Consider the following 46,095-nt stretch of genomic DNA (forward strand, 5'->3'; position numbering starts at 1 on the left):
CGACTAAATTATCTTTAAAGTACTTAAGTAGGCACCGTGACAGGCATTTGAGTACATCATCACCTGAGTCATGACCGTACTTGTCGTTAATTGATTTAAAGTAATCGATATCAATCATGCCGAGTGAGACCGATTTTTTTGCCGCGTGTGCCGCTTTTAAATGCTGACTCGCCTCGCCAAAGAAATAGCGGCGGTTAGGCAATGATGTTAGGTAGTCGGTATTCGCTTGTAAGCGAATCGTTTTAATATTTTCTAACATGTCGACGTTTTGGCTTAAGCGACAATAAAACTCTTCGTTATTAAAGGGCTTACTTAAATAATCGTCAGCGCCAGACTTTAAAAAACGCGTTGATAAATGCAAGGTATCTTGTGCTGAAATACCAATTATGGCTTTTTCGTCATTGTTATACAGACGACGAATTTCGACACAGAGCTGATCGCCATTCATATTAGGCATTTCGTTATCAGTAATGATCACAGAGATTGAGGGGTTTTCTGCTAAGACTCGCAGTGCATCTACGCCATCTACCGCTTCAATAACTTGGTACTTATGTCGTGCGAGTAGATTACAAATGTGACGGCGAGTTGCGGGGGAGTCATCAACCACTAAAACCAATATTTGTTCATTACGCGGTAGGCGAGTCAGTTGTTTTTCTAAGTATTGATAGGCTTGTTTATTTTCTTTGGTGATGTAATCAATGATAGGATGCTTTTCGACCGTGTTTCGGGTTTTTTCGTCTAAATTGCCGGTCATAACGATGGTAGGAATGTCGGCATCGACGCTGCAGGGGATGGCTTCACCGTTGGGTGCATCTGGAAGGATAAAATCAACAACGGCGCAAAAATAGTTATTTTCAGCAATAAGTTGTTTAGCTTCAGCTAACGATGTTGCAATGTCTGCTTCAAACCCTACTTTATGCGCGATATGCTTTTGCACTCGCGCAATAGTAGGTGCATCTTCAATGATTAATATTTTTCTGGTCACGTTTTACCTTGTAATAACTTTATCGCGTAGCGTAAGTTATTACATGTTGTAACTCTAAAAAGTTAAAAAAGCAACTTGCTTACAAACTATCCGACTCAGAATAATAATCAACGCTTTGTGGTGTCGGGCTCGCGATACGAGAACGACCGAACAAAGTATGAAACTTAGTTTTGCAGGTAGTTTGTTTTAGGTATTTTATCCAAGCGCGCTCAATTGGGTTGGTTGCTTCTAGGTTACCTGTGACTACTTGCACAAATTGAGTTTGAAATTCATTTTGTGGTTCTAGGGTTTTGTTGTATAAACCCTTTAGTACAACACCATGCTGTTCGAGAATGTCGGCTTCTAGCAAAGTGAAGTGACCACTACGACCAAAACCGCGTGGGAAGTTTTGATCATCATAAAATTGACGTTGGCTTACGAATGCCTGACGAAGTGATGAAATGTCATTGCTCATGGCTGTATCCTCATACCCTATTTTCTTGCAGGAGTATGGATCAAGTTGTCGATTTTATTAAACAAGTTATTTTTATCGTAAGGGTAAAAAATGGATATCGATTTATTAAAGACCTTTGTTGAAGTGGTGCGCACACGTCACTTTGGTAAGGCAGCTGAAAACCTGTACATTACCCAGTCTGCTGTGAGTTTTCGGATCCGTCAATTAGAGCAAGGTTTAGGCGTTAATTTATTTATTCGTCAGCGTAATAATATACAGCTAACAGCGCCGGGTGAACGACTCTTACCTCACGCACAAATGATTATCACCGGCATGCAAAGGGCTAAAGTCGATGTGGCACTTGCTGATAATATGCATAAGCAAATTAGTTTAGCAGGCACTCCGAATATTTGGGATGCTTTTTTACAGTTTGGGATCACGAATATTGTCTCGGCAATGCCGGGAGTTTCATTGGTTGCTGAAGTGAAGGCGCAGCAAGAGAGCACGCGTTTATTACTTGAGCGCACACTCGATTTAGCCGTGCTGTTCGATCCCCCTAAAGTAGATGAGTTAATTGTTGAGCGTATTTGTGAATTGCCGATCATTCCGGTGAGTGCATACGAAACAGCAAACAGTGAGAACTTTTTTGATAACCAGTATGTGTATGTAGACTGGGGCACCTCGTTTTCGTTATGGCATGCTCGTGAGTTTAATGGTCACGCTCCTCCTTATTTTAGAACCAGCACAGGGCGTATTGCCTTAGACTTAATTTTGAAGTGTGGCGGTAGTGCCTTTATTCCTCAGTTATTAGTCGAGGAGCAGCTTAAAGCGGGTGAGCTATATCATGTTGAAGATGTGGCGCATACCTCGCGAGATGTGTTTGTTGCCTACCACAGAGATAATGAACAAACGCCACTATTAGAGAAATTGGTGACTTTATTGACTGAATTAAAAATTAAAGCTTAAAAAATTTTAAACGATGCTTTAAATAAAATTTTATTTTGCAGTAGTAAGTTACGTTTTTATTTCAGAAATAATTACATTTCATGAAGGTAAATTTACGATTTTATTTCAATTGTCATTTTTCTGTCATTTTTCGCTGGCAAACTGCCCGCATTGAAACACGAGCACGTGTTTTTGTTGCGATTATTGAGGAAACGACATGAAATTTGCAAAGTCTAGCTTATTCTTAGCTTTATTTGGTGGTTTATCTTTTTCAGCATTAGCGGATGTTGATGTGTATGGTAAAGCAAACGTGACTGTTCAATCATCTGACGATGGTGAAGGGTCTTTCACTGAAATCAAAAGCAATAACTCACGTTTTGGCCTGAAAGGCTCTGAAAAAATAACTGAAGGCTTAGAAGCTGTTTATAAACTAGAGTTTGGTGTTGACGTATCTGACGCTGATTCAAAAGGCGACAATGATGACAACATCACTGCACGTAACCAATACGTAGGTGTTAAAGGTGGCTTTGGTCAGGTTGTGATTGGTCGTAACGATACAGCAATGAAGCTATCTCAAGGCAAAATTGATTTATTCAATGACCTTGAAGGCGATATTAAAAATGTATTTAAAGGTGAAAACCGTTTAGGTAATACGATTTCTTACGCATCTAACGATTTCAGTGGCTTTAAAGTGCTTGCAACCTATATTGCAGAAGATGATGTTGATGCAGATAACGGTTATTCACTTGCAGTTACTTACGGTGACGCTCAATTAAAAGACAGCAAACTGTATGCCTCTGTTGCAGCAGATAGTGAAGTGAAAGGCTACGATATTGTACGTGCAACCGTACAAGGTAAAGTCGGCGACTTTAAACTAGGTGCTATGTACCAAACACAAGAGAAAGTGGATGGCAGCGCAGAAGCGGATGGTTACTTGGTGAATGCGGCGTATAAAATGAATAGCAACACGTTCAAAGTTCAATACCAAGTGATTGATTTTGATGAAGGCGATAAGAAAACGGCTATCTCTGCTGGTGTTGATCACACGCTTAGCAAAAACACCAAAGTATTTGGTTTCTACTCAACATTTGATATGGACAATCAAGTGGATCAAGATTACCTAGGCGTTGGTATTGAATACAAATTCTAACCGTTCACACGGATAACTCCCTTATTTTAAGCCCTGCATTGATGCGGGGCTTTTTTATGCGAGCGCGTAATCTGATTTGCCTGCTAACCAACGTGTAATTAGCTTGTTTGATTGCTCTGGGTAATCGGTTAACATTTTAAAGGCAATAGGTCTGACATGGGCCAGCGTTTGTTTGTCGCGATTAAGATCGGCGATTTTAAATTCGGCTAAACCGGTTTGCTTGGTGCCGAGCACTTCACCTGGACCACGGATTTCAAGATCTCTTTCGGCAATAACAAAGCCGTCATTACTTTCGCGTAATACACCTAAGCGTTTTTGTGCTGTTGCAGATAAAGGCGCGTGATAAAGAAGTACACAGTGCGATGCTATCGCTCCTCGACCAACACGGCCTCTTAATTGATGTAATTGCGCAAGTCCTAAGCGTTCGGGGTTTTCAATGATAATCAGGCTGGCATTCGGCACATCAACACCTACTTCAATCACCGTTGTCGCGACTAATACATGAATATTACCCGCTTTAAACTCACTCATAATCGCTTGCTTTTCAGCGGCTTTCATTCGGCCATGTACTAAGCCGACATTTAGCTCGGGCAGGGCTTCTTTTAATTGTGCTGCGCTGTCCTCTGCTGCTTGGCACTGCAATACCTCAGACTCGTCAATAAGCGTACAAACCCAATACACTTGACGGCCTTGTGCTGTGCAGGCTGTTCTGACTCGTTGAATGATTTCATCACGGCGAGTATCTGGAATGGCAACGGTTGTGATAGGTGTTCGACCTGGCGGTAATTCATCAATCACAGAGGTTTCTAAGTCTGCATACGCGGTCATAGCCAACGTGCGTGGGATAGGTGTGGCTGTCATAACCAGTTGGTGGGGATAACAGTCGCCAAAACGCCCTTTTTCACGCAGTGATAATCGTTGGTGCACACCAAAGCGATGTTGCTCATCAATAATGATTAAGACAAGGTTATTAAATTCGACCTGCTCTTGGAACAGCGCATGAGTGCCAACAATCATTTGCGCCTCACCCGAGGCTATTTTTTCAAGTGTGGCGGTGCGCTCTTTTCCTTTACTTTTGCCTCCAAGCCATGCGACTTCAATGCCCAAGTTGTTAAACCATTGGCTAAAGTTGATACCATGCTGCTCAGAAAGAATTTCGGTCGGAGCCATTAAGGCAACTTGGTAGCCTTCGCTAATTGCTGTTAGCGCACTGAGTGCGGCAACAAGGGTTTTTCCTGAGCCTACATCACCTTGAACAAGGCGCATCATTGGGAAAGGGTGTTGAAGATCGCCCTTGATCTCAGCCACAACTCGGCTTTGTGCCGTGGTAGGACTAAATGCCAGTGTCGACAAAAACTCTGTCTCTAGCGGGTTATGAGGCTTTAATGCAATAGCTTTTACACTTTGGCCTTTTTGGCGTAGCTTCAACAAGCTTAAATTTTGTGCGAGCAGCTCTTCAAATACTAATCGTTGCTGAGCAGGGTGAAAGCCTTGCTCAAGCGCCGTTAAATCGACATCGTTTTGCGGGCGATGCAAGGTCAATAGTGCATCACTTAAGCGCATGCCTGTGGGTTGAAATTGTTCTGGCAGTAATTCTTCAACGGGATATTTAGCAAGTAAAGCTAAGGCTTGGTCGCTTAAAGCGCGGATAGACAGCTGCTTAAGGCCTTCAGTAACAGGGTAAACGGGTGTTAGGGTGGTGTTCGTCGGTTGTTCTGATGGCGTGTCTGACAAACTGTATTCAGGGTGGGTCATTTCAAACCCAACCCGACCACGGCGTATTTCACCAAAACAGCGAATAATTTTACCAGCGCTGAGCGCATTTTTTTGTGCCGCACTAAAATTAAAAAAACGCAGCGTTAAACGACCGGTGCCATCGTTAACTTGGCAAACCAGCATGCGTCTTTTGCCAAATGTAATTTGGCTGGTTTCAATTGTGGCCTCGACACTCACATGGCTGTGTGGCTGTAATTCACAAATGGGGTGAATGCGAGTACGGTCTTCATAGCGGTGCGGTAAATGAAACAGCATATCTTGCACTGTATGAATCCCAAGCTTAGCAAGGCGCTCGGCCATTTTGGGGCCAACGCCTTTTAATTCAGTTATCGGGTATAACGCTAAGCTACAATGACTCAATGGAGACTCAAATTATTAATTAGTAAACTTTTTTCAGTTTACTGTGAGTCGTTAGCGGCTTCAAGCGATTGCGTATGTTTTAAAATCTGCCAAAAGTCATCATCAGCGACTATTTCTCCACTTTCATCAAGCGCGGGGTAAGGCAGTTCTTTTTCGCGGCATTGCTTTGCAATAATAGGGTGGCATCCCTCAAATAAAATACGGTGTTTTATGCTGTCATCTAACATATTACGTTCATACAGGCCGGCTTCTTCGCGTTGGCGCTGTGCTTCAAACAAAATTAATGCGGCTGCAACGGATACATTGAGCGATTGCACCATCCCTTGCATTGGAATAATGATGTGTTTATCAGCATGCTCAAGTGCGCGAGGCGAAATTCCATCACGCTCTTGGCCTACAATCACAGCCGTTGGTTTGGTGTAATCAATTTCGCGAAAGTCGACCGCATCGTCACTGAGGTTAGTTGCTAAAATTTGCACTTCTGGATTATGGGCTCGCATCATCGCTACGGCGTCGTCTATGGTGCGATGCAAGTGCGTTTCTAACCAATTTTTGCTGCCACCCGAGGTGTTATTGGTTAGCCATTTTTGATTGTCAGGCCACACTGCGTGCACATGATGACAGCCTGTTGCGTCAGCAGTACGGGCAATGGCTGATAAATTATGATGCTTGTGTACTTCTTCTAAACAAACCGTTAGGTCCGTTTGGCGGCGTTCTAACACCTGTTTTACACGCTCAAAGCGAGTTGTATCCATAGTTGTGTGCTCGTTGACGGATTCTAATTGGCGCTGATTATACCCAGTATAAGGCTAGGGCACTACCGCTCTACTTATTGGGTTTTGTAACGAAATAAGCGTTTCAGTTGATTGAATGGCCTCTATGGCTTGAATTTTATTGATCAACACATCCTGTAAGTGGTCAATAGAGCGCGCCATTACTTTGATAAATATACTGTAGTTACCCGTGGTGTAGTAGGCCTCAACCACTTCTTCGAGCTCTTTTAGGTGCAGTAAGGTGTCTGGGTAATCACGGGCATTATTGAGATTAATACCAATAAAACAGCAGACATCGTAACCGAGTTGCTTTGCATTAATACTCACTTGGGTGCCTGTGATTATACCGGCTTGTTTCATTTTTTCGACGCGAACATGAATAGTGCCGGCACTGACGGCAAAGCGTTTGGCTAATTCTGCGTATGGGGTGCGTGCATTTTCCATTAATGCGTTGAGGATGTTTTTATCGAGATTATCGATTTGATAATTTTCCATGAATTAACCGAGTTGTAATTATTGATTATCTAAAATTTATAGCATTATTTTTACGATAATTGCAATGTTAAGTTCTTTTTGTTGCGGGTTATTGAAAATAATCTTCATTTGGTTGAGGATTGTTTTAACGAAGAGATTTTAGTTCTCTATAAGCAAGTAACAATAACTGGGAATGAGGCCAATTATTATGAGTTCACACTACCTGCAGCAACAGCAGCAAATTAGTAAAGTAAAACAGTTTTTTTCGAGTCAATTAGAGCAACAACTTGGCTTAGTTGAGGTGCAAGCCCCTATCTTGGCAAAAGTAGGTGATGGCATTCAAGATAACTTGAGTGGAACTGAAAATGCTGTATCGGTGGCGGTGAAAACGATTCCTGGTAGCCAGTTTGAAGTGGTGCATTCACTCGCTAAATGGAAGCGTAAAACGCTTGCCGAGTATGATTTCTCTGTCGGTGAAGGGCTTTATACTCACATGAAAGCATTACGCCCAGACGAAGAGTCATTAAGCCCGATTCATTCAGTGTATGTTGACCAATGGGACTGGGAAAAAGTGATTTGCGAAAGCACTGAACGTACTTTAGATAAACTTAAAGAAACAGTAACGTTACTTTATCAAGCGATAAAAGCGACTGAACGTTATGTTGCAAGTGAGTTTGATATCCCCCCATTTTTACCTGAAAAAATTACTTTTGTTCACAGTGAACAATTACGCCAAATGTACCCTGATTTCACTGCGAAACAGCGTGAAAAAGCGATTGCGCAGGAATACGGCGCGGTATTTTTAATTGGTATTGGGGGAGCGCTTGCAGATGGTAAAATTCATGATGTGCGTGCGCCAGATTACGACGATTGGTCGACGCAAACCTGCAGCAAGTTTGCTGGTTTAAATGGCGATATTCTAGTGTGGAACCCAGTACTTGAAGATGCGTTTGAAATTTCGTCGATGGGAATTCGTGTAAGTCCTGATGCATTGGCTACACAACTGGCGATTACGGGCGACCAAGCGCGTCTTGAATTTGATTGGCATAAAGCGTTATTAGCGAAAAAGTTCCCACAAACGATTGGTGGCGGTATTGGTCAGTCTCGTTTAGCGATGCTGCTATTACAAAAGCACCATATCGGGCAAGTGCAGGTCGGCGTGTGGCCTGAGCAGTTAAAGCAGCAAGTTGAAGGAATTCTTTAGTTTAAAGATTAATGACCCTGGTAAAAAGAGGCTTTAAGCCTCTTTTTTTTAACTTGTTTTAAACTCTACTTCAATTTTGCTTTCTTCGAGTTTGACTTTACAAGGTGGGTATTGGCGGTTAGTGAGTAACACCTTATCGAAAATATGGATCTCAACTCCCGAGTGCAATGTTTTATTAACGACGAGTTGTGCGCCTTCAAGCAGTTCATGTAAATGAAGCTCTAAGTTTGAGAGCTTTTTCTCGAGTTGCTCTGCTTGTTCACAGTAATGCATTTGTGTAGCGCCTATCTTAGCCAATAACAGCTTTTTCTTTTCAGCGTCTTTGACTTGGTCGGCTTTTTCAATGGCTTCTTGCAAGTTATCTAGCTGTGAGTCGGTTTGTGCTAGGTCTTTTAAACACTGATCGGTTTGTGCGGTGACTTGTGCGCCAGAGGCCGCGAGGTTAATAACCATTTTGGCACCTGATTCATTACCAATTTCACCTGCTATCACCATTTGTGCATCTAAAATAGTGCCCCCAAATAACTTACCTTGAGGGTTGTCTTCTTTGCCTAACTGCAGCAACTTAGCGGCTTTCATCACACAATGGCTTGATTGGCGGTCAATGATAATGTTATTCCCTTCAAGGTAGCTGTATTGACCATGAGATAGATGAATGTCGCCTTGGCAAACAATATGACAAGATAAGCTTTTATCATCGAGCTGGTGGCCTATTACACCTTGTTTTATGGTGATATCGCCTGCCGCAGTTAAGTGACCTGACTCAACGGTTCCCATGACGGTAATGTCGCCTTTCGCATTTATGCGCATGCCGGGTTCAACGTTATGGGTTACGATGACACTGCCTTCAAAATCAACATGGCCACTTTTAACGTTAACATCAGCAATCGTAAAAATGTCATCTACACGCATGCCATTGGCAATATCAACAGGCACCCCTGCGATCACTGAAATCAGCTCCAGCGGATTGTTTTTTGAAATCTCAGTGCCTTCACCTGCAACTAAGGCATGGCTCTCACCAGCTTTAGCTGGTAGCACATCACCGGTGACAGTAAACCCTTCTTTACCGGGAGTGGCAGGCACTTGTTTTATAAGCAGTACACCCGGCTCTACGCTGGCTAACTTACCAAAGTCACGCATGTCGGCGGTGCCATCTTCACGTAGTTTGGGCTGTTTTAAACGGTCTTTTAACGTTTCTACTTGCGGCACTAGTTTTGAGGGCTGGCCATCAATGGGCAAGCGGCCTTTTGCTAATACGCCTTTGGTTTTAGTGCCTGCGGGAAGCTCAAACTGTTTTTGTAATAACTGTTCTAAAAATGCTTGTTTATAACCCCGTGCTACGCCGGCTTTAATGAGTTCTTTTTTCGCGTTTTCAAGGGTTAGGGCTTTGCCGCCTTCAGCGATAGTCAACTCACCAGTGGCCAGCATTTTGTCATCACTTAATGATACCTCAAGGCTTGCATCATGCTTTGAAGCTACAACGAGCATACGTTCAGTAGATTTATTTTTAAAAAAGTTATTGATCGCATCATGATCCACTCTGCATTCGCAGAAGGATGACTTTTCTAATGCTTCGATAATAAACGCAGCACTGGGTGGTGAGTGTTCGTGAACATCTAATAAGACGTTTCCATTATGAGCCAGCTTAAACACGTGGGGGATCCTTTTGTACTACAATAGTTAAAGGTTTCTAATTATTATTACTACACAGATTGCTAGAGAATGGTTTGTGAGTCAAGAACTTCGGCTGAGGAAAATAGTAACTTTGTCTAAAAAAGTGCCAGCAAGGGGGTTGCTGGCACTGTGTGTATTAGTTCGTTGAAGGTAATTCCATAATACCGTCAATTTCAACTTGCACGCCTTTAGGTAGTGCACGCACGCCAATTGCAGCGCGAGCTGGATAAGGTTGTTTAAAGTACTGGCTCATCACTTCATTAACAATTGCAAAGTTTGATAGGTCAGTCAGGAAAATATTGACTTTAACCATGTCTTGAATTTGACCACCCGCGGCTTGGCAAACAGCCGTTAGGTTTTTAAATACTTGATGTGTTTGCTCTGTAAAGTCTTCAGAAATAACGTCCATTGTTTCTGGTACAAGAGGAATTTGACCTGATAAGTAAACAGCGGTACCTACTTTAACAGCCTGGCTGTAAGTGCCGATTGCTGCGGGTGCATTGTCAGTAGAAATAAAAGATTTGTTCATGATTATCCTTGTTACTTTTTACGGTAGACTTTTTGTACATCTGGCATCACACGAATGCGACGCATAATATTGGCAACGTGAACACGGTTCTTCACGGTAATGCCTAAGTCTATCATGTATAGATTACTTTCTTTTTCGTCGGTGGCTATCTCGACAATGTTTGCTTGGGTTGAGGCGATGACATTGGTGAGCTTAGCAAGTGCCCCTTGATGATTGATAATTTCAATACGAAGGGCGGCAATGTATTCTTTCTCGGGATTATCGTCCCATTTTACAACCAAGTATTTCGAACGTTCATTCTCCCAGCCGCGAATATTCTTACATTCTTGGCGGTGAACCGTTAAGCCTTTACCTTGGCTGATATGCGCGGTGATGGCATCTCCAGGAACGGGACGGCAGCACTTAGAGTAATTAACGAGCATACCTTCGGTGCCGATAATGGTCGCTTTGGCTTTTCTGGCAAGCGCATTAAGGTCGTCGGCCTCTACTTGCATTAGGCGCTTGGCAATTAAGACGCTCATTAAGTTACCAGAGCCTATTTCGACCAACAGCTCTAATACGGTATTCAGTTCATGTTCTTGAAGCACGCGGCGAATATTTTCATCTGGAATGTCATCCAGTTTTTGCTCACCAAGGGCTGAGTCGAGTAAGCGACGCCCTAGTAACAAGGCTTCTTCGTGCTGTTGGCTTTTAAGGTAGTTACGAATCCCTAAGCGGGCTTTACCTGTTACCACAAAGTTGAGCCACGTGGCGTTAGGGTGTGCGCCTGAACTGGTAATAACTTCGACGGTTTGACCCGTATCAAGCGCTTTACTCAGTGGATGCGGTTTGCGGTTTACACGTGCCCCCACGCAGGTATTACCTACATCGGTATGCACTGCATAGGCAAAGTCAACCGCGGTTGCCCCCATGGGCAGTTCAACAATACGGCCATCTGGCGTGAAAACATAAATCTCTTCAGGGAATAGCTCGGTTTTAACGTTTTCTACGAACTCAAACGATGACCCAGCACTTTGTTGTAGCTCAAGTAAGCTTTGCATCCATTGGCGTGCACGTTGTTGTGCGGTGTGACCTGCGCTATCACCGGCTTTTTTATACATCCAATGAGCGGCAACCCCTTTGTCGGCCATATGATCCATATCGTGGGTACGAATTTGAATTTCGACCGGAATGCCATGTGGGCCCACTAATGATGTATGCAATGATTGATAACCATTGGTTTTTGGCACCGCAATGTAATCTTTAAAGCGCGTTTCAATTGGCTTATACAAGTTGTGCGCAACACCTAAAACGCGATAACAGGTATCCATGTTATCTACATTGATACGAAACGCGTAAATATCCATGACTTCGTTAAAAGAGAGCTCTTTGTTCAGCATTTTTTTATAGATGCTGTAGAGGTGTTTCTCTCGGCCAGAAATCGTGGCGTCGATACCAGCCTCTTCAAGGCGTGCTTCGATTTCACTTTTAATGTTACTGATGACTTCTTTTCGATTACCGCGGGCTTTGATCACTTCAGATTTCAAAGCGCGATGACGCATAGGATAGAGTGCCTGAAAGCCTAAATCTTCCAGCTCATTTTTAATGTCGTGAATACCTAAACGATTTGCAATTGGCGCATAAATTTCGAGTGTTTCGCGGGCAATACGACGACGCTTGTCGGGACGAAGTGCGCCGAGTGTACGCATATTGTGCGTTCTGTCTGCCAGCTTAATTAAGATCACGCGAATGTCTTGTGTCATTGCCATGATCATTTTACGGTAGTTTTCCGCTTGGAATTCTTTTTTGTCTTTAAAGCTCAGCTTATCGAGTTTACTAACGCCTTCAACTAATTCGGCAACTGTGTCGCCAAAAATCTCAGCTAAATCTTGTTGGCTAAAGTCGGTGTCTTCAATCACGTCATGCATTAATGCTGCCATTAAAGTTTCGTGATCGAGATGCATGCCAGCAAGAATTTGTGTCACTTCGACAGGGTGAGTAATGTAGGGCTCGCCACTTGAACGTGTTTGACCCTCGTGGGCTTCACGAGCAACCACGTAAGCTTTTTGCACCAGCTCGATATCGGCGGGAGACAAATATTCGGATATTTTCTTTTTTAGACCTTCAAAAAGATACAAAGTCACACTCCAATGCGCAAATGAAGTAAATCGGTAACGGTATGAATAGAATATACGATGAAAAGAAGGGCTTGCCAACGGCTAGTGCTGAAATACTAGCCGTTTAGCGAAATCAAAGCGGGGAGCTTGATTATTGGTTGCCACCTACGATAGCAGCCACTGCAGCCATTTCTGCTGCTTCTTGGTGTTGTTGTTCTTCACGATCAATTAAGTCCATTGATGAGCTATTTACTAACCCTTTCTCAATTTCACGTAAAGCAATGACTGTCGGCTTGTCATTTTCTGCGTCAACAAGTGGATCTTTTCCACCTACCGCGATTTGGCGGGCACGACGAGCCGCAACTAAAATTAAGTCAAAACGATTACCAATTGCATCTACTGCATCTTCAACAGTTACGCGAGCCATCTTAGCACTCCAAATAAATTCTTAAGCAAAGGCGTAGTTTACTGCACCAAGTCAGATTCGCCAATAGCTAGTGGTTAATTTTTATCTCTATTCGTTAATTAACGCGTGTCTTACTTTAATAAATTTTCTAAAAGCGTTTGATGGCGCTGTGCCTGGCTCTTGAGTGATAAACGTTTTGCCATAACAATTGTTTCGATTTCAGCAAGGGCTGTGTCGAAGTCGTCATTTACTACAACGTAATCATATTCATTGTAATGAGAGGTTTCAGACTGGGCTTTGGCCATTCTTCCTGCAATAACCTCACTCGAATCTTGGCCGCGGTTCGTTAAGCGTGACTCAAGCTCTTCTTTTGAGGGGGGCAAAATAAAAATGGTTTCAACATCTTCGACTAATTTACGAATTTGCTGTGCACCTTGCCAGTCAATATCTAAAAATACATCAATGCCTGCTGCAAGCTGAGTCTCAATTGCTTGCTTTGAAGTGCCGTAGTAATTATCGAACACTTGCGCCCATTCAAAGAAATCATTCTTTTCAATCAGTGCTTTAAATTCCTCAACCGACACAAAATGATAATGCACACCGTTTTCTTCGCCTGGGCGAGGTGAACGAGTTGTGTGTGAAACCGATACTTTCATATCGCTGTGTTTGTTTAGTAATGCACTAATTAAGCTTGATTTACCTGCGCCTGAAGGGGCCGATAAGATAAATAAATTTCCGCGAGTTTGCGCCATGATCTGTCTCTATTGAAAATAAATAGGCTTGTAGGAGCGAATACTCCAACAAGCCTTTACTGTATTCTACAGTGTACTTTATTTGACGCGTTGTGCTCAAGTTTCAGTGAGATTACTCGTCTTCATTGTCAGGGACTGCTTGCCCCTCATCTTTGTGCTTTGCGGTATCCGCCAAAGCTTGCTCACTCGGCGTATTGTCTTGATCGGTTGGTTTTGTATTCTCTTGCCCACCACAGGCTCCACAACAACTCATGTGTTTTCCTTTATTTTATTGTACAAGCGGACTGCTGCTGACATTAAAGTCGAAGCCTTCAATATCGGCGTCAGCAATTAATAGTTGGATATATTGCGCGATGGCTTTGCGCTCTACTTTTTTATTCAGGTAGTCCTCAATACGTGACTCCACGGCTTCAAAAGGCAGTTGCAGCCCAGGCTCTTTATGATCAACATAAACAAGGTGATAACCAAAACGGGTTTCAATAGGGTGAGCAATTAAGCCAACATCAGCACTGAATACTTGACGTTCAAACTCGCTGACGGTTTGCCCTTTTGTTATTTGACCAAGTTGGCCTCCTAACTGAGCCGAATCACATTTTGAATATTGCTGTGCAAGCTCACTAAAAGAAGCGCCTTGCGAGAGTGCGTTAAGCAGGTTTTCGGCTTGGTTCAGCGCATGACTACGCGCTTTTTCATCACTACTCGGTGCTGCAAGTAAAATATGTTTTGCTGCAATAAGCGGAGGTGTGGTGAACTTGGGTTTGTTTTGTTGATAATAATGTTCGCACTCAGTCGCGCTGGCACGGGGCAGTTGCACTTCTGCAGCGATAAGTTTTTCGAGCAATTTATTTTGGCGTTGCTCGTCGGTGTCTGAAGCGTGCGTATCTAGATTGATATTTAGCGCTTGTGCGCGTTGTTGTAACAATTCGCCAATGATCAAACTCTGTGCCGCCTCTACCATCGCAGCGCGATGATCGTCGGCTGGGTGATACTGCATTTCATTAAGAATTTGTGTTTCGCTAATAGTGTGTTGATTAACGTTAATCATATCGACCTCGAGGGGGAATGCCCTGTCGAAACAGGGCATGATAGGTTAAGATTTGCTACGAACCACTTGGTAGTTTCGGCCTAAATATTGTACCGGTACGCTGGCAATATGAACTAAGCGACTAAATGGGAATACCACAAATAACGTCATACCTAGTGCAACATGTAGCTTATAAATCCAATGTACTTGTGCAATTGCTGCGGTTGCTTCGGTTAAATCAAAGGTCACAATGTTTTGTGCCCAGCTCATTAGGAGTAGCATTTCTGCACCATCTAAATGACCTGCTGAGACAAAAATTGACAATAAACCTAAAATTAACTGCACGTATAACAGCAGTAAAATTGCAATATCCATATTACTACTGGTAGCTCTAATGCGCGGTTCATATAAGCGGCGTTTGATTAAAATGGTTAGACCGTAAAAACAAATCAAACCAAACACACCGCCTAACGTCATGGCAATCAGTTGCTTGTGACCCGCTTCAATACCAAACACATGCCATACTTCTGCTGGTGTGAGTAAGCCTACAAAGTGGCCGAGCAATACCATAATGATACCAATATGAAATGCGCGGCTGCCTTGCTTGAGTTTTTTGCTTTCAAGTAGTTGGCTTGAGCCTGTTTTCCATGTGTACTGCTCTCGGTCGTAACGTATTACCGAGCCAATAACAAACACGGCTAAGGCGATATAGGGGTAAATCCCAAAGAAAAAGGTGTTTAAATAACTCATGATGAACTCCTTAACTGGCTTCTTGATTAAAGTCAGTCCAGCTAACTGGAACATATTGATCTTTGCGCTGAGTTTCGTCAGGGCGATTGACTGAACTTGGGCAGTTAGTTGCATCTTGTGCACCAAAAGTAATGGCTTCTTCTTCCCATTCTTTGTCAATTGCTTGTTTCGTATCGTCGCGCTTTTCACCGTTGATTTGCTTGCGTAATACCTCGAGGTCTAGGTCACTCTGTGCAAGCTCTAGCAAGCTTAAAAACAGTAATGAGTAGTTACTCTCTCGTTTTTCGAGTCGGCACAATAGCAGACCAAAAATATGATCAACTTCAACTAACCAAGACTGAGCATTCTCCTCACCTTGGGTTGCTAAGAACTCTAAAAACAGGGGAATGTAGTCAGGTAGTTCATTTTGACTTAACTCTAAACCTGCCTGTTTATATTGCTCTACTAAGTCGACCATAGCTTGACCACGGTCACGGCTTTCACCGTGAACATGTTCAAAAAGCCACAGACCAAGCGCGCGTCCACGTTCAAACAATCCGTCATACTCGGCTTGCCAGTCGAGTATGTCTTTTTCGCATTGTGTGGTGATAAAATCACAGACAGCACGTTGATTTTGCTCTGTTAGTGAACTTTGCTTAAGCGTGCTAATTAGCTCATCTTTCGCTTCTACAAGCTCAGCAGTTGGGTAATCAAGCAAATGAGAAAATACACTTAAAACTTGCATAACTTACTCCTTGATCTCAACGGGGATAATTTGTTTCACGGTGGCTTTTTTGGCACCAAATAAATTTACGCCGTTGTTACCATCACTACAGCCATTACCAAAGCTGAAACCACAGCCATTTTTCATATCGTAGGCATCTTCAGCATACGATTTATGACTGGTGGGTATCACAAAGCGGTCTTCGTAATTGGCAATCGCCATATAACGATACATTTGCTCAACTTGGTCAGCGCTTAGTCCAACTTGCTGAAGTACTTCGAGATCTTCAACGCCATCGACTTGTTGCGAACGTTTGAAAGCGCGCATAGCAATCATGCGTTCAAGTGCTCGTACAACGGGCTTCTCATCACCTGCCGTAAGTAAGTTAGCAAGGTAGCGCATGGGGATACGTAATGACTTCAAGTCAGGAATAACGCCATTCATGCCAACATGACCAGCCTCTGTCGCTGATTGAATCGGCGACAATGGTGGAATATACCAAACCATTGGCAAGGTTCTGTATTCAGGGTGCAGAGGCAGTGCTACTTTCCAGTCCATTGCCATTTTATAGACAGGAGATTGGCGTGCTGACTCTAACCAATTTTCAGGGATCCCTTCTTTGCGTGCTGCTTCAATGACCTCAGGATCGTTCGGATCTAAGAACATGCTAAGCTGTGCTGGGTATAAGTCTTGCTCATTCGGTACACTTGCAACTTCTTCTATGCGGTCTGCATCATAAAGTAAGACGCCTAAGTAACGAATTCGACCTACACAGGTTTCAGCACACACGGTGGGTTGACCTGCTTCGATTCGAGGGAAACAGAAAATACATTTCTCTGATTTACCCGATTTCCAGTTGTAGTAAATTTTCTTATACGGACAACCTGATACACACATCCGCCAGCCACGGCATTTGTCTTGGTCAATTAAGACAATGCCATCTTCTTCACGTTTATAAATCGCACCAGAAGGGCAGCTAGCAACACAGGCTGGGTTGATGCAGTGCTCACACAATCGTGGCAAATACATCATGAAGGTTTTTTCAAATTGCCCGTAAATGTCTTTTTGTACTACGTCGTCAAAGTTTTTATCTTTTTTACGCTCTGAGAATTCAGTCCCGAGAATCTCTTCCCAGTTAGGTCCCCAGTTGATTTTCTCCATACGCTGACCCGTAATTAACGAGCGAGGGCGAGCAACCGGTTGGTGCTTGCTATCAGGTGCGTTATGCAGATGTTGATAATCAAAATCAAACGGCTCGTAGTAATCATCAATTTCGGGCAAATCTGGATTAGCAAAAATATTAGCTAATAAACGGCGTTTATTACCTTGTTTGGGCTCTAATACGCCTTTACTGTTGCGTTTCCAGCCACCATTCCATTTGCTCTGGTTTTCCCATTCTTTCGGATAACCAATACCCGGTTTGGTCTCTACGTTGTTAAACCAAGCGTATTCAACACCTTCTCGGCTAGTCCATACATTCTTACAAGTGATTGAACAGGTATGGCAACCGATGCATTTATCTAAATTTAGGACCATGCCAATTTGTGCACGTACTTTCATAATTTTATCCTCGGTTACTCGTTATCTAGCCAATCAACCTTGTCCATCTTACGGACAATTACAAACTCATCACGATTACAGCCCACAGTACCGTAGTAGTTAAAGCCGTATGATTGCTGTGCATAACCCCCAATCATATGGGTTGGTTTCATGATGGCGCGGGTAACTGAGTTATGAATACCGCCGCGAGTTCCTGATATCTCAGAGCCTGGTGTGTTTACAATGCGCTCTTGTGCGTGGTACATCATGCTCATACCTTGTGGTACACGCTGTGATACGACGGCACGTGCTGCAATGGCACCATTAACATTGAAGATTTCGATCCAATCGTTATCTTTAATACCCCCTTCTGTGGCATCCGTTTCACTGATCCAAACAATCGGACCACCACGGCTTAATGTCAGCATAAGTAGGTTGTCTGAGTAGGTTGAGTGAATCCCCCATTTTTGGTGTGGCGTAATCCAGTTTAAAACTAACTCTTTATTACCATTAGGTTTTTTATCTAATAATGGTTGAGTTGTTTTTAAGTTTACAGGTGGTTTGTACGACACCATGGTTTCACCGAAATCACGCATCCATTGGTGATCTTGGTAAAATTGTTGACGGCCGGTAACGGTACGCCAAGGGATCAGTTCATGCACATTGGTATAGCCTGCGTTGTAAGACACATGCTCATCTTCAAGCCCTGACCATGTTGGTGAGCTGATGATTTTACGTGGTTGTGCTTGAATATCTCTGAAGCGAATTTTTTCATCTTCTTTAGGGGTTGCTAAGTGTGTATGGTCGCGACCCGTGAACTCACCCAATGCTTGCCACGCTTTAACAGCAACATGACCATTGGTTTCAGGAGCAAGACTTAAAATGACTTCAGCTGCATCAATAGCGGTGTCTATTTTTGGACGACCTTTTTGTGGGCCTTCGCTGGTGTGCGTGTAATTCAACTCACCTAAAAACTTCACTTCTTGGTCTGTATTCCAATTAATACCTTTACCCCCATTACCGAGTTTCTCTAGCAGTGGCCCAAGAGAGGTAAAGCGGTTGTAGGTATTAGGGTAGTCACGCTCAACTTCAATCATATTGGGTGCTGTGACACCAGGGATCAGATCGCATTCGCCTTTCCACCACATACTAATGCCGTCTGGCTGGGCTAACTCGCTTGGCGTGTCGTGCATGAGTGGCGATGTTACTAAGTCTTTCTCAACACCTAAGTGACCTTCACATAAGTCAGAGAATTTTTTCGCAATGCCTTTGAAAATATCCCAATCCGAACGTGATTCCCACACTGGATCAACCGCTTTTGAAAGTGGGTGAATGAATGGGTGCATGTCGGATGTATTCATATCATCTTTTTCGTACCAAGTTGCGGTTGGTAACACGATATCGGAATACAAACAGGTCGTTGACATACGGAAATCAAGTGTGACCCATAAATCAACTTTGCCCTCAGGTGCATCATCATGCCATACAACGTCTTCAGGTTTTTTATCTCCGCTTTCGCCAAGATCTTTACCTTGCAAGCCATGCTTAGTACCGAGGAAATGACGCAGCATGTATTCGTGACCTTTACCCGATGAACCCAGTAAATTAGAGCGCCAAATAAACATGTTACGCGGGAAGTTTTTAGGGTTATCAGGGTCTTCACATGCAAAGTCTAAATCACCAGATTTAAGTTGCTGCACTGCATAATCTTTAGCTGATAATCCTGCTTTTTCTGCATCTTTACACAGTTGCAGTGGGTTCATGCCTAGTTGAGGGGCAGAAGGTAACCAGCCCATGCGTTCTGCACGTGTATTGTAGTCAATGATTGAGCCAGTCCAGTTTTCTTTATTTGCTAAAGGAGACAGCACTTCGGTCATTTCAAGTTTTTCATAACGCCATTGATCAGAATGGTTATAGAAGAAAGACGTCCCGTTCATTTGACGCGGCGGACGTTGCCAATCCAAACCAAACGCAAGCGGTAACCAGCCACATTGTGGACGTAACTTTTCTTGGCCTACATAGTGAGCCCAGCCACCACCAGATTGACCCACACAGCCACACATCATCAGCATGTTGATTAAGCCACGGTAGTTCATATCCATGTTGTACCAGTGGTTAAGTCCAGCACCCACGATGACCATGCTGCGGCCACGAGTTTTGTCTGCGTTATCGGCAAACTCACGCGCTACTTGGATTACGTGAGCTGCGTTAACACCGGTGATTTTTTCTTGCCATGCCGGTGTATACGGCACATTGTCTTCATATGATTTTGCAACCGCAGGGTCGTCCAAGCCGTTGTCAACGCCGTAATGCGCAATCATTAAGTCAAATACGGTGGCAACGAGTGCTTCGCTACCATCTTTGAGGGTAATTGTTTTAACAGGGACTTTACGAACTTGAATATCGTCATGTTCAGTATGTTGGAAGTAACCAAGTTCATGTGCTTGGCCACCAAAGTAAGGGAATAATACTGATTCAACTTTATCTGAGTGATCTTTTAAGCTGAGCGCTAACTTGATATCGCTGCCGTTTGTTCCTTCACGTTGCTCAATATTCCACTTGCCTTTTTCACCCCAACGATAGCCAATAGCCCCCGTTGGTGAGACAAGTTCATTGCTTGTTTCATCAAGACCAATGGTTTTCCATTTCGGGTTGTTGTCTTGGCCTAAGTTATCAGCCAAGTCTGCTGCACGTAAGAAGGCACCTTGTGTGTAGCCTTGGTCGGTTTTATCCAACACGACAAGCATAGGCATATCGGTGTAGCGGCGAACGTAGTCGGTAAAATAACTACTTGGTTTTTCAATGTGGAATTCTTTTAGAATTACATGTCCAAAGGCCATTGCCAGAGCAGCATCGGTACCTTGTTTTGGCGATAACCAAATATCTGATAATTTAGAGCACTCAGAGTAGTCAGAAGTAATAACAACCGTTTTGGTGCCTTTGTAGCGTACTTCAGTAAAGAAGTGAGCATCAGGAGTACGTGTTTGTGGAACATTTGAGCCCCAAGCAATGATATAATTTGAGTTATACCAATCAGCTGATTCTGGAACGTCTGTTTGTTCCCCCCAAATTTGTGGCGATGCAGGTGGTAAATCACAATACCAGTCATAGAAGCTTAAGCAGTTACCACCAATCAGTGATAAATAACGCGAACCAGCCGCGTAGCTAACCATACTCATTGCAGGAATAGGTGAGAATCCCATGATACGGTCGGGGCCGTACGTTTTTGCGGTGTAAACATTAGAAGCCGCGATGATCTCGTTCACTTCATCCCATTTAGCACGGATCAAGCCACCTAAACCACGTTTTGATTTGTAGCTTTTCGTTTTAGCAGGGTCAGTAACAATTGATTCCCATGCTTTAACTGGATCACTATGTACTTGCTTAGCTTCGCGCCACAGTTTTAATAATGCTTGACGAACTTTAGGGTATTTTAAGCGGTTGGCACTGTAAATATACCACGAGTAGCTTGCTCCACGAGGACAACCACGAGGTTCATGATTTGGTAAGTCAGGACGTGTACGAGGGTAGTCTGTTTGCTGAGTTTCCCAGGTAACTAGCCCATCTTTTACATAAATTTTCCAACTGCATGAACCTGTACAGTTTACACCATGTGTAGAGCGTACAATTTTGTCATGCTGCCAGCGACGACGATAGCCGTCTTCCCAATCGCGATTTTCATCAGTTGTTACACCGTGACTACCCGCAAAGCTTTGCTTGTTAGTCTTGAAAAAGCGCATTTTATTCAACAAATGGCTCATTTACTTATTCTCCTATCCTGCTCAACTTTAGCGCTCAATCACTAGGCACCTTGAAGCGGCAGAAAGCTACATTGCAAATCAAATATAGTGTTTCACCGCTACAGTAACTTGATGAGGATCAATATCTCAATGGGGGGTAAGGCCATGAATATTATGAGAATACCTACAAAGAGGTAGTGTAAATGTGGGGCTGTTAGGGTGAAAATACTGGTGTTGATAACATACAAGCGTTATGGTTTCGTAACATAGAAAAGGTGGGTAATTATTGTGGGTATTCGGTTAAATGAACTAAAAAATCGATTTAATGGCTCGGTCATGGTGTATATCAAAGGGTCATTGGTCGGGATTATTAGTCTGGCCATTACGACCTTGTTTGCATCGTATTGGATCACAGAATTAGCCGACTTAGATGCTCGCGCAATTAATTTGAGTGGCTCGCTGAGAATGGAGTCGTATCAGCTGGGAATGTACGGCCTTGAAGGAAACAAACAGGAAATAGATAAACGCATTGCAATATTTGAAGAAAAACTAAGAAACCCCATTTTTCAGAAGCTACAAAATGATGAACAGTTAAATGTGTTGTGGCAGCAAACCATTGTTCATTGGCAATCATTCTTAAAGCCCGCACTGCTTAACCTACCGATAGAAGATAAGGCTCAATTTAATCTCTACGTAAAAACACTCGCTCAAAATGCTGATGCATTTGTTTATGCGGTGCAAATAGATGCTGAAAGCAAAATTAGATTACTGCGCACTATTCAAGTTGGCGCGTTGTTTATTACCTTATTGGTGGGCATGTTTACCTTGCATTTAATCAGTTTAAGGGTTGAAAAGCCTTTGGCTGAACTGACTCACGCTGCCTACGCTATCGGGAAAGGAAATTTTACGCATCATGTTGATTTACAGGGCGATGACGAACTGGCGTTAATGGGAGCCACCTTGAACCATACCTGCGAGGCGATAGCATCAATGTATGGCCAACTTGAATTACGCGTAAAGCAGCAAACTGAAAAGCTTGAGTTAAATAATCAGACCCTTGCGTTTTTGTTTAAAACAGCCCGTTTGCTACTGGAAACTAGAGAAAAAAAGCATGACTTACAGCAAACGTTTGATGAGTTGTCGCAACTCATTGGCGTTAATGACATTGAGTTATGCTTAATGACATCGGGTGGCGACCAGCCGTATGTACAAATAAAACCAACACACGATGACAAGGGAGCATGCCGCGCTCAAAGTTGTGATAACTGTATTGGGAGCGCTGCATTTGTATCAATTGATGACAGCACCGTAACACGCTTTCCATTAGTGTATGGGGATAACCATTATGGTGTGATTGTTGTGCGTGGAGGCAAATGCTTTGCCGAAGATTCTTGGCAGTTACAGCTTGTTCAGTCGGTGACCGACCAGGTTGCCTTGTCGCTTAACCTTGACGAGCAGCATAATCAAGACCGTCGTATCGCGTTACTCCATGAGCGTACGGTGATTGCGCGTGAGTTACATGACTCTTTAGCACAAGCATTATCGTATTTGAAAATTCAAGTGACACGCTTGTCGAAAACGCAGAATAAGCAGCAATATGATATGCAGCAGCCGATTATTGATGAACTTAAAATGGGGTTAGATTCTGCATATCGGCAATTACGTGAACTATTAACCACTTTTCGTTTAAAAATGGTGGAAGAGGGGTTAGAGGCATCGCTGAATAAAACCATTGATCAGTTAGCCTCGCAAAGCAGCATTTCGTTTCATTTAGAGTTTGCCGTTAAGCAAGTGCCTTTATCACCAATGGAAGAAATTCATATCTTACAAATTGCACGAGAGGCAAGCCAAAACACCGTGCACCATTCACAGGCGAACAATGCGTGGATCACCTTAAAGCAACTTGATGATGGTCAATTAGAGCTTGCTATTAGTGATGATGGCGTAGGGATTAGCCACAATGCAGAGAAATTAAACCATTACGGCATGGCTATTATGCAAGAGCGAGCCAAACACCTTAATGGTGAGTTAGTGGTATTACCTCGAGAAGAGCAGGGGACACAAGTAAAACTGACGTTTTTGCCTGTCGGCGGTAAAGATCTGTATCAGTGATTTAAAGATTTTATAATGTATAAGCGCATGATTGATAATGGGCTTGTTGCTGTAGATTACTTATTTGTGGGTAGTTTGTCTGCCCATTCTTTTGTATGGTGATGCAAATGCAAACTCTCTAAGCTGTATCCAAGATGCTGAAGTACATCGACCTAAACTAGTTTTTAGCATGGTTAATGTACCGTGGGTGACCACCGGGTAAATAAAGAAATTTGTTTGCCTCCCGACTTGGAAAGGCTGTGATGTTGCAAGATAATTTTGATAGAAAATATAATTACTTACGCTTGTCAGTAACGGAAGTCTGTAATTTTAAATGTAATTACTGCTTACCGGATGGCTACGTGTGTGATGCTCGCCCGAAAACCCTCAGTGTTGATAAAATTAGCACCTTGGTAAACGCCTTTGCGATGGCGGGTACTAAAAAAATACGCTTAACTGGCGGCGAACCCACTTTGCGCAAAGATCTTGCCGATATCGTCGCAGCATGCAGTGAAACCCAAGGTATTGATACCGTTGCAATGACAACCAATGGCTATCGCTTACTTGAAAAACTTCCTCGTTTAGTGGCCAGTGGTTTAACAAACCTAAACCTGAGCGCCGATAGCTTGAATCCTTATACATTTTCGCAAATCACCGGCAGTGACTCATTACATGAAGTGCTTAGCTGTGTTGATAAAGCCTTAGAGCTGGGTGTTAAAAAAGTTAAATTAAACGCGGTCTTACTCAAGCAATACAATGCCAACCAATTACAGCAATTTCTTGATTATATTAAAGATAAGCCTGTCACATTTCGTTTCATTGAACTGATGCAAACCGGTGATAACCGGGCTTATTTCAATGCCCAACATGTACAAGGTCAGCAACTTAAACAACAGCTTTTACAGTCGGGTTGGCGAGCAGCCCCCAAAGCGGTGGATGCGGGCCCAGCCGAAGAATTTTTTCACCCTCACTATGCGGGTCAAATTGGCTTGATCATGCCTTACAGTAAGGCATTTTGTGCAAGCTGCAACCGCTTACGCGTCTCTGCTGAAGGCAAATTGCATTTGTGTTTATTTGGTGAAGCAAATGATGACTTAACGCCATGGTTAGATAATCAAGATGTTAGAGGCTTAGCCACTCACCTTTTAAGCAGTGTTCAACATAAATGGCAAGGCCATCAATTACAAATGGGACGAACAGGGCTGACCAAACAACTGGCTATGTTAGGGGGTTAGTATGTTAGTGGGTATTGTTCTGGCTGGAGGGCTTTCTCGCCGCATGGGGCAAGATAAGGCTTTACTTGAAATTAATGGTCAAACGCAATTAACACGCGCGATTGCTTGCCTTAAAGACGCGGGCTGCGATGAGGTCATTGTGAGTCGAAATAGCAGCGGTTTTATCGTTGATAAATTTGTACAGCAAGGACCTGTAGCGGGTATTCATGCCTGTTTGAATCACGCTGAGTATGATGATGCGCTTGTTATTCCTATTGATATGCCGCTGCTATCTAAAACAAGTTTACGCACCCTTATCAACCAAGGGCGCAGACGAGATTGTGCTTGTTACTTTGCACACAGTGTATTGCCTTGTTACCTCAATCGGCTTGAACGCGCGAGTTTAATTGCCCAGCAACGTTTAGAGCATGGGCAGCGCTCTGTCAGTGGTTTACTTGAAGAGCTTGGAGCGGCCGTCATTGAGTTGTTTGAGTCAAATGGCGAGGGTCGTGAACTATATAACGTTAATACACCACAACAATGGGCACAGGCTCGTTGTTTGGTTGATCAAAAGGATTACGCATGGCGCGAGTAAAAAGCAACCGCTTTGTACCATTAAACATAGCGATTTTAACAGTGAGTAATAGTCGAGGCCCTGAGCAAGACACTGCGGGTGATTTGTTGCAGCAAAAAGTCATAGACAGTGGGCATCATGTGCTTAATCGACAATTACATAAAGCCAATATTTATAAAGTACGCGCGGAAGTCGCTACATGGATAGCCAGTGACGATATTGACGTGGTACTGATTTCTGGTGGCACTGGACTGACACCAGATGATATTACGCCTTCGGCAATCGATGTGTTATTTGATGTGTCTGTGAGCGGTTTTGGTGAGTTATTCAGGCATTTGTCTTGTTCGCAAATTGGCACCTCATCACTGCAATCCAGAGCGTTAGCAGGGCTTTCGAATAGAACCCTTGTTGTTGCTATGCCGGGTAGCCCAAATGCGTGTGCTACCGCCTGGGATGAGATTTTATGTCAGCAACTCGATTCGCGGTGTGGGCCATGTAATTTTGTAGCAGAGCTTAAATCACATCGTGTTGAACAATGCCACTCTCGGGAGATGAATTAATGCAGTTAACCCACATAGATAAAAGTGGTCAAGCAAGCATGGTTGATGTTGCAGATAAATCAGCAACAGTGCGAGAAGCGCGTGCATGCGCAACGGTCGTGATGCAGCCAAAAACGCTCGCTCTTATTGAGCAAAATCAGTTAGACAAAGGCGATGTATTAGCTGTCGCACGTATTGCAGGAATTCAAGCAGCAAAAAAAACAGCTGATTTGATCCCCCTTTGCCATCCGTTGGCGTTAAGTAAGGTGGCGGTTGAGTTTTCTATTAACAACCAAGGCAGTGCGGTTGATATTCACAGTTATTGCAAGTTAGTTGGGCAAACCGGGGTTGAAATGGAAGCGTTAGCTGCGGTATCGATTGCAGCACTCACTATTATCGATATGTGTAAAGCGGTTGACCAAGGTATGACAGTACAGAACATGCGAGTTACCTATAAAAGTGGTGGCAGACGCGGCACCTATATTGGCTAATTAAGGGGAGTATGAATGAATAAGGTACTTTTTTTTGCACAGTTACGTGAACGTTTAGGCTGTGACTCGGTGCAACTAGATGCACAAGGTATGTCGGTTAGGCAGTTACGCCAAACATTGGCTGAACGAGATGAGCGTTGGCACACCTGGTTACTCGATAAAGATGTGTTAGTGGCCGTAAACCAAATTTTGGTTGATGATAATGCTGCGGTCGGCACTGGCGATGAGGTTGCTATGTTTCCACCTGTCACTGGAGGTTAGTGATGATCCGTGTACAAGAACATGATTTCGATATGAACGAAGAGTATCAATCCATGTTAGCAGACGACTCGGTGTCGGGCGCCGTGGTTATGTTTGTAGGCCGTGTTCGCGACATTAATCAAGGCCATCAAGTCGATAGTTTATATCTAGAGCATTATCCGGCGATGACAGAGAAATACCTTACCCAGTTAGAGCAGCAAGCGTTGTCATTATGGCCTTTGGAAAAGGTAACCTTAATTCACCGCGTTGGTAAATTAAGCTTAACAGATCAAATTGTGCTGGTGGCAGTGTCGAGTGTCCACCGCGAAGCCGCATTTGAAGCAGCACAGTATTTAATTGATTTACTTAAAGCGCGTGCGCCATTTTGGAAAAAAGAGCACGTTGAAGGGGAGCAGACTCGTTGGGTGAGTGCCAATCATAAAGATCAAATAGCGGCTGCCCAGTGGCTGTAGGGTTGAAACAATGCAGTGGCTAACAAATAAACTAACCACATACACGATAGCGACTGTGCTGGTTTTATTTTGCTGTGTATTGCCTGCAAGCGCTAATGATAAAGACACATCTTCTTCGCTAACGATTGCTTGCTCGGCTAACTTTGTCGCTGTAATGGATCAGTTGCTGCCAGTATTCAAAGCACAGATTAAAACCGATATACAGGTTAAAGTGGTGACTGGCTCATCAGGCACACTCGCAACACAGCTTCGTTATGGAGCCCCTTATGACGTATTTTTTTCAGCCGATGCAATATTACCTACACAACTAAAAACCGATGGTTTTGGCATTGAAAGCACAGTGTATGCGCTTGGCGAATTGGTGTTTTATTCGTCTGAGGGCTATGACAGTTTGGAAGGCGTTATGACACGTTTGCCCCATATTACTTTAGCTATTGCGAATCCACGTTATGCACCTTATGGACAGGCTGCGGTTGAGGTATTGGCTCATTTACAAACCAAGCCGAAAAAAACAGTAACGGGGGGATCTATTTTGCATGCTTTTCAATATGTTGAAAGCCAAAATGCAGAGTTAGGTTTAATTGCAAAAAGCCTACTGCAACAACCACATAATGGCACGGCTATCGCCATTCCCAGTGAGTGGTATCAGCCAATTGAGCAGCATGTTTTATTAGTAAAAGACTCAGTGTTTGCGCGTCAGTTTTATCATTTTGTTCAAACTGAACAGGCACAACAGCTAATAAAATCAATGGGCTATAGGTAATACTATGAGCGAGGGAGACTTGCAAGCCATCTTTATTACGTTAAAACTTGCTGCGTTAAGTACGCTGGCGTTGTTAGTAATAACGATTCCCTGCGCATATTGGCTTGCGCGAAGTAAACGGGCCATAAAACCCTTCCTCGAAACCTTAATTACCTTGCCTTTAGTTTTGCCTCCTACGGTATTAGGGTATTACTTTTTAGTGTTATTTTCGCCGCAACAAGGTATCGGTTTATGGCTGCAAAATACCTTGGGTATACAGTTAGTCTTTAGCTTTTCGGGGATTTTAGTGGCGTCGATGATCTACAGCTTACCTTTTACTTTTCGGCCCTTACAAAGTGCATTTGAACAATTGCCAGATAACTTATACAGCAGTGCTGCCTTATTGGGCTTTAAGCCATGGAAGCAGTTTTTATGGTTAGTACTCCCCATGATTAAACCGGCTATTTATACCGCTGCGACTTTAAGCTTTGCCCATACGGTGGGGGAGTTTGGTGTTATTTTAATGATTGGCGGTAATATTCCAGGAGAAACTCAAGTTGTGTCACTGGCGTTATTTGATCATGTTGAGAGTTTTAATCTTCAGGCTGCAAATATGCTTGCAGGGCTGATGCTCGTGTTCTCATTTGCCGTTGTGTTTGCATGTCAATGGTGGCAAAGGCAAACGCAGCGTGTAAGTACACCAACCAGCTTGCTTTGAATAGGTTTAAACAGATGATGGCATTAAATAGCGACAGCAGCATGGGTATTTCAGACCCACAGTGTACGTCTAAGCCTGTGGTTGCGCATATTGAACTTAATTGTTCAGAGCCTGTTACTCAGCAACTTGATTGTCAGCTTAAGACCTTGCAAATAACGGTGTTATTAGCCCCAAGTGGTACAGGTAAAAGCAGTTTGTTTAATGCAATTGCGGGTGTTGCTCCTGCTTCTGGCGGGTTAAAAGTAACAGGGCAGCAGCAGTTAGGTATGCCAGCACATAAGCGCCGCATCGCTTACGTAACACAGTCTCCTTTGTTATTTGACCACCTAAGCATTGCCGCTTTATTAAAGTTGGTTGCTAAGCAACAAGCGCAGCCATTTGATATAAGTTGGGCAATAGACCCCTTAGGGCTGACCGACAAACTAGTGTATCGGGCTCACCAATTAAGTGGTGGACAGCGCCAGCGCGTTGCGCTTTTGCTTGCGATGATAAAAGGAGCGCCTTTATTATTATTAGATGAAGTGCTTACCGGTCTCGATCAACTTAATAAGCAAGCCTGTATAGGGGTTATAAAAGACTACCTTTGTAAAGTGCAAGGTGCTGCTTTGTTAGCATGCCACCAACTGGATGATGTATTAGCTTTAGCTGATAGCTGCTTATTGCAGCATACGATAAACAATAGTACACAGTGGCAAATGTTCCCTGTGGATGAAGGTGTTGAGCGTTATCAGCAGCAGTTACTAGAGAGCCAATCGAGTGAGAACATACAGGGAAGTCAATTTACCTCTATGTTTTACGGACAGGTTCATGCTCACTTTCCTGCGCTGGGCTTAACGGAGTATCACGTTGGCGGGCAGCGCTGCTTTGCTGCGTATAATTCAGAGCATCAAATAGGGCGTTTGCAGCCATTAATACTGAAAGCAAATCGTCTGGGTTTATCAAAAATAGCACTACCAGAGAGTAGTTTTGTGAACCAATTAAAAGTGCGGATCACGGCGTTTTACCCCGTTAATATGGGAAAAGAGCAAGGTATGTTGGTGAAAGTAAGGCTCGCTAACAGCGAACAAGACGGTGTGCATAAACCCGCATCATTGCATGTGTGGATCACGCGCTTATCATTTAATCAACTACAGCCTAAATTAGATGAAACGTGGTTTTTAATAGGTAAAGCGGACGCATTACACGGTTAACTATCGACTAAGTTATTTCTTACTAAACCGCGTTTTACATTTTTGCAGAGCTTCGCGAATCGAGAAATATCGTCAAAATTAGGGATTGTGCCTATTTGCAGCTGGTGTTCCCAGTAGCATAGTTCGGTATCAACCAACTCCATTAGCTTTTTAGGGCAGCCGATACACGAGTTATCGGTGCCACAAAAAAAGGTATCAGGTTCGTATAAGGGAAGCTCTACTTTTACCTGCTCGATTAATTGCTGCATGGCGGTGACGCGGTCAGGTTTACGTGTTTGCATTTGACTGCTTTGCTTCTAATTTAATGCACAATCAAAAGGAATAAAGGGCACTAAGTCGCCACTTTGCCACTGAGTTTTTTCAGCATCAAGCAATAAATAACCTTGGCTTTTTGCAAAAGTACTGAGCATGCCAGAACCTTGTCCTTTTAAAGGCTCAATATAGGTTCCTGTGTTATCGACAACTAATGAAGCACGAATAAATTCAGCGCGACCTTGTTTTTTACTAATATCACACGCTAAAGGTAACTGAAGGGGAGGCTGTGTACGCACTGTTTCACCAGCCATTTTACGAAGCGCAGGTATCGCGAGTTGATGCAATGTCACAACACTTGAAACCGGGTTGCCTGGTAATCCCATAAATCGCTTGTTGTGGCCGTCTTGTGTTAAATGCTTAAAATGACCGTATGCGAATGGTTTACCTGGCTTTATTGCTACTTTCCAAAACTGCATTTGACCAAGCTCTGTGAGCACTGTTTTTGTGTGATCAGCATCACCGACCGACACACCACCCGAGGTAATAATGACATCGGTATTTGAAAGTGCTTCTTCAAAAGCCAACTTTAGCGCGTCAGGGTCGTCAGCAATGATGCCAAAATCCTGCACCGCAAAGCCTAAATTAGTTAAAATAGCCTGAATCGTGTAACGGTTAGTATCGTAAATTCCACCTTGTGAAAGTGGCGTGCCGGGTTCAAAAAGTTCATCGCCCGTAGAAATAACCCCCACTTTAAGTGGCTTATAAACGCTAACAGAGGCAATACCAAGCGAGGCAAGCATACCGATATCTGTGGCTGTTAAGCGTTGCCCTGATGCAAATAATTGGCTGCCGATACTGATATCTTCACCTTGTTTACGTACATTTTGTGCAAAGCAAGGCTTAGTGTTTAAAGTGATTGTTTGTTCAGTGGAGACCGTGACATGTTCTTGCATTATCACCGTATCAAAACCAGCCGGAATATGTGCGCCTGTCATGATGCGTATGCAGCAACCTGATTGCCATTCGCCGTTGAATGGATGCCCGGCATAGGCAGTGCCAATAATATTTAAATGTGTGTGTTCATTTAAGTCACTAAAACGAAATGCAAAACCATCCATTCCTGAGTTATCTGCGTTAGGCACATTAATGTCGGCGATAATCGGTGCAGCAAGAATACGACGATGAGCAGCCGATAAAGGCAGTGTCTCTGTTTTAACTAATAACGGCGTGTCTGATAAAAGTGCTTCGCTAGCGTGTTGAAAAGAGAGCAGGGGCTGCTCACTCGAAAACTGATTCATTATTAAGCCCCTTTTTGCTGATTGATTATCCACACGGCAGCTTCAACACGTGAGCGCAGGTTTAGCTTTTTCAGCAGGTGTTTTACATGCACTTTAACGGTGCCATCAGAAATATCTAATTCTCGTGCGATTAACTTGTTTGATAACCCTTTCGCAATTAACTTGAGGATTTCAAATTCACGGCTAGTGAGTGAATTGAGGATGTTCGCTTTTTGCGATACATCAGGTTTGCGGATAGCTTGGGCGAGTACCCCTGTGAGCTTTTCACTCAGCACCATTTTACCCAGTGCCGCTTGTTTTATTTTTTCGAGAATTTCTTCAGGATCCATGTCTTTTAGTAAGTAACCATCTGCGCCATAGCTGATTGCAGTGAGCACGTCTTCATCGTTATCAGAAACCGTTAGCATAATAATACGCGATGTAACATCACTGGCACGCATGGCTTTAAGGGTTTCTAAGCCATCCATTCCTTGCATATTAAGGTCAAGAATAATGAGATCGGGATCATGCTCTATAGCTAACTGTAGCCCTTCTTTGCCTGTTGCTGCCTCACCGATGACGACGAGTTCGTCTTCTAAATCGATTAACTGTTGTAGGCCTTTGCGTAGCAATGGGTGATCATCAACTAATAAAATTGAGCTGGTTAGTGCATTCATACTTTAACTCTTTGTTGGCTTTAGCCTGAAAGACTGGCGGTTTAAAAATATCTTAACGTGGATCAATAAAGTATTCACCAAAAAGCCTCCCTATTACTCCTAATAACCTTAAGCTTTCTTATATTATTTAATGATAAACAATTGCTTACGCTTAAATATACCCACTAAGTGGTAGTTGTTTGCTGTTTATGCTGTGTGTGGCTTACCCATCAATGTGAATTGTTGAGTTGATTTTATGTGCGCATAGTAAGTTCAATTAGAACGAAATGGAGCAGCATATGGCTGAACTAGACAAGTGGGAACCGGAAAATGAAGCTTTCTGGAATTCCCAAGGTAAAAAAATTGCGCAAAGGAATTTATGGATTTCGATCCCAAGTTTACTTTGTGGCTTCGCTGTTTGGCTTTACTGGGGAATCTTGACCGTTCAGATGATGAATGCAGGGTTTAGTTTTAGCGCAGATGAGCTATTTACGCTGACGGCGATAGCTGGACTTTCTGGTGCTACATTACGTATTCCCAGTAGTTTCTTCATTCGCTTTTGTGGTGGCAGAAACACGCTGTTCTTCACTACATCGCTACTCATAATTCCGGCTCTATTTACCGGTTTGGCATTACAAGACCCAACGACACCATTGTGGCAATATCAGTTACTTGCTTTGTTGTCGGGTATTGGTGGGGGTAACTTTGCTTCTTCAATGTCAAATATCAGCTTTTTCTTTCCAAAAAAACAACAAGGTTTAGCGCTGGGTCTCAATGCAGGGTTAGGTAACTTTGGTGTGACAACGATGCAGATTTTGATTCCATTGTTTATGACATATGGGGTGTTTGGTGCATTGGGCGGCGATCCAATTACGTTGGTGAGCACGTCGGGAAGTTTGATTGGTAAAATTCCAGCCGGTTCTGAAACTTGGCTGCAAAACGGTGGTTTTTTATGGCTACTGTTCTTAATACCGCTGTTCTTTGCAACATGGTTTGGTATGAATAACATTCGCACGCCAGAAGTGTCACCAAACTTAGGCAGCCCTCTGAGTGCATTTGCAATGATTTCTGTGATGCTAACGATTGGTCTTGCCACTGCGGCGGCTGGTCTGTGGTTGATGCTTCCTGAATCAGCAAATGGTTCTGGCTTTGGGGTACCGAAAGAGTTGGTACTGGTGCTGGTTGTTGCTATTACCGTATTTTTACTGAAGATGATACCGGGGGCGATTGGTAAAAGCCTCACTAAGCAATATCAAATCTTTAATAATAAACATACCTGGGTAATGAGCACGATTTACACCATGACGTTTGGTTCATTTATTGGTTTTGCGGCAGCATTTCCGTTAGCAATCAAAGTTATTTTTGGTTTTCAACACATTATGGTTGATGGTGTGATGACCCATAGTACCTTAAACCCAAATGGCCCAAGTGCGCTCATGTATGCGTGGATGGCACCATTTATTGGGGCATTAATTCGTCCACTAGGTGGGTGGATTGCTGATAAATGGGGTGGTGCGTTAGTAACACAGGTGTGTTCTGTGGTAATGATTGGCTCGTCGTTAGGTGCGGCCTATTACATGAAAGAGGCTTATCAGTCGCCTACACCTGAAGAGTTCTTTATGCCATTTTTCATCTTATTCTTAGTGCTATTTGGAGCAACAGGGATTGGTAATGGCTCAACCTTTAGAACGATTGCGATGGTGTTTCCTAAAGAACAAGCAGGCCCTGTATTAGGTTGGACTTCGGCAGTGGCTGCATACGGTGCATTTTATATTCCAATGGTATTTGGTCAGCAAATTAAAGCGACAACACCTGAGGTAGCACTGATTGGTTTCGCGGTATTTTATGCGCTATGTTTGATTATTAATTGGTGGTTCTACTTAAGAAAAGACGGCGAATTTTATAATCCATAACGATCTCCACTTGTCCAGAGCCATCAACTTCGGTTTTTGGCTCTTTTTCTATTGTTGCAGGAAAAGAATATGAGTAAGTTTCAAGAATTATTATCCATGGCTCGCCATCAAGCTGAACCCGTTAAGCTACTGTTGTTATTTACAAAAGCAAATGTTGAAAGTTCAGTTAACGATGTCAATAAAGGGGTGATTGAGCCTGTTATGTGTGTTGATAAACTGCCTAGTGAGTTAACTGACTATACGGCGCTTTGTCACGAAGCAGATAACATAAACCAAGCATGGGATTTATTATTTGTCACCAGTATTGGTGCTAATACAGAGGTCAGCCTGATTGAAAGTAGCATGAAGGCGATGATTAAAGACGTACAAAGTGGTAAAAACACGGCGTTGTATGTTGTCCTCGACAGAGAAGATAACCTTGTAGAAATGGTCGGTAGTTAAGTCAGTATAAAAAATTGCACGGCAATAATGGCACAAAGTAAGTGGTCGATATTAAACTGATTAATGGCCGTTAGTGTGCTCTGTGCACAACTCTCCTAAATGTAAAAAGAAGGCAGCTACTCGCTGCCTTCTTTTTATTGTAATGACTCTACGTACTCTGTTAACTGATTAAATAACCAGTCTGGCAAGCTTGCTTGTGGGTCTTGCGTATCGAGCCAGTTTTTAACAGTTAGGCACAGTTCTGTGTCGCCTTGGATTGCTAATTTACGTGAGAAAAAAAGTGTATCAGGGTCGTATTTTCCACTCATCAAACTTAAAAATGTATCACTACTCCCTGTTAACTTTCCGTCGTATTTGAGGTGTTCTTTAGGGAGTAACCACGGTTTTATAGAGAAAATAGTTAACCGTTTAGAGGTCGCATTGAGCGAAATAAGCAAGCTGAGTGGCAGGTTATCGACGTCAATGCATAACTGTTTATCAATTAAAAAGTCGAGCTCACCGTCGTTGATCTGTGTTTTAAAAATGAGGTTTATTCGCTGTTCTATCAGCCAACTTATGCCTGCGGTTGGCGTGAGATGAGTAATAGCAGTTAGCCATTTCGGGGTAAAAAATGGCGGAGTTTTATGCTTCATAATATCAGTGAGACTAATCATATTAGTAGATTACCTTATTAGGTTTGCTGGCTTACCATTATTGATAATTTATTTCTTAGTTTAAATAATCAGGAGTGGGTATGGAGTTACTTTGCCCAGCAGGAAACTTACCCTCGTTAAGAAGGGCAATTGCGCAAGGCGCTGATGCGGTTTACGTTGGCTTAAACAATGATACCAATGCGCGTCACTTTGCGGGCCTTAACTTGAATGAGCGGCAACTCGTTGAAGCGGCAGACTATTGTCAGCAGCATAAAAGAAAATTGCATGTTGCTATTAACACCTTTGCTCACCCCAATCATTTTACAAGATGGAAGCATGCCATTGATGAAGCGATTGCAGTGGGGGTAGATGCCCTGATTGTTGCTGATATTGCTGCGCTTGATTTTATTGCGAATAATTATCCGCACCAAGAAATGCATGTCAGTGTGCAGGCATCGGTGACAAATGCACTCGCAATTGATTTTTATAAGCAGTTTTGTGTGAAGCGAGTGGTATTGCCTAGGGTATTAAGTTTGCAACAGGTCAGGCAATTGGCAACCACCACCGACATCGAACTTGAGCTTTTTGCCTTTGGTAGTTTATGTATTATGGCCGAAGGGCGTTGTTATTTATCTTCATATTTAACAGGCGAATCACCTAATACAACAGGTGCCTGTTCACCGGCCAAGTTTGTTCGTTGGCAACAACAGGGCGCTCGAATGCAATCACGCTTGAATGATGTATTGATTGATCAGTTCACTGACGATGAGCAAGCCGGTTATCCAACGTTATGTAAAGGGCGTTTTGTTGTAAATAACGAAACCTACCATGCCTTAGAAGAGCCAACGAGCTTAAATACACTTTCTCTGTTACCTGAGTTATTAGCCATGAATATTGCGGCCGTTAAAATTGAAGGCCGACAGCGCAGCCCTGCCTATGTTGAGCAAGTTACACGCGTTTGGCGACAGGCTATTGACCATGCAAAGCAAAATGTGACTGACTTCAGTGTTGAAACGCATTGGCAAACGACGCTGGACAGTTTATCTGAGGGGCAGCAAACCACCTTAGGTGCGTATCATCGCAAGTGGAAATAGGAGTAACAATGACACAGTTAAAAGTTGCGGTAGGGCCCATGTTGTTTTTGTGGCAAAAGGAGCTGCTCGAACAATTTTATGAGCGGGTAGCGCAGTCGACAGCCGATATTGTTTATTTAGGCGAAACCGTCTGTGGAAAGCGACGTTTAAGTCGCCTAAATGATTACCTTGAGTGGGCTAAAATGCTAGAGCAAGCAGGAAAAGAAGTGGTGCTGTCTAGCTTAGCCTTGTTGGAGTCGGGGGCTCAACTTCAAGAGTTAAAACGTGTGTGTCGTCAAAGCGCGTATTTAATAGAGGCGAATGATCTTGCCGCCGTGCAGCAATTACATAGCTTGGGATTACCATTTGTGATTGGCCCCGCAATTAATGTTTATAACGGTTATACGCTAGCAAAGTTTGCTCAAATGGGAGCTGTGCGCTGGGTTATGCCTGTTGAATTGTCGAGAGATTGGCTGGTGGCTTTAAAACACGAATACGCGGGTTTGACAGATTTACCGATGCAATTTGAAGTGTTTAGTTATGGCTTGTTGCCTTTGGCTTACAGTGCGCGATGCTTCACGGCTCGCCATTATGACTTAGCTAAAGATCAATGTGAGCTCATTTGTCAAAAGCACCCTTCGGGATTAATGACCCACAGCCAAGACGGTAAAAAGGTGTTTACCTTAAATGGCATTCAAACAATGTCTGGGCAAGTGTATAACTTGTGTGAAGACCGCCATGCACTTAATAGCAGTGCGGATATCGCGCGGCTAAGTATGCACTATATGGACGACTTACAATGGATTGAGTCGTTTGCTTTGGGCACCGACTCTAAGCGACCGGATGAACATATTAATGGCTTTTGGCATCACATTGCGGGTATGCATTGCCAGTCTTAGTGCTGGCTAAATAAATACAATATGAGAGCCAGTGTGATAAACCAAAAACCACTTACCATTTTCCAAAATAATAAACTGCTGGCTTCCTTCGGTTCAGGATCCGGTTTTAAAAATTCAGGATTAGGGACGGTTAAGTCATGCATGAGTGCATCCACGGTTTGATAGCGCTCTGTTAAATCAAAACTAACCCCTTTTTGCAGTGCTTTATCAAACCAAATTGGAATAACGGGGTTATGTTTAATGGCACTGTGATAACGTAGTTTGTCGTAGTCTGCCATGCTTGTGCATTGCTCAACTTTTTCGCCATAGGGTAAGTGGTGAGTAAATAATTCATAGCAAATAGTCGCGAGGCTATACACATCACCTTGCACGGCAGCATTTTTGCCCAGCAAATAATTAGGGTCTGAATAGCTGGCCGTGCCAAGTGCCCCTTGATGTTCTATTGGCTGATAAAGCTCCGCAACTCCAGCAACAAACACGGAGCCAAAATCAACCAGTTTGATTTCATCATTTTCTAATACCATCACATTGCCAGGTTTGAGATCTTGGTGAATCGCATCATTACTATGAAAAGCATTTAAGGCCGCTGCAATGTGTTTAACGATGGCGATTGCTCGTTTAGGTTTTAGGGGCTGATGCTCAGCTAACCAGTTGTCGAGGCTGGTACCATCGAGCCATTCCATTAAATAATACAGGGCACTTCTTGGCCGTGAATGTTGATAAATTTTTACGACATAAGGGGAGTCAATTCGGCTGCCAATCCATTGCTCTTTAATAAAGCGGTCGATGTAATGTGTGTCGTCGTCAAAGTTGGCTGAAGGCGTTTTCATTGCGTAACGCTTTTTTGTAAGCTCATCTTCCACTAAATAAAGTTGACTACGTGATGAGGCAAACAGCTCTTCAATGACAAGATAACCATCTAATTTCATACCTGCTTTAAGCGGCGGTGGAAAAGGCAATTTTGTGAGCTCAGCGCTATATTCAGCTTCATTTTGATATGCCAGCTCTTTTATTTTTAAAACGACACAACTGATGTTGTCATCACTGCCATGCTTTTTGGCTTCTATACACAGTTGCTCTGCTATTTTAGAGGCTGGCTGATAACTCAATAAGTTATCTATTAAGATATCGGTCGGGAGAAAATCATGCACCCCGTCAGAGCTTAATAAGTAAATGTCACCTTGTTGTAATTCATTGCTGCTGTAATCAATGTGTAAGTTGTTATCCATGCCAATGGCACGCGATAAAAACGATTTTCCTTGCCCTAAATTGGTGGTGTGATCGGCTGTGAGTTGCTTTAAGTTTCCATTTCTAAAGCGATAAATTCGACTATCACCCACATGAAAAATATGACCATGATTTCCTTTTAAAATCAGGCAGCTTAAGGTTGATAAGTAGCCTTTATTTTCTTGTGAAAATGCATGGCTTTTGCGAAAAAGACGTAAATTGATTGCCGATAATACTTGTTCGCCACTGCGACTAACAGACCATGTATCGGGGGTTTTAAAGTATTCACTAAGAAAGCGTTCAACGGCTGTTTCGCTCGCTTCTTTACCAGCTTCTGCTGAGCTAACACCGTCGGCAACACAAAATGCGGCACCTTTAATATTGCTGAGGTACTCATCTTTTGGAATAAAAAGACCTGCGCAATCTTCGTTGATTTCTTTTATTCCGCGTGAGGTATGAAATCCTGCATCAACCTGAGTGCTTTGCATAATGTGTAGTTAGCTTTGAAATAATATCAAAATAGTGCAAGAAAACGGGGGGAGTATTCAACCTGTACAGATCAATAAACGGTCAGTTTTTCGGGTCTGTTTATTATCAAATAAGCTTAACTACCTCTTTTGGGGTAATTGTTGTTGTTTTTAATGATTTGATTTTTATATGCTTTTTATTTTGTTCGACGTTTTTGTCTGTTGATATTTTTAAGTTGTGGCATTGTGGGTAGAGCCTCATAAAAAGCGCGTGCTTTAGGTAGAATGGGTCAATGATTTATAGATGACGTGTTCATCGACCGTTTTTAATTGGAGCATCGCATGTCAGAGTCTCGCGCTAAACGTGCGTTATTATTTGCTACTTTAGCTTTTGCGGCTAACTTTTCCGTATGGACATTGTATGCGGCGATAGTATTGCCTTTATCATCGCAATGGCAATTAACGGTCACTGAGTTAGGTGGCTTACTTGCAGCCCCGATGTTCACAGGTGCATTGTCTCGGATCCCCGCTGGCGAATTGGCTGACCGCTATTCGGCAAAAGTGCTCTTTGTTGTGCAAATGTTAGTGTGTGTGCCTGCCCTTGCATGCTTGTATATAACGACAAGCTATTCTCAACTACTTTTTCTCGGTTTATGGATTGGTCTCAGTGGTAGCTCATTTACCCTTGGTATCCGTTATGTGTGTGATTTTTATCAACGCAGTCAACAAGGAACCGCGATGGGGATTTTTGGCGTGGGTAATGCCGGTGCCGCTATTACACTCGTGTTAGCGCCTTGGTTAATGGAGCGCTATGGTTGGCAGTGGGTTGGGCCTGTGTATGCGTTTGGCTTGTTATTTGTTGCTGTGCTGTATGGTGTGTTTGCCCCCAGCCAGCCAGATAACGCTCATGTTATTAATAGTAAACCGCAAACCTGGACACTGTTACTGAAAAATACGCAAGTTTGGCGATTAGGGCTCTATTATTATTTTGTGTTTGGTTCTTTTTTGGCCTTACTGCTTTGGCTGCCATATTACTATATGCAGGCCTATCAATTATCAATTAAACAAGCGATGGCCTTTACATTGTTTTTTGTTGCAACGTCGTCGGTGATACGGGCTCTTGGTGGGTGGTTTGCCGATAAGTATGGCGGTCGTAGTGTTAACTGGAGCGTATTTTGGGTGTGTTTAGTGTGTTTGTTTTTCTTAAGCTACCCGCCCACAACAATGACCATTCATGGTATTAAGCAAGATGTGAATTTATCTGTGTCGGTGAATGTGTGGGTGTTTACCGGCTTATTATTTGTGATTGGCTTAGCGCAAGGCTTTGGTCGTGCCAGTGTGTTTAAAGTTATCCATGAAAACTACCCGTTAGAAATGGGCAAGGTAGGCGGTTTTATTGCTGCCATTGGGGCCCTGGGAGGATTCACATTACCGATAATGTTTGGTGCGGTGGTTGATTTATTTGGCTTTTACAGTGCCTCTTTTATGTTGCTTTACGCTGTGTTAGCTGTCTGTATGATGCTGATGTATTTCGCGGTGCGTGCTGAGCGCTATCAACGAAGATTGAATGAAGCTGCGAGTTATAATTTTTTAGAAGATGATAGTTTATGATGCAAATATCCGATGAACAACAAACCAAAAGTGACGTTGCCTTATTTCAGCTCGCATTTCGTCCGCTGTTTTTGTGTGGGGGTTTATTTAGCTGTATTGCTTTGGTTGTGTGGGGATTAGTACTCAATGGTCACTGGTCTTTTTCTCCTTATGGAGGGGCTTTGTTTTGGCATAGCCATGAAATGCTATTTGGTTTTGTGTGCGCTATTGTTATCGGCTTTTTATTAACCGCGGTACAAAACTGGACAGGTTTACGCTCTATTCATGGTCGAAAGCTGCTGCTGTTAACTCTTGCATGGTTAATCGCGCGAGTTGCCATGGTGGTGCCCGCTTTGCCGCACTGGTTAGTATTTGGTATTGATATGGTGTTTTTGCCCTTAGCGGGTTATTGGTTAGCAAAACCAATCATTGTTAAAGGGCAAATGCGAAACCTCTTTTTTGTGCCGATTATTTTATTACTCAGTGCTGCCAATTTATTAATGCACTTAGGCGTGACACTGGGGATGCCTGAGTTGTATCAGCATGGTTATATGTCTGCTATTTGGCTAATTACGTTATTAATGAGTGTATTAGGCGGGCGTGTAATTCCCTTTTTCACTGCAAATGCAACTGCGACAAAGAAGGTCGACGGTAAACCTTGGTTAGAGATTGCAGCGCTTGGCAGTACCTGGTTTATTTTTGTGTTGTTTTTTACTGGTGCAGTTTATTACCTGAGCAATGAGCTCATTGGCGGCATGCTAATTATATGTGCTGTATTTCATTGTCTTCGTGCGGCGCGATGGCCGTTCTTTAAAACCTTAGCGGTTCCACTGCTGTGGAGTTTGCATTTGGCTTATTGGTTTATTCCTGTGGGAATTATATTAATGGGGATGTCTTACTTCACTGATTTATTGTCAATTTCGACCGCTTTCCATGCACTGACTGTGGGGGCTATGGGCAATATGATTTTAAGCATGATGGCGCGTGTTAGCTTAGGCCACACTGGAAGAAAATTAGTGGTTAAACACGCCATTATTTTTGCATTTGGTGCGGTATTAATAGCGGCCTTATTACGCGTATTTGGTGTGTTGATAAATTCACAATTGAGCCTGTACTTTATTTCTTTATCTGTGATTACATGGTGTATGGCTTATGGTTTATTCTGCTTAGTGTATTTTCCGGTGTTAACACAACCAAGAGCAGATGGCCGCGCAGGCTAACGTTTCTATACGTCAATATGGTTGTTTAGGTAAAGTAGCTACCTCTTTTGAATTAGTGTGGACTTCATTCCTCTTGATGTAGATCAAGCTGAATTTTTGTACGCTTACTAAGCTGATATTTACGTATCAGTAAAAAGAGTGGAAAGCATGAAGGAGCAATCTTTACCAATATTGTTAACGTGCTCTGGCTGTAGTTATGGTGCAGAGCTGGCTGAAGACTTATCACAAAGTTTAATTATGCAGGGGAAAGTTGAAAAAGTCTCCATTGCGGCATTAACAGCAGGTTCTGCTATGCATTGGCAAAAGTTAGCATCTTCTCCTGCGATTATTGTTTTTGATGGCTGTGGGCTTAACTGTGCGAAGTTAAGCCTCGAAAAGTTATCTATTAATACATTTTATCATTTTGATATGACCAAGCAGCTTCAGAAAATAAACAATGGCGTGGGCAAACCTTCGCTAGCGGCCTGTTTGCAAGTGACAAAAACGGTGCAGTATCAACTCGCGTCTGTCCTACCAAAGCAACATAGAGTGAATCAAAAGGAAGCCGCAGGAAGCAAAGTGATCGCGATGTTTCCGTGTGCAGAGCGTTAAGGTTAGCAATGTAACTTTAACGCTCTGCACACACCTCGCAGTGGGGTTGTTTTGGAATAATAAACTCTTTAAATGTCAGGTGCTCTGCATCATATAACAGCATTGACACTGTTTTAGGGGGCATAGATAGCAGGCTTTTAAGCGCCTCTGTGGCTTGCAATGAACCCAAAGTGCCAACTACTGGGGCAAGGACCCCAGCTTCCATACAGCTTAATGAGGGCTCTTTAAATAGCCGAGCAACGCAGGCATAACAGGGATCGCCGTCACGCATTGGAAAGTGAATGAGTTGCCCTTCCATACGAATTGCAGAACCTGAAATTAGGGGCGTTTTATGTGTCCAACACAGGCGATTAAGCAGTAAGCGTGTTGCGAGATTATCACTGCAGTCAACGACAACATCAGCGCTGATTAACTCTGGCTCATGGTGTGTCGTAAACTCAGAAGCATAGGTTGTCATCTCTACTTGGCTATTGAGTGCTGTTAATTGCTGTTTAGCTGATTCAACTTTTAACTGACCCACACTGTTTTCGGTGTGTAATATTTGTCGTTGCAGGTTAGTTATATCCACTGTGTCATGATCAAATAAAGTAATTTTTCCGACACCTGCCGCAACAAGGTAAGGGAGTACTGCACTACCCAGTCCTCCAGCTCCGACAACGAGTACGTGGCTTGCCATAATGGCTTCTTGCCCTTCTTCTTGAACCTGAGGAAGCAGAATATGGCGGCAATAACGCAGGGTGTTGGCACTCTCTAATAACATGCAATTTTCCTTCTTTAGAACGCGTCTATAAGCCTACATTAAATAGGGCAGTGTTGTTATACCTCTTTGGAGGTGCAGTGAGTCATATTAGGTAACGCTATGAAAAAATTGATTTAAATCAATTTTCATAGTTATGCATAGCCGTAATCTGTGCATAACTTAAAAACATAGCAAGGTAGTGATATGAAAACACAGCTCTCAGTTCTAACAGCGTTAGTTACATTTGCTTTGAGTACGCAAGTGAGTGCAACTGAAGATAATGGCATTCATAACATGTTGGCGAATGGTGAAGTGCATGGCATGTTGCGTTATCGATATGAAAATGTCGATCAATCGGGGATCGCTGAACAAGCACATGCATCAACATTACTCACGCGTATTAATTATACAACGGCGACACTCAAAGGCGTTTCAGCACTTCTCGAGTTTGATAATGTTACCGAGATTGGTAATGACAATTATAACAGTACCGTTAATGGTCATACGGATCACCCCGTTGTTGCTGACCCTAAAGGTACTGAGCTTAATCAAGCAAGCTTACAATTCAAGAATAAAGAGTTGCACGTTGTTGCGGGTAGACAACGTATCAACCTTGATGACCAACGATTTGTAGGGGGTGTCGCATGGCGCCAGAATGAACAAACTTTTGATGGTTACAGAGTCGTTTATAAACCAACAGAGTCATTAAAGTTCGACTACAGCTATGTGTTTAATGTGAATCGTATTTTTGGTGAAGACAGCAATAAAAGCGATTTGCACGGTAAATTACACTTTGCCAATGCTGCATACCAAGTTAATAAGCAATTTAATGTCAGTGTGTTTGCCTATCTCTATGACTTTGATGCTGCTTTAGCCAGCTCAACACAAACAATAGGTGTGCGCGCAACAGGCCAATTATCCGATTCATTGAGTTATACGCTCAGTTATGCAACTCAACAAGATTATGCCGATAACCCCAATTCGTTTGATGCTGACTATATATTAGCGGAGCTAAAGGGCAAAGTGAGTAAGCTTGGCTGGAAAGTTGGCTATGAGCTGTTAGGCTCAGATAACAACATAGGTTTTAGTACACCACTGGCAACAGGGCATAAGTTCCAAGGTTTTGCAGATAAGTTTTTAGCGACTCCAGGTAATGGACTTGCTGATTTATACTTTGGCGTTAATGGGCAGTTGGCAGATATAAAGCTGAGCGCGACTTATCACTTTTTTGATAGTGATGCACACAGCATCGATTATGGCCAAGAGCTTGATTTAACGGCTGCATATGCACTTTCAAGCAACTGTAATGTGCTGTTTAAATATGCCATGTACAACGCTGATGATTATGCCACGGATACCGATAAGGTATGGTTGATGCTCACTCATAAGTTTTAACCGCTTAGCATGCTTTTTAGCAGCTAGATTAGTTTCAGTTCCCTGCAATTATGAGCCTCTTCGGAGGCTTTTTTCTGTGTGATATCCCAAAACCTCATTGTTATTCCTCCAATATCTCCTTTTATCTCTCTCGTAGAGTGATAGGGAGTGTTAATACACCTTAGTAGGTAGTAAGCGCAGTTAATAAAGGCATTGCTTTACAGTGCGCCTATTCATAGGGGGTAGAGGTGTTTTTGGCTGCACGGCGGTTACCTTTATTCCTTGATTTACATCAATTCTTTTTTAGTAAGTCGGCTCAGAATCAAATTAATAAAACCGTTTGGAGACGACAATGGCGAGTGAAAAATTTAACCTTTTTTCCTTTCAAGGAAAAATGAAAATCTTACATCTTAGTTGGCTTGCATTCTTTATCACCTTTTTTGTGTGGTTTAATTTTGCACCGTTACTACAGGCTGTAAAAACCACCTTGGGATTAAGTACAGAGCAAGTAAAAACACTACTGATCTTGAACGTGGCTTTGACCATTCCTGCCCGCGTGATTATTGGCATGCTAACCGATAAATACGGGCCAAGGTTAGTCTATTCATGTTTGCTGATTGTCAGCGCAGTACCTTGTTTAATGTTTGCTTTTGCTGATAGTTTTTTGCAAGCTGCCATTGCTCGTTTTTTACTTGGGTTTATCGGCGCAGGCTTTGTTATTGGTATCCGCATGGTGTCTGAGTGGTTCCCTCATCACGAGTTAGGCACCGCAGAAGGTGTGTATGGTGGCTGGGGTAACTTTGGTTCCGCTGCTGCGGCTTTTTCACTGCCTACGTTGGCATTAATTTTTGGCGGCGATGATGGTTGGCGTTATGCAATTGGTATTACGGGTGTAATGAGCTTTGTTTATGGTTTTATTTATTATTTTAATGTAACCAATACACCTAAAGGCTCGACGTACTTTCGTCCTAAAAATTTAGGGGCGATGGAAGTCACTTCTAAAGGCGATTTTTTCTTACTCCTAATCATGAAAATCCCTATGTATGCAGCAATGGCATTACTGGCTTGGAAACTCTCACCCAATGGTGTTGGGATGATTGAAGCAAATGTCGTACACCTTATTTATGGTGGGTTAGTGCTGTTGTACTTGTTTGAAGTTAAAAAAGTGTGGAACGTAAATAAAACGGTATTTGAGCAAGAAGTACCTGAGTTACATCGCTATAGTTTTAAGCAAGTAGCTGTGCTGGATATTTTGTATTTTACAAATTTTGGTTCTGAGCTTGCTGTGGTGTCAATGCTGCCGCTATTTTTTGCTGAGACCTTCTCGCTCGACCCTGTTATGGCAGGGATGGTGGCCGGTGCGTATGCATTTATGAACTTAATGTCACGCCCAGCAGGTGGGTTTATTTCAGATAAGTTTGGTCGCCGTACAACGTTACTTATTTTAACCGCCGGTTTAGCCGCAGGTTATCTGTTAATGGGCATGGTTAATTCGCAGTGGCCATTATGGTTAGCAGTTGCAACAGCCATGGCGTGTTCTTTCTTTGTTCAATCAGGTGAGGGTGCTGTGTTTGCGGTCGTGCCATTAATTAAACGTCGCTTAACAGGGCAAATTGCAGGGATGACAGGGGCATATGGTAACGTTGGGGCAGTTACATTTTTAACTGTGTTATCGTTCGTTGATTATGCAACTTTCTTTTATGTTATCGCCGGTACGGCAATGATTGGCTTTGTTACTTTGTTCTTTATGGATGAACCGCGAGGTCAAATTGCTGAAGTACGCGAAGACGGGACTGTTGAACTGATTGATGTATCACACAAATAAATCTTAATACGATAGAAAAGCCAGCTTAAGCTTAATGCCAGTCAGTTAAGAGCTGACTGGCATTTTCTTTTGTAAGGATACTTATTTGGTTTCCTTCTTATCACCCTTGGATAATGCCTGTCTGGTAGCCTATCGGGTAAGATAAACAACCTAAGTGTTTTCAGTAACTCATCATAATGAACAGGTAACTTACTTGCACTATGTATTGGCGTAAACATGAAGAAAGCGATTACCTGCCGCATAGATTGGCTAAAGCTTAATTGAGTAGGCAAGATATCTTCTTCTTTAGTTGCATCAAGCATGATTATGCGTATTAAGTTGTAAGCGAGTA

44 protein-coding genes, 1 pseudogene and 1 riboswitch (1 of these 46 cut by a window edge) are annotated in these 46,095 nt (G+C 43.0%); of the genes and pseudogenes, 22 read left to right on the forward strand and 23 right to left on the reverse strand.

Annotated elements, in window-relative coordinates:
- Nucleotides 1-985, reverse strand: partial view of a diguanylate cyclase gene (locus LPA49_RS09630; RefSeq protein WP_036973072.1) — the 5' portion only. Its footprint begins 251 nt before the window's first position; only the first 985 of its 1,236 coding nucleotides appear in the window; it begins with the start codon at nt 983-985; its stop codon lies beyond the left edge, outside the window.
- Nucleotides 986-1,064: 79 nt separating this feature from the next.
- Nucleotides 1,065-1,439 carry a DUF413 domain-containing protein gene (locus tag LPA49_RS09635; protein WP_036973071.1) on the reverse strand — a complete coding sequence of 125 codons (375 nt, stop codon included), beginning with the start codon at nt 1,437-1,439 and terminating at the stop codon, nt 1,065-1,067.
- A gap of 90 nt (nt 1,440-1,529) precedes the next feature.
- Here LPA49_RS09635 and LPA49_RS09640 point away from each other — a divergent pair, with 90 nt between their 5' ends.
- The gene (locus tag LPA49_RS09640) at nt 1,530-2,384 is read left to right on the forward strand and encodes a LysR family transcriptional regulator (protein WP_036973070.1); all 855 of its coding nucleotides are present in this window, start codon (nt 1,530-1,532) and stop codon (nt 2,382-2,384) included.
- A gap of 196 nt (nt 2,385-2,580) precedes the next feature.
- Nucleotides 2,581-3,513 (forward strand): porin, encoded by a 933-nt coding sequence (locus tag LPA49_RS09645; RefSeq protein ID WP_036973069.1) that lies wholly within the window; start codon nt 2,581-2,583, stop codon nt 3,511-3,513.
- A gap of 54 nt (nt 3,514-3,567) precedes the next feature.
- Here LPA49_RS09645 and recG read toward each other — a convergent pair whose 3' ends face one another.
- From recG to asnC, 3 genes are read right to left on the reverse strand one after another with little or no spacing between them, the layout of a single operon-like run.
- Nucleotides 3,568-5,649, reverse strand: coding sequence for an ATP-dependent DNA helicase RecG (gene recG, locus LPA49_RS09650; RefSeq protein ID WP_118844645.1), 2,082 nt, complete (start codon nt 5,647-5,649; stop codon nt 3,568-3,570).
- Nucleotides 5,650-5,687: 38 nt separating this feature from the next.
- The gene (gene trmH / locus LPA49_RS09655) at nt 5,688-6,404 is read right to left on the reverse strand and encodes a tRNA (guanosine(18)-2'-O)-methyltransferase TrmH (protein WP_065978344.1); all 717 of its coding nucleotides are present in this window, start codon (nt 6,402-6,404) and stop codon (nt 5,688-5,690) included.
- A gap of 54 nt (nt 6,405-6,458) precedes the next feature.
- Nucleotides 6,459-6,917: a transcriptional regulator AsnC gene (gene asnC / locus LPA49_RS09660; RefSeq protein WP_036973064.1), complete on the reverse strand. Its 459-nt coding sequence runs from the start codon at nt 6,915-6,917 to the stop codon at nt 6,459-6,461.
- Between the two features lie 187 nt (nt 6,918-7,104).
- Here asnC and asnA point away from each other — a divergent pair, with 187 nt between their 5' ends.
- Nucleotides 7,105-8,100, forward strand: a complete 996-nt coding sequence (asnA, locus tag LPA49_RS09665; protein WP_036973062.1) for an aspartate--ammonia ligase — start codon at nt 7,105-7,107, stop codon at nt 8,098-8,100.
- Nucleotides 8,101-8,148: 48 nt separating this feature from the next.
- Here asnA and LPA49_RS09670 read toward each other — a convergent pair whose 3' ends face one another.
- The 11 genes from LPA49_RS09670 to LPA49_RS09720 all read right to left on the reverse strand — a co-directional run bounded on the left by LPA49_RS09670 (nt 8,149) and on the right by LPA49_RS09720 (nt 21,334).
- A complete protein-coding gene (locus tag LPA49_RS09670; RefSeq protein ID WP_036973061.1) occupies nt 8,149-9,753 on the reverse strand; it encodes a DUF342 domain-containing protein in 1,605 nt (534 codons plus the stop codon).
- A gap of 157 nt (nt 9,754-9,910) precedes the next feature.
- Nucleotides 9,911-10,303 (reverse strand): RidA family protein, encoded by a 393-nt coding sequence (locus LPA49_RS09675; protein WP_036973059.1) that lies wholly within the window; start codon nt 10,301-10,303, stop codon nt 9,911-9,913.
- Nucleotides 10,304-10,314: 11 nt separating this feature from the next.
- Nucleotides 10,315-12,420, reverse strand: a complete 2,106-nt coding sequence (spoT, locus tag LPA49_RS09680; protein ID WP_036973057.1) for a bifunctional GTP diphosphokinase/guanosine-3',5'-bis pyrophosphate 3'-pyrophosphohydrolase — start codon at nt 12,418-12,420, stop codon at nt 10,315-10,317.
- Between the two features lie 130 nt (nt 12,421-12,550).
- Complete coding sequence (gene rpoZ / locus LPA49_RS09685; RefSeq protein WP_036973056.1) at nt 12,551-12,826, reverse strand: DNA-directed RNA polymerase subunit omega; 276 nt, start codon at nt 12,824-12,826, stop codon at nt 12,551-12,553.
- Between the two features lie 110 nt (nt 12,827-12,936).
- Nucleotides 12,937-13,557, reverse strand: coding sequence for a guanylate kinase (gene gmk, locus LPA49_RS09690; protein WP_180311123.1), 621 nt, complete (start codon nt 13,555-13,557; stop codon nt 12,937-12,939).
- 112 nt (nt 13,558-13,669) lie between these two features.
- Entirely contained in the window at nt 13,670-13,810 is a 141-nt protein-coding gene (locus tag LPA49_RS09695; RefSeq protein WP_155950865.1) for a hypothetical protein, read from the reverse strand.
- A 15-nt stretch (nt 13,811-13,825) separates the two neighbouring features.
- Entirely contained in the window at nt 13,826-14,602 is a 777-nt protein-coding gene (locus LPA49_RS09700; protein WP_036973054.1) for a peptidylprolyl isomerase, read from the reverse strand.
- 45 nt (nt 14,603-14,647) lie between these two features.
- On the reverse strand, nt 14,648-15,331 hold the full coding sequence (gene narI / locus LPA49_RS09705) for a respiratory nitrate reductase subunit gamma (protein ID WP_036973053.1): 684 nt from the start codon (nt 15,329-15,331) through the stop codon (nt 14,648-14,650).
- Nucleotides 15,332-15,341: 10 nt separating this feature from the next.
- Nucleotides 15,342-16,055, reverse strand: coding sequence for a nitrate reductase molybdenum cofactor assembly chaperone (gene narJ, locus LPA49_RS09710; RefSeq protein ID WP_036973052.1), 714 nt, complete (start codon nt 16,053-16,055; stop codon nt 15,342-15,344).
- A 3-nt stretch (nt 16,056-16,058) separates the two neighbouring features.
- Nucleotides 16,059-17,594 (reverse strand): nitrate reductase subunit beta, encoded by a 1,536-nt coding sequence (gene narH, locus LPA49_RS09715; protein ID WP_036973051.1) that lies wholly within the window; start codon nt 17,592-17,594, stop codon nt 16,059-16,061.
- Nucleotides 17,595-17,608: 14 nt separating this feature from the next.
- The gene (locus tag LPA49_RS09720) at nt 17,609-21,334 is read right to left on the reverse strand and encodes a nitrate reductase subunit alpha (RefSeq protein ID WP_075593987.1); all 3,726 of its coding nucleotides are present in this window, start codon (nt 21,332-21,334) and stop codon (nt 17,609-17,611) included.
- Between the two features lie 267 nt (nt 21,335-21,601).
- On the opposite strand from LPA49_RS09720, the gene LPA49_RS09725 reads away from it, so the two are divergent.
- The 10 genes from LPA49_RS09725 (at nt 21,602) to LPA49_RS09770 (ending at nt 29,585) form a co-directional block, all read left to right on the forward strand.
- The gene (locus LPA49_RS09725; RefSeq protein WP_083422916.1) at nt 21,602-23,425 is read left to right on the forward strand and encodes a histidine kinase; all 1,824 of its coding nucleotides are present in this window, start codon (nt 21,602-21,604) and stop codon (nt 23,423-23,425) included.
- A gap of 123 nt (nt 23,426-23,548) precedes the next feature.
- A riboswitch (molybdenum cofactor riboswitch) is annotated at nt 23,549-23,680 on the forward strand.
- Complete coding sequence (moaA, locus tag LPA49_RS09730; protein ID WP_036973049.1) at nt 23,668-24,639, forward strand: GTP 3',8-cyclase MoaA; 972 nt, start codon at nt 23,668-23,670, stop codon at nt 24,637-24,639. Its footprint overlaps the riboswitch before it by 13 nt.
- A gap of 1 nt (nt 24,640) precedes the next feature.
- Nucleotides 24,641-25,213: a molybdenum cofactor guanylyltransferase gene (locus LPA49_RS09735; RefSeq protein ID WP_074989362.1), complete on the forward strand. Its 573-nt coding sequence runs from the start codon at nt 24,641-24,643 to the stop codon at nt 25,211-25,213.
- Nucleotides 25,201-25,752 (forward strand): molybdenum cofactor biosynthesis protein B, encoded by a 552-nt coding sequence (moaB, locus tag LPA49_RS09740; RefSeq protein WP_036973048.1) that lies wholly within the window; start codon nt 25,201-25,203, stop codon nt 25,750-25,752. Before LPA49_RS09735 ends, moaB begins: the two co-directional genes overlap by 13 nt.
- Nucleotides 25,752-26,222, forward strand: a complete 471-nt coding sequence (gene moaC, locus LPA49_RS09745) for a cyclic pyranopterin monophosphate synthase MoaC (RefSeq protein WP_180311122.1) — start codon at nt 25,752-25,754, stop codon at nt 26,220-26,222. Before moaB ends, moaC begins: the two co-directional genes overlap by 1 nt.
- A gap of 15 nt (nt 26,223-26,237) precedes the next feature.
- On the forward strand, nt 26,238-26,483 hold the full coding sequence (gene moaD, locus LPA49_RS09750) for a molybdopterin converting factor subunit 1 (RefSeq protein ID WP_065978349.1): 246 nt from the start codon (nt 26,238-26,240) through the stop codon (nt 26,481-26,483).
- A gap of 2 nt (nt 26,484-26,485) precedes the next feature.
- Complete coding sequence (locus tag LPA49_RS09755) at nt 26,486-26,935, forward strand: molybdenum cofactor biosynthesis protein MoaE (RefSeq protein WP_065978350.1); 450 nt, start codon at nt 26,486-26,488, stop codon at nt 26,933-26,935.
- Nucleotides 26,936-26,945: 10 nt separating this feature from the next.
- Entirely contained in the window at nt 26,946-27,698 is a 753-nt protein-coding gene (gene modA / locus LPA49_RS09760; protein WP_180311121.1) for a molybdate ABC transporter substrate-binding protein, read from the forward strand.
- 4 nt (nt 27,699-27,702) lie between these two features.
- Nucleotides 27,703-28,395, forward strand: a complete 693-nt coding sequence (gene modB, locus LPA49_RS09765) for a molybdate ABC transporter permease subunit (protein ID WP_036973043.1) — start codon at nt 27,703-27,705, stop codon at nt 28,393-28,395.
- A gap of 14 nt (nt 28,396-28,409) precedes the next feature.
- Entirely contained in the window at nt 28,410-29,585 is a 1,176-nt protein-coding gene (locus tag LPA49_RS09770) for an ATP-binding cassette domain-containing protein (RefSeq protein WP_180311120.1), read from the forward strand.
- On the opposite strand, the gene LPA49_RS09775 is transcribed toward LPA49_RS09770, so the two are convergent.
- Genes LPA49_RS09775 through narL form a run of 3 tightly spaced genes read right to left on the reverse strand, consistent with a single transcriptional unit; the run spans nt 29,582 to nt 31,794 of the window.
- On the reverse strand, nt 29,582-29,866 hold the full coding sequence (locus LPA49_RS09775) for a hypothetical protein (protein ID WP_036973042.1): 285 nt from the start codon (nt 29,864-29,866) through the stop codon (nt 29,582-29,584). The two genes, LPA49_RS09770 and LPA49_RS09775, sit on opposite strands and share 4 nt — an antisense overlap.
- Before the next feature lie 15 nt (nt 29,867-29,881).
- On the reverse strand, nt 29,882-31,138 hold the full coding sequence (gene glp, locus LPA49_RS09780) for a gephyrin-like molybdotransferase Glp (RefSeq protein WP_118844638.1): 1,257 nt from the start codon (nt 31,136-31,138) through the stop codon (nt 29,882-29,884).
- A gap of 2 nt (nt 31,139-31,140) precedes the next feature.
- Nucleotides 31,141-31,794 carry a two-component system response regulator NarL gene (narL, locus tag LPA49_RS09785; protein ID WP_036973040.1) on the reverse strand — a complete coding sequence of 218 codons (654 nt, stop codon included), beginning with the start codon at nt 31,792-31,794 and terminating at the stop codon, nt 31,141-31,143.
- A 278-nt stretch (nt 31,795-32,072) separates the two neighbouring features.
- On the opposite strand from narL, the gene LPA49_RS09790 reads away from it, so the two are divergent.
- Nucleotides 32,073-33,686 carry an MFS transporter gene (locus tag LPA49_RS09790; RefSeq protein WP_065978353.1) on the forward strand — a complete coding sequence of 538 codons (1,614 nt, stop codon included), beginning with the start codon at nt 32,073-32,075 and terminating at the stop codon, nt 33,684-33,686.
- Nucleotides 33,687-33,755: 69 nt separating this feature from the next.
- Nucleotides 33,756-34,127, forward strand: coding sequence for a hypothetical protein (locus LPA49_RS09795; protein WP_036973038.1), 372 nt, complete (start codon nt 33,756-33,758; stop codon nt 34,125-34,127).
- Between the two features lie 134 nt (nt 34,128-34,261).
- Here LPA49_RS09795 and LPA49_RS09800 read toward each other — a convergent pair whose 3' ends face one another.
- Nucleotides 34,262-34,780 (reverse strand): SCP2 domain-containing protein, encoded by a 519-nt coding sequence (locus LPA49_RS09800; RefSeq protein WP_036973036.1) that lies wholly within the window; start codon nt 34,778-34,780, stop codon nt 34,262-34,264.
- 80 nt (nt 34,781-34,860) lie between these two features.
- Here LPA49_RS09800 and LPA49_RS09805 point away from each other — a divergent pair, with 80 nt between their 5' ends.
- Nucleotides 34,861-35,853 carry a peptidase U32 family protein gene (locus LPA49_RS09805; RefSeq protein WP_180311118.1) on the forward strand — a complete coding sequence of 331 codons (993 nt, stop codon included), beginning with the start codon at nt 34,861-34,863 and terminating at the stop codon, nt 35,851-35,853.
- An 8-nt stretch (nt 35,854-35,861) separates the two neighbouring features.
- Nucleotides 35,862-36,731, forward strand: coding sequence for a U32 family peptidase (locus tag LPA49_RS09810; protein WP_180311117.1), 870 nt, complete (start codon nt 35,862-35,864; stop codon nt 36,729-36,731).
- On the opposite strand, the gene LPA49_RS09815 is transcribed toward LPA49_RS09810, so the two are convergent.
- A complete protein-coding gene (locus LPA49_RS09815) occupies nt 36,728-38,446 on the reverse strand; it encodes a bifunctional protein-serine/threonine kinase/phosphatase (RefSeq protein WP_036973029.1) in 1,719 nt (572 codons plus the stop codon). The genes LPA49_RS09810 and LPA49_RS09815 overlap by 4 nt on opposite strands.
- Before the next feature lie 321 nt (nt 38,447-38,767).
- On the opposite strand from LPA49_RS09815, the gene LPA49_RS09820 reads away from it, so the two are divergent.
- The 3 genes from LPA49_RS09820 to LPA49_RS09830 all read left to right on the forward strand — a co-directional run bounded on the left by LPA49_RS09820 (nt 38,768) and on the right by LPA49_RS09830 (nt 41,826).
- Entirely contained in the window at nt 38,768-40,036 is a 1,269-nt protein-coding gene (locus tag LPA49_RS09820; protein WP_065978355.1) for a nitrate/nitrite transporter, read from the forward strand.
- A complete protein-coding gene (locus tag LPA49_RS09825; protein ID WP_196857407.1) occupies nt 40,033-41,235 on the forward strand; it encodes an NnrS family protein in 1,203 nt (400 codons plus the stop codon). The genes LPA49_RS09820 and LPA49_RS09825 overlap by 4 nt, the downstream gene beginning before the upstream one ends.
- Before the next feature lie 147 nt (nt 41,236-41,382).
- Nucleotides 41,383-41,826: a putative zinc-binding protein gene (locus LPA49_RS09830; protein WP_051501921.1), complete on the forward strand. Its 444-nt coding sequence runs from the start codon at nt 41,383-41,385 to the stop codon at nt 41,824-41,826.
- 16 nt (nt 41,827-41,842) lie between these two features.
- On the opposite strand, the gene LPA49_RS09835 is transcribed toward LPA49_RS09830, so the two are convergent.
- Entirely contained in the window at nt 41,843-42,586 is a 744-nt protein-coding gene (locus tag LPA49_RS09835) for a molybdopterin-synthase adenylyltransferase MoeB (protein WP_036973025.1), read from the reverse strand.
- Between the two features lie 183 nt (nt 42,587-42,769).
- Here LPA49_RS09835 and LPA49_RS09840 point away from each other — a divergent pair, with 183 nt between their 5' ends.
- Together LPA49_RS09840 and LPA49_RS09845 are read left to right on the forward strand one after the other, a co-directional pair.
- Nucleotides 42,770-43,960 carry an alginate export family protein gene (locus LPA49_RS09840; RefSeq protein ID WP_180311116.1) on the forward strand — a complete coding sequence of 397 codons (1,191 nt, stop codon included), beginning with the start codon at nt 42,770-42,772 and terminating at the stop codon, nt 43,958-43,960.
- 331 nt (nt 43,961-44,291) lie between these two features.
- Entirely contained in the window at nt 44,292-45,764 is a 1,473-nt protein-coding gene (locus LPA49_RS09845; protein WP_065978357.1) for a NarK family nitrate/nitrite MFS transporter, read from the forward strand.
- Nucleotides 45,765-45,805: 41 nt separating this feature from the next.
- Here LPA49_RS09845 and LPA49_RS09850 read toward each other — a convergent pair.
- A pseudogene (locus LPA49_RS09850) lies at nt 45,806-46,095 on the reverse strand (IS4 family transposase); the annotation flags it as partial.

It is taken from the genome of Pseudoalteromonas sp. MB41 (genome assembly GCF_020966275.1).
Classification (GTDB): Bacteria; Pseudomonadota; Gammaproteobacteria; order Enterobacterales; family Alteromonadaceae; genus Pseudoalteromonas; species Pseudoalteromonas lipolytica.

What these genes read in the sequence shown, in the direction of transcription:
- LPA49_RS09810 (WP_180311117.1), top strand. Translation starts at nt 35,862, where the DNA reads ATGACACAGTTAAAAGTTGCGGTAGGGCCCATGTTGTTTTTGTGGCAA.
- LPA49_RS09635 (WP_036973071.1), bottom strand. Translation starts at nt 1,439, where the DNA reads ATGAGCAATGACATTTCATCACTTCGTCAGGCATTCGTAAGCCAACGT.
- LPA49_RS09640 (WP_036973070.1), top strand. Translation starts at nt 1,530, where the DNA reads ATGGATATCGATTTATTAAAGACCTTTGTTGAAGTGGTGCGCACACGT.
- LPA49_RS09770 (WP_180311120.1), top strand. Translation starts at nt 28,410, where the DNA reads ATGATGGCATTAAATAGCGACAGCAGCATGGGTATTTCAGACCCACAG.
- LPA49_RS09700 (WP_036973054.1), bottom strand. Translation starts at nt 14,602, where the DNA reads ATGATTAACGTTAATCAACACACTATTAGCGAAACACAAATTCTTAAT.
- LPA49_RS09755 (WP_065978350.1), top strand. Translation starts at nt 26,486, where the DNA reads ATGATCCGTGTACAAGAACATGATTTCGATATGAACGAAGAGTATCAA.
- LPA49_RS09815 (WP_036973029.1), bottom strand. Translation starts at nt 38,446, where the DNA reads ATGCAAAGCACTCAGGTTGATGCAGGATTTCATACCTCACGCGGAATA.
- gmk (WP_180311123.1), bottom strand. Translation starts at nt 13,557, where the DNA reads ATGGCGCAAACTCGCGGAAATTTATTTATCTTATCGGCCCCTTCAGGC.
- moaB (WP_036973048.1), top strand. Translation starts at nt 25,201, where the DNA reads ATGGCGCGAGTAAAAAGCAACCGCTTTGTACCATTAAACATAGCGATT.
- LPA49_RS09800 (WP_036973036.1), bottom strand. Translation starts at nt 34,780, where the DNA reads ATGATTAGTCTCACTGATATTATGAAGCATAAAACTCCGCCATTTTTT.
- LPA49_RS09790 (WP_065978353.1), top strand. Translation starts at nt 32,073, where the DNA reads ATGGCTGAACTAGACAAGTGGGAACCGGAAAATGAAGCTTTCTGGAAT.
- LPA49_RS09840 (WP_180311116.1), top strand. Translation starts at nt 42,770, where the DNA reads ATGAAAACACAGCTCTCAGTTCTAACAGCGTTAGTTACATTTGCTTTG.
- LPA49_RS09795 (WP_036973038.1), top strand. Translation starts at nt 33,756, where the DNA reads ATGAGTAAGTTTCAAGAATTATTATCCATGGCTCGCCATCAAGCTGAA.
- asnC (WP_036973064.1), bottom strand. Translation starts at nt 6,917, where the DNA reads ATGGAAAATTATCAAATCGATAATCTCGATAAAAACATCCTCAACGCA.
- modB (WP_036973043.1), top strand. Translation starts at nt 27,703, where the DNA reads ATGAGCGAGGGAGACTTGCAAGCCATCTTTATTACGTTAAAACTTGCT.
- LPA49_RS09830 (WP_051501921.1), top strand. Translation starts at nt 41,383, where the DNA reads ATGAAGGAGCAATCTTTACCAATATTGTTAACGTGCTCTGGCTGTAGT.
- narI (WP_036973053.1), bottom strand. Translation starts at nt 15,331, where the DNA reads ATGAGTTATTTAAACACCTTTTTCTTTGGGATTTACCCCTATATCGCC.
- glp (WP_118844638.1), bottom strand. Translation starts at nt 31,138, where the DNA reads ATGAATCAGTTTTCGAGTGAGCAGCCCCTGCTCTCTTTTCAACACGCT.
- narJ (WP_036973052.1), bottom strand. Translation starts at nt 16,055, where the DNA reads ATGCAAGTTTTAAGTGTATTTTCTCATTTGCTTGATTACCCAACTGCT.
- LPA49_RS09845 (WP_065978357.1), top strand. Translation starts at nt 44,292, where the DNA reads ATGGCGAGTGAAAAATTTAACCTTTTTTCCTTTCAAGGAAAAATGAAA.
- moaA (WP_036973049.1), top strand. Translation starts at nt 23,668, where the DNA reads ATGTTGCAAGATAATTTTGATAGAAAATATAATTACTTACGCTTGTCA.
- LPA49_RS09720 (WP_075593987.1), bottom strand. Translation starts at nt 21,334, where the DNA reads ATGAGCCATTTGTTGAATAAAATGCGCTTTTTCAAGACTAACAAGCAA.
- LPA49_RS09825 (WP_196857407.1), top strand. Translation starts at nt 40,033, where the DNA reads ATGATGCAAATATCCGATGAACAACAAACCAAAAGTGACGTTGCCTTA.
- moaD (WP_065978349.1), top strand. Translation starts at nt 26,238, where the DNA reads ATGAATAAGGTACTTTTTTTTGCACAGTTACGTGAACGTTTAGGCTGT.
- narL (WP_036973040.1), bottom strand. Translation starts at nt 31,794, where the DNA reads ATGAATGCACTAACCAGCTCAATTTTATTAGTTGATGATCACCCATTG.
- LPA49_RS09835 (WP_036973025.1), bottom strand. Translation starts at nt 42,586, where the DNA reads ATGTTATTAGAGAGTGCCAACACCCTGCGTTATTGCCGCCATATTCTG.
- modA (WP_180311121.1), top strand. Translation starts at nt 26,946, where the DNA reads ATGCAGTGGCTAACAAATAAACTAACCACATACACGATAGCGACTGTG.
- LPA49_RS09695 (WP_155950865.1), bottom strand. Translation starts at nt 13,810, where the DNA reads ATGAGTTGTTGTGGAGCCTGTGGTGGGCAAGAGAATACAAAACCAACC.
- LPA49_RS09735 (WP_074989362.1), top strand. Translation starts at nt 24,641, where the DNA reads ATGTTAGTGGGTATTGTTCTGGCTGGAGGGCTTTCTCGCCGCATGGGG.
- LPA49_RS09820 (WP_065978355.1), top strand. Translation starts at nt 38,768, where the DNA reads ATGTCAGAGTCTCGCGCTAAACGTGCGTTATTATTTGCTACTTTAGCT.
- moaC (WP_180311122.1), top strand. Translation starts at nt 25,752, where the DNA reads ATGCAGTTAACCCACATAGATAAAAGTGGTCAAGCAAGCATGGTTGAT.
- LPA49_RS09675 (WP_036973059.1), bottom strand. Translation starts at nt 10,303, where the DNA reads ATGAACAAATCTTTTATTTCTACTGACAATGCACCCGCAGCAATCGGC.
- asnA (WP_036973062.1), top strand. Translation starts at nt 7,105, where the DNA reads ATGAGTTCACACTACCTGCAGCAACAGCAGCAAATTAGTAAAGTAAAA.
- trmH (WP_065978344.1), bottom strand. Translation starts at nt 6,404, where the DNA reads ATGGATACAACTCGCTTTGAGCGTGTAAAACAGGTGTTAGAACGCCGC.
- LPA49_RS09805 (WP_180311118.1), top strand. Translation starts at nt 34,861, where the DNA reads ATGGAGTTACTTTGCCCAGCAGGAAACTTACCCTCGTTAAGAAGGGCA.
- narH (WP_036973051.1), bottom strand. Translation starts at nt 17,594, where the DNA reads ATGAAAGTACGTGCACAAATTGGCATGGTCCTAAATTTAGATAAATGC.
- LPA49_RS09645 (WP_036973069.1), top strand. Translation starts at nt 2,581, where the DNA reads ATGAAATTTGCAAAGTCTAGCTTATTCTTAGCTTTATTTGGTGGTTTA.
- LPA49_RS09775 (WP_036973042.1), bottom strand. Translation starts at nt 29,866, where the DNA reads ATGCAAACACGTAAACCTGACCGCGTCACCGCCATGCAGCAATTAATC.
- rpoZ (WP_036973056.1), bottom strand. Translation starts at nt 12,826, where the DNA reads ATGGCTCGCGTAACTGTTGAAGATGCAGTAGATGCAATTGGTAATCGT.